General features: G+C 40.1%; 62 protein-coding genes and 2 pseudogenes. 29 read left to right on the forward strand and 35 right to left on the reverse strand.

Features of this window, described 5'->3' with window-relative positions; all coding sequences use genetic code 11:
* Positions 1-209 precede the first annotated feature (209 nt).
* Positions 210-374: pseudogene (locus tag ACR2F3_RS01425) on the reverse strand (IS3-like element ISElsp1 family transposase); the annotation flags it as partial.
* 148 nt (positions 375-522) lie between these two features.
* Positions 523-1,038 carry a hypothetical protein gene (locus ACR2F3_RS01430; protein ID WP_432708199.1) on the reverse strand — a complete coding sequence of 172 codons (516 nt, stop codon included), beginning with the start codon at positions 1,036-1,038 and terminating at the stop codon, positions 523-525.
* Positions 1,039-1,385: 347 nt separating this feature from the next.
* Here ACR2F3_RS01430 and ACR2F3_RS01435 point away from each other — a divergent pair, with 347 nt between their 5' ends.
* The 3 genes from ACR2F3_RS01435 to ACR2F3_RS01445 all read left to right on the forward strand — a co-directional run bounded on the left by ACR2F3_RS01435 (position 1,386) and on the right by ACR2F3_RS01445 (position 2,588).
* Entirely contained in the window at positions 1,386-1,937 is a 552-nt protein-coding gene (locus ACR2F3_RS01435; protein WP_432708200.1) for a GIN domain-containing protein, read from the forward strand.
* 75 nt (positions 1,938-2,012) lie between these two features.
* The gene (locus tag ACR2F3_RS01440; RefSeq protein WP_432708201.1) at positions 2,013-2,312 is read left to right on the forward strand and encodes a hypothetical protein; all 300 of its coding nucleotides are present in this window, start codon (positions 2,013-2,015) and stop codon (positions 2,310-2,312) included.
* Between the two features lie 135 nt (positions 2,313-2,447).
* Positions 2,448-2,588, forward strand: coding sequence for a hypothetical protein (locus ACR2F3_RS01445; RefSeq protein ID WP_432708202.1), 141 nt, complete (start codon positions 2,448-2,450; stop codon positions 2,586-2,588).
* A gap of 130 nt (positions 2,589-2,718) precedes the next feature.
* Here the strand turns inward: ACR2F3_RS01445 and ACR2F3_RS01450 are convergent, their stop codons facing one another.
* On the reverse strand, positions 2,719-4,182 hold the full coding sequence (locus tag ACR2F3_RS01450; RefSeq protein WP_432708203.1) for a redoxin family protein: 1,464 nt from the start codon (positions 4,180-4,182) through the stop codon (positions 2,719-2,721).
* A 296-nt stretch (positions 4,183-4,478) separates the two neighbouring features.
* Between ACR2F3_RS01450 and ACR2F3_RS01455 the strand changes: the two genes are divergently transcribed.
* Positions 4,479-5,243, forward strand: coding sequence for a peptidase MA family metallohydrolase (locus ACR2F3_RS01455; protein ID WP_432708204.1), 765 nt, complete (start codon positions 4,479-4,481; stop codon positions 5,241-5,243).
* 101 nt (positions 5,244-5,344) lie between these two features.
* On the opposite strand, the gene ACR2F3_RS01460 is transcribed toward ACR2F3_RS01455, so the two are convergent.
* From ACR2F3_RS01460 to ACR2F3_RS01505, 10 genes and pseudogenes are all read right to left on the reverse strand, one after another.
* Positions 5,345-6,001, reverse strand: a complete 657-nt coding sequence (locus ACR2F3_RS01460; protein ID WP_432708205.1) for a DUF6624 domain-containing protein — start codon at positions 5,999-6,001, stop codon at positions 5,345-5,347.
* Between the two features lie 362 nt (positions 6,002-6,363).
* A pseudogene (locus tag ACR2F3_RS01465) lies at positions 6,364-6,675 on the reverse strand (metallophosphoesterase family protein); the annotation flags it as partial.
* A 25-nt stretch (positions 6,676-6,700) separates the two neighbouring features.
* Positions 6,701-7,786 (reverse strand): ACR3 family arsenite efflux transporter, encoded by a 1,086-nt coding sequence (gene arsB / locus ACR2F3_RS01470; RefSeq protein WP_432708206.1) that lies wholly within the window; start codon positions 7,784-7,786, stop codon positions 6,701-6,703.
* A 4-nt stretch (positions 7,787-7,790) separates the two neighbouring features.
* Positions 7,791-8,210: an arsenate reductase ArsC gene (locus ACR2F3_RS01475; RefSeq protein WP_432708207.1), complete on the reverse strand. Its 420-nt coding sequence runs from the start codon at positions 8,208-8,210 to the stop codon at positions 7,791-7,793.
* Positions 8,211-8,216: 6 nt separating this feature from the next.
* Complete coding sequence (locus ACR2F3_RS01480) at positions 8,217-8,702, reverse strand: GNAT family N-acetyltransferase (RefSeq protein WP_432708208.1); 486 nt, start codon at positions 8,700-8,702, stop codon at positions 8,217-8,219.
* Between the two features lie 8 nt (positions 8,703-8,710).
* Positions 8,711-9,181 carry a DUF6428 family protein gene (locus ACR2F3_RS01485; RefSeq protein ID WP_432708209.1) on the reverse strand — a complete coding sequence of 157 codons (471 nt, stop codon included), beginning with the start codon at positions 9,179-9,181 and terminating at the stop codon, positions 8,711-8,713.
* Positions 9,182-9,232: 51 nt separating this feature from the next.
* Positions 9,233-9,562 carry an ArsR/SmtB family transcription factor gene (locus tag ACR2F3_RS01490; protein ID WP_432708210.1) on the reverse strand — a complete coding sequence of 110 codons (330 nt, stop codon included), beginning with the start codon at positions 9,560-9,562 and terminating at the stop codon, positions 9,233-9,235.
* A gap of 57 nt (positions 9,563-9,619) precedes the next feature.
* Positions 9,620-9,829, reverse strand: a complete 210-nt coding sequence (locus tag ACR2F3_RS01495; RefSeq protein WP_432708211.1) for a hypothetical protein — start codon at positions 9,827-9,829, stop codon at positions 9,620-9,622.
* Between the two features lie 310 nt (positions 9,830-10,139).
* Positions 10,140-11,270 carry a 4-hydroxyphenylpyruvate dioxygenase gene (gene hppD / locus ACR2F3_RS01500; RefSeq protein WP_432708212.1) on the reverse strand — a complete coding sequence of 377 codons (1,131 nt, stop codon included), beginning with the start codon at positions 11,268-11,270 and terminating at the stop codon, positions 10,140-10,142.
* 65 nt (positions 11,271-11,335) lie between these two features.
* Positions 11,336-12,502, reverse strand: a complete 1,167-nt coding sequence (locus ACR2F3_RS01505; protein WP_432708213.1) for a homogentisate 1,2-dioxygenase — start codon at positions 12,500-12,502, stop codon at positions 11,336-11,338.
* Positions 12,503-12,883: 381 nt separating this feature from the next.
* Between ACR2F3_RS01505 and ACR2F3_RS01510 the strand changes: the two genes are divergently transcribed.
* Together ACR2F3_RS01510 and ACR2F3_RS01515 are read left to right on the forward strand one after the other, a co-directional pair.
* Positions 12,884-13,879: a fumarylacetoacetate hydrolase family protein gene (locus ACR2F3_RS01510; RefSeq protein WP_432708214.1), complete on the forward strand. Its 996-nt coding sequence runs from the start codon at positions 12,884-12,886 to the stop codon at positions 13,877-13,879.
* On the forward strand, positions 13,880-14,773 hold the full coding sequence (locus tag ACR2F3_RS01515) for a flavin reductase family protein (RefSeq protein ID WP_432708215.1): 894 nt from the start codon (positions 13,880-13,882) through the stop codon (positions 14,771-14,773).
* 5 nt (positions 14,774-14,778) lie between these two features.
* On the opposite strand, the gene ACR2F3_RS01520 is transcribed toward ACR2F3_RS01515, so the two are convergent.
* The 3 genes from ACR2F3_RS01520 to ACR2F3_RS01530 are packed head-to-tail and all read right to left on the reverse strand — an operon-like array spanning position 14,779 to position 17,798.
* Positions 14,779-15,270 carry a C40 family peptidase gene (locus ACR2F3_RS01520; protein ID WP_432708216.1) on the reverse strand — a complete coding sequence of 164 codons (492 nt, stop codon included), beginning with the start codon at positions 15,268-15,270 and terminating at the stop codon, positions 14,779-14,781.
* Positions 15,271-15,308: 38 nt separating this feature from the next.
* Positions 15,309-16,010: an SDR family oxidoreductase gene (locus tag ACR2F3_RS01525; RefSeq protein ID WP_432708217.1), complete on the reverse strand. Its 702-nt coding sequence runs from the start codon at positions 16,008-16,010 to the stop codon at positions 15,309-15,311.
* Entirely contained in the window at positions 16,011-17,798 is a 1,788-nt protein-coding gene (locus tag ACR2F3_RS01530; RefSeq protein ID WP_432708218.1) for an aromatic amino acid hydroxylase, read from the reverse strand.
* A 236-nt stretch (positions 17,799-18,034) separates the two neighbouring features.
* Between ACR2F3_RS01530 and ACR2F3_RS01535 the strand changes: the two genes are divergently transcribed.
* Both ACR2F3_RS01535 and ACR2F3_RS01540 read left to right on the forward strand, forming a co-directional pair.
* Positions 18,035-18,355 (forward strand): helix-turn-helix domain-containing protein, encoded by a 321-nt coding sequence (locus ACR2F3_RS01535; RefSeq protein WP_432708219.1) that lies wholly within the window; start codon positions 18,035-18,037, stop codon positions 18,353-18,355.
* Positions 18,339-18,695 carry a helix-turn-helix domain-containing protein gene (locus ACR2F3_RS01540; RefSeq protein ID WP_432708220.1) on the forward strand — a complete coding sequence of 119 codons (357 nt, stop codon included), beginning with the start codon at positions 18,339-18,341 and terminating at the stop codon, positions 18,693-18,695. The genes ACR2F3_RS01535 and ACR2F3_RS01540 overlap by 17 nt, the downstream gene beginning before the upstream one ends.
* Here ACR2F3_RS01540 and ACR2F3_RS01545 read toward each other — a convergent pair.
* From ACR2F3_RS01545 to ACR2F3_RS01560, 4 genes are all read right to left on the reverse strand, one after another.
* On the reverse strand, positions 18,692-19,165 hold the full coding sequence (locus ACR2F3_RS01545; protein WP_432708221.1) for a GtrA family protein: 474 nt from the start codon (positions 19,163-19,165) through the stop codon (positions 18,692-18,694). The two genes, ACR2F3_RS01540 and ACR2F3_RS01545, sit on opposite strands and share 4 nt — an antisense overlap.
* Before the next feature lie 19 nt (positions 19,166-19,184).
* Positions 19,185-19,901 carry a CAP domain-containing protein gene (locus ACR2F3_RS01550; RefSeq protein ID WP_432708222.1) on the reverse strand — a complete coding sequence of 239 codons (717 nt, stop codon included), beginning with the start codon at positions 19,899-19,901 and terminating at the stop codon, positions 19,185-19,187.
* A 46-nt stretch (positions 19,902-19,947) separates the two neighbouring features.
* A complete protein-coding gene (locus tag ACR2F3_RS01555; RefSeq protein ID WP_432708223.1) occupies positions 19,948-20,586 on the reverse strand; it encodes a DUF4142 domain-containing protein in 639 nt (212 codons plus the stop codon).
* A gap of 108 nt (positions 20,587-20,694) precedes the next feature.
* Positions 20,695-22,176: a glycine--tRNA ligase gene (locus tag ACR2F3_RS01560; RefSeq protein ID WP_432708224.1), complete on the reverse strand. Its 1,482-nt coding sequence runs from the start codon at positions 22,174-22,176 to the stop codon at positions 20,695-20,697.
* A 50-nt stretch (positions 22,177-22,226) separates the two neighbouring features.
* Here ACR2F3_RS01560 and ACR2F3_RS01565 point away from each other — a divergent pair, with 50 nt between their 5' ends.
* The 4 genes from ACR2F3_RS01565 to ACR2F3_RS01580 all read left to right on the forward strand — a co-directional run bounded on the left by ACR2F3_RS01565 (position 22,227) and on the right by ACR2F3_RS01580 (position 25,844).
* Entirely contained in the window at positions 22,227-23,147 is a 921-nt protein-coding gene (locus ACR2F3_RS01565; RefSeq protein ID WP_432708225.1) for a glycerophosphodiester phosphodiesterase family protein, read from the forward strand.
* A 62-nt stretch (positions 23,148-23,209) separates the two neighbouring features.
* Positions 23,210-23,752, forward strand: a complete 543-nt coding sequence (locus ACR2F3_RS01570) for an outer membrane beta-barrel protein (protein WP_432708226.1) — start codon at positions 23,210-23,212, stop codon at positions 23,750-23,752.
* A gap of 231 nt (positions 23,753-23,983) precedes the next feature.
* On the forward strand, positions 23,984-25,108 hold the full coding sequence (gene dnaN, locus ACR2F3_RS01575) for a DNA polymerase III subunit beta (protein ID WP_432708227.1): 1,125 nt from the start codon (positions 23,984-23,986) through the stop codon (positions 25,106-25,108).
* A 76-nt stretch (positions 25,109-25,184) separates the two neighbouring features.
* Positions 25,185-25,844: a VTT domain-containing protein gene (locus ACR2F3_RS01580; RefSeq protein ID WP_432708228.1), complete on the forward strand. Its 660-nt coding sequence runs from the start codon at positions 25,185-25,187 to the stop codon at positions 25,842-25,844.
* 42 nt (positions 25,845-25,886) lie between these two features.
* On the opposite strand, the gene ACR2F3_RS01585 is transcribed toward ACR2F3_RS01580, so the two are convergent.
* The 5 genes from ACR2F3_RS01585 to ACR2F3_RS01605 are packed head-to-tail and all read right to left on the reverse strand — an operon-like array spanning position 25,887 to position 32,259.
* Positions 25,887-26,858 carry a YpdA family putative bacillithiol disulfide reductase gene (locus tag ACR2F3_RS01585; protein WP_432708229.1) on the reverse strand — a complete coding sequence of 324 codons (972 nt, stop codon included), beginning with the start codon at positions 26,856-26,858 and terminating at the stop codon, positions 25,887-25,889.
* A 51-nt stretch (positions 26,859-26,909) separates the two neighbouring features.
* Positions 26,910-27,866, reverse strand: a complete 957-nt coding sequence (locus ACR2F3_RS01590) for a zinc dependent phospholipase C family protein (protein WP_432708230.1) — start codon at positions 27,864-27,866, stop codon at positions 26,910-26,912.
* A gap of 38 nt (positions 27,867-27,904) precedes the next feature.
* Positions 27,905-29,761 (reverse strand): molecular chaperone DnaK, encoded by a 1,857-nt coding sequence (gene dnaK / locus ACR2F3_RS01595; protein WP_432708231.1) that lies wholly within the window; start codon positions 29,759-29,761, stop codon positions 27,905-27,907.
* A gap of 39 nt (positions 29,762-29,800) precedes the next feature.
* Positions 29,801-30,922, reverse strand: coding sequence for a DUF3810 domain-containing protein (locus tag ACR2F3_RS01600; RefSeq protein WP_432708232.1), 1,122 nt, complete (start codon positions 30,920-30,922; stop codon positions 29,801-29,803).
* A gap of 2 nt (positions 30,923-30,924) precedes the next feature.
* Complete coding sequence (locus ACR2F3_RS01605; RefSeq protein WP_432708233.1) at positions 30,925-32,259, reverse strand: dihydroorotase; 1,335 nt, start codon at positions 32,257-32,259, stop codon at positions 30,925-30,927.
* Between the two features lie 58 nt (positions 32,260-32,317).
* Here ACR2F3_RS01605 and ACR2F3_RS01610 point away from each other — a divergent pair, with 58 nt between their 5' ends.
* From ACR2F3_RS01610 to ACR2F3_RS01685, 16 genes are all read left to right on the forward strand, one after another.
* On the forward strand, positions 32,318-33,628 hold the full coding sequence (locus ACR2F3_RS01610) for a DEAD/DEAH box helicase (RefSeq protein WP_432708234.1): 1,311 nt from the start codon (positions 32,318-32,320) through the stop codon (positions 33,626-33,628).
* Positions 33,601-33,906: a hypothetical protein gene (locus tag ACR2F3_RS01615; protein WP_432708235.1), complete on the forward strand. Its 306-nt coding sequence runs from the start codon at positions 33,601-33,603 to the stop codon at positions 33,904-33,906. The genes ACR2F3_RS01610 and ACR2F3_RS01615 overlap by 28 nt, the downstream gene beginning before the upstream one ends.
* A 7-nt stretch (positions 33,907-33,913) precedes the next feature.
* Positions 33,914-34,246, forward strand: a complete 333-nt coding sequence (gldC, locus tag ACR2F3_RS01620) for a gliding motility protein GldC (RefSeq protein ID WP_432708236.1) — start codon at positions 33,914-33,916, stop codon at positions 34,244-34,246.
* A 3-nt stretch (positions 34,247-34,249) separates the two neighbouring features.
* A complete protein-coding gene (locus ACR2F3_RS01625) occupies positions 34,250-34,657 on the forward strand; it encodes a hypothetical protein (RefSeq protein ID WP_432708237.1) in 408 nt (135 codons plus the stop codon).
* 3 nt (positions 34,658-34,660) lie between these two features.
* Positions 34,661-35,320 carry a heme exporter protein CcmB gene (locus ACR2F3_RS01630; RefSeq protein WP_432708238.1) on the forward strand — a complete coding sequence of 220 codons (660 nt, stop codon included), beginning with the start codon at positions 34,661-34,663 and terminating at the stop codon, positions 35,318-35,320.
* A 39-nt stretch (positions 35,321-35,359) separates the two neighbouring features.
* Positions 35,360-36,025 (forward strand): cytochrome c biogenesis protein CcsA, encoded by a 666-nt coding sequence (ccsA, locus tag ACR2F3_RS01635; protein WP_432708239.1) that lies wholly within the window; start codon positions 35,360-35,362, stop codon positions 36,023-36,025.
* Between the two features lie 133 nt (positions 36,026-36,158).
* Positions 36,159-36,377: a CcmD family protein gene (locus ACR2F3_RS01640; protein WP_432708240.1), complete on the forward strand. Its 219-nt coding sequence runs from the start codon at positions 36,159-36,161 to the stop codon at positions 36,375-36,377.
* A 148-nt stretch (positions 36,378-36,525) separates the two neighbouring features.
* A complete protein-coding gene (locus ACR2F3_RS01645) occupies positions 36,526-37,947 on the forward strand; it encodes a Glu/Leu/Phe/Val family dehydrogenase (protein ID WP_432708241.1) in 1,422 nt (473 codons plus the stop codon).
* 183 nt (positions 37,948-38,130) lie between these two features.
* Positions 38,131-38,562, forward strand: a complete 432-nt coding sequence (locus tag ACR2F3_RS01650; protein ID WP_432708242.1) for a cytochrome c maturation protein CcmE — start codon at positions 38,131-38,133, stop codon at positions 38,560-38,562.
* 8 nt (positions 38,563-38,570) lie between these two features.
* Positions 38,571-41,042, forward strand: a complete 2,472-nt coding sequence (gene ccsA / locus ACR2F3_RS01655) for a cytochrome c biogenesis protein CcsA (protein WP_432708243.1) — start codon at positions 38,571-38,573, stop codon at positions 41,040-41,042.
* Between the two features lie 35 nt (positions 41,043-41,077).
* Positions 41,078-41,845 (forward strand): Rossmann-like and DUF2520 domain-containing protein, encoded by a 768-nt coding sequence (locus ACR2F3_RS01660; protein ID WP_432708244.1) that lies wholly within the window; start codon positions 41,078-41,080, stop codon positions 41,843-41,845.
* A 40-nt stretch (positions 41,846-41,885) separates the two neighbouring features.
* The gene (locus tag ACR2F3_RS01665; RefSeq protein ID WP_432708245.1) at positions 41,886-42,218 is read left to right on the forward strand and encodes a 2Fe-2S iron-sulfur cluster-binding protein; all 333 of its coding nucleotides are present in this window, start codon (positions 41,886-41,888) and stop codon (positions 42,216-42,218) included.
* 16 nt (positions 42,219-42,234) lie between these two features.
* Positions 42,235-42,477 (forward strand): Fe-S cluster assembly protein IscX, encoded by a 243-nt coding sequence (iscX, locus tag ACR2F3_RS01670; protein ID WP_432708246.1) that lies wholly within the window; start codon positions 42,235-42,237, stop codon positions 42,475-42,477.
* 5 nt (positions 42,478-42,482) lie between these two features.
* A complete protein-coding gene (locus ACR2F3_RS01675; protein ID WP_432708247.1) occupies positions 42,483-43,010 on the forward strand; it encodes a KdsC family phosphatase in 528 nt (175 codons plus the stop codon).
* A gap of 95 nt (positions 43,011-43,105) precedes the next feature.
* Positions 43,106-43,537: a hypothetical protein gene (locus ACR2F3_RS01680; RefSeq protein ID WP_432708248.1), complete on the forward strand. Its 432-nt coding sequence runs from the start codon at positions 43,106-43,108 to the stop codon at positions 43,535-43,537.
* Positions 43,538-43,613: 76 nt separating this feature from the next.
* Positions 43,614-44,183 carry a Maf family protein gene (locus tag ACR2F3_RS01685; RefSeq protein WP_432708249.1) on the forward strand — a complete coding sequence of 190 codons (570 nt, stop codon included), beginning with the start codon at positions 43,614-43,616 and terminating at the stop codon, positions 44,181-44,183.
* On the opposite strand, the gene ACR2F3_RS01690 is transcribed toward ACR2F3_RS01685, so the two are convergent.
* The 9 genes from ACR2F3_RS01690 to ACR2F3_RS01730 all read right to left on the reverse strand — a co-directional run bounded on the left by ACR2F3_RS01690 (position 44,169) and on the right by ACR2F3_RS01730 (position 52,152).
* Positions 44,169-45,095: an exopolyphosphatase gene (locus ACR2F3_RS01690; protein ID WP_432708250.1), complete on the reverse strand. Its 927-nt coding sequence runs from the start codon at positions 45,093-45,095 to the stop codon at positions 44,169-44,171. The genes ACR2F3_RS01685 and ACR2F3_RS01690 overlap by 15 nt on opposite strands.
* 6 nt (positions 45,096-45,101) lie before the next feature.
* Positions 45,102-46,436 carry an ABC transporter permease gene (locus ACR2F3_RS01695; protein WP_432708251.1) on the reverse strand — a complete coding sequence of 445 codons (1,335 nt, stop codon included), beginning with the start codon at positions 46,434-46,436 and terminating at the stop codon, positions 45,102-45,104.
* A gap of 3 nt (positions 46,437-46,439) precedes the next feature.
* On the reverse strand, positions 46,440-47,345 hold the full coding sequence (locus tag ACR2F3_RS01700) for an ABC transporter ATP-binding protein (protein ID WP_432708252.1): 906 nt from the start codon (positions 47,343-47,345) through the stop codon (positions 46,440-46,442).
* A gap of 133 nt (positions 47,346-47,478) precedes the next feature.
* Positions 47,479-48,201: a DUF72 domain-containing protein gene (locus tag ACR2F3_RS01705; RefSeq protein ID WP_432708253.1), complete on the reverse strand. Its 723-nt coding sequence runs from the start codon at positions 48,199-48,201 to the stop codon at positions 47,479-47,481.
* Between the two features lie 72 nt (positions 48,202-48,273).
* Positions 48,274-49,443: a molecular chaperone DnaJ gene (gene dnaJ / locus ACR2F3_RS01710; RefSeq protein WP_432708254.1), complete on the reverse strand. Its 1,170-nt coding sequence runs from the start codon at positions 49,441-49,443 to the stop codon at positions 48,274-48,276.
* A 4-nt stretch (positions 49,444-49,447) separates the two neighbouring features.
* Positions 49,448-50,041, reverse strand: coding sequence for a nucleotide exchange factor GrpE (locus tag ACR2F3_RS01715; RefSeq protein ID WP_432708255.1), 594 nt, complete (start codon positions 50,039-50,041; stop codon positions 49,448-49,450).
* Between the two features lie 124 nt (positions 50,042-50,165).
* Positions 50,166-50,849 (reverse strand): cell division ATP-binding protein FtsE, encoded by a 684-nt coding sequence (locus ACR2F3_RS01720; RefSeq protein ID WP_432708256.1) that lies wholly within the window; start codon positions 50,847-50,849, stop codon positions 50,166-50,168.
* Positions 50,850-50,851: 2 nt separating this feature from the next.
* A complete protein-coding gene (locus ACR2F3_RS01725; protein ID WP_196860684.1) occupies positions 50,852-51,055 on the reverse strand; it encodes a fructose-6-phosphate aldolase in 204 nt (67 codons plus the stop codon).
* Between the two features lie 71 nt (positions 51,056-51,126).
* Positions 51,127-52,152 carry an acyl-CoA reductase gene (locus tag ACR2F3_RS01730; RefSeq protein WP_432708257.1) on the reverse strand — a complete coding sequence of 342 codons (1,026 nt, stop codon included), beginning with the start codon at positions 52,150-52,152 and terminating at the stop codon, positions 51,127-51,129.
* Positions 52,153-52,227: 75 nt separating this feature from the next.
* Here ACR2F3_RS01730 and ACR2F3_RS01735 point away from each other — a divergent pair, with 75 nt between their 5' ends.
* On the forward strand, positions 52,228-52,578 hold the full coding sequence (locus ACR2F3_RS01735) for a 4Fe-4S dicluster domain-containing protein (RefSeq protein ID WP_432708258.1): 351 nt from the start codon (positions 52,228-52,230) through the stop codon (positions 52,576-52,578).
* Between the two features lie 66 nt (positions 52,579-52,644).
* On the opposite strand, the gene ACR2F3_RS01740 is transcribed toward ACR2F3_RS01735, so the two are convergent.
* Positions 52,645-52,938: a universal stress protein gene (locus tag ACR2F3_RS01740; RefSeq protein ID WP_432708259.1), complete on the reverse strand. Its 294-nt coding sequence runs from the start codon at positions 52,936-52,938 to the stop codon at positions 52,645-52,647.
* Positions 52,939-52,989 lie beyond the last annotated feature (51 nt).

Consider the following 52,989-nt stretch of genomic DNA (forward strand, 5'->3'; position numbering starts at 1 on the left):
GTGAAGACATCAAAAATCAGTGAAAGTCAGATCGTAACGGTCAATGTGTCTTGTTTTAACAAAGCTATTCACGGGTGAAGTTATTTAGGTAATGGTTATACAAGTAATTTTGGTAATTGCATATCAGCTATACAATCAAGATTTGCTTCTGTTTTATAGACTTTGTTTTTCGCTTGCTGGTTTCTATAAAGCCCTGACTTTGAATGGTGAAGATTGAACTCGTTTTTTATGATGCCATTAACCCGCTCAGCAAGCGCATTTTCGTAAGGATCGGCATTTTCAGTCATGCTGATGGCGATCCCGTGCTCAACCAACTGATAGGTGTAGGCACCTGAGCAATACTGAGAACCCCGGTCAGAATGATGAATAAGGTGCTTGTCGGCATAAATGCATGCCTTTACATACTTACTTTTACAATGTCTTTTAGTTAACGTCTTATCATTTTCCGTCTTCCAATACGTTTATTCATGACTAACTTCAGTTAATTTTAACACCTATATAGCTTAAACCTTACCGATAGTTTTAATCATTCTTCTTCAGAATCACATTAATAACACCAAACGGAGTCTTATCGGAGAACACTTCAGAACGTTTAGAAGACTGATATTCGATTCTTTCGATCTTGTTAAGGGACACATTTGATAGTAGCCGGTCTTTGTTTTCAAGAAGTACGAGTTTACCGTCGAGCGCAATAGGTAATTGATAATTTAATGGATATGTGAACTTTGAAATAAATTCAGGATCAGAATACAAAACACTATCGACTTGATCTTCAATTTTAAACCCTTCAATATTAACAAGCATTATCGGTTTATCAGTCTTAATACCTAATTTGGTTAAATCACTTTTATCACGGATGTACTGGACTGAGTTATACGCAGTAATTTTATAGTCATTGTTAACAACAATGCCATTTACTATCCTGAAAAATGATGTATCATTTACCGACCTAAACTTCAATTGAGACCTTCTCGGTGCTTCTTGAGCAAATGCAGTAAAGCCTATTAAAGTAGAAACCACAAGAAAGCTAAGTTTCATAAAATGAATTTTAATTGGACGCTTAATCATATACGCTATATTTAGTTATTCTAAAGATAAATTTTTTTAAGAGCATCTTGGCATTTAGTGTTAACATGACTCTCAATTTTTCTCTGGTTATTTGATAAGGCACAAGCCAGTGTCTCAGGATTTCACCCATTTTTGATAATGGAAGACTTTATAACTTAATACTTTATGATGGAGAACATCAAAACAAGGTTGAAGCTTAAGTCAATTTTGACTGGGTAATTTTTTTGTCGACTTATTTTATCTGTTTGCCGAAAAACTATCTTTCAAGAATATAGTTGGGTTATCTTGTTTCTAAAGTAAAACCTAAAAATGCATCTATGAAAAATTCATTTCTACTTCTGCTAACTGGCTTATCGTTAACTAGTTTAACTAGCATGGCGCAGCAAAAGAATATAACCTCATTTGAAACTTTGTGTGTCAGTGGTGGAGGTGACATCGAAGTGTTCTATTCCAAGGGGCCTACCTTAGAAATCAAAGGGGAAGAAAGTTGTATCAATAAGATTGGAATAGCTCAAAGCTCTGGAACACTTTCAATTACCGTACATGAAAATTGTAAAAAGCCGACGCAAATTTTTATTGGAACGCCTTCTTTAAAGCGAATTAACCAGAAGGGAGGAGGAAATATAGAGATTAAAAAAGGATTTGGGACTTTCATTGCCTTGTCTTGTACTGTGAGAGGTGGAGGAAATACCAAAGTCCTGGATAGTATTAACTTCCTTTCTGCTTCAGTTTATGGGGGAGGCACATTATCTGCCCACGTGAACAAGTTATTGGAGGGGAAAGTAAGTGATGGAGGTAGCATTTTCTATAAAGGAACAGCTGTTGTAAAATCGAATATTTTAGATGGCGGAGTAATCAAAAAGTTATAAAGCTAGGAGACAATACTTATAGTTCTAGCCTTTCTTATCCCTAAACGTCTATTAAATCACCAGCAAATCAACTCTATGAAAACAATGCTCATTTTAAGTATCGCGTTTTTCTCAAGTGGGACGTTATATAGCCAAATTAGAAATGGCATATACCTTGACAAAAAGGATAATAAAGAATATAAAACCATCAGCATTGGAAAACAAGTCTGTCTTGCTGAAAACTTCTCATATTTAGCGTATGTTGATACAATAAATATTTCTGTCTTTGGTTATAAGGGTAATTCTATAAAAAAAGCTAAATCTACATTGTCCTTCAAGAATTACGCTGCTTTATATAGTTGGGATGCTGCCAAAAAACTTGCCCCTGAAGGCTAGAGATTACCAACAGATGCAGATTGGCAGCAATTGGAAAAGGAGATTGGGATTTAAAACGAAACGCAATTATCACTATTCTCTCGTGGCTGTTGCAAAAGGGGTATGTTACATGTTTTGCCGTTTAAGAGCTTAACAGTGAACCACCGCAGAAAAGAAGTAGGATTGGAGCCCATTGAAGCTTATCTAAATCAAATGTCTGAACTGAATTTTATGATGAATAGAACAAGTTATGAGAAAAAAGGCATCAAGGAACCTAAAATAGTAAAAGTTCCCTAGTGTACTTAAAAGTGGATGTTGTTATGGCAAAGTAAACTGTTAGCAGTTTGTCTTACACAAGACGTATGTTCAATACTTTCATATTGCTTCATTTCGAATCTTCAAAGTATTATCAAGAAATCATGGTTTATCACATAGATATCAGGTCATCAATTAATTTACTGTTTTTCAACATCTCACTTGGTGAGTCGGCAGCGAAACTAATTATTGTGCCATTTTTATCAATTAACAGGAATCTGGGGATTGAAGATATGTTGTAGTTTTTAGCAAATGTGCTATTAAAACCATTCTCTGCCCAAAATTGGATGCCTTCAGGTTTGTGGATATCTAGGCCGTTTTTTATCCATGTTTGTTTATTGTTATCGAGTGAAAGGGAGATAAAAATGATATCTTTTCTTTCCTTATATTTATTAGATAGTCGCATTAGAGACGGTATTTCCTCAATGCATGGCCCGCACCAGCTCGCCCAAACGTCTATATATACCACTTTTCCTTTGAAAGATGAGAGAGAATATTGCTTATTTGATCTGTCATACATTTCAAAATCTTTTGCTGGTCTGCCGTTTGAAGCTATTTCTTGTTTAGCAAAGTCAATGCGCTTTTGGTATTCAAGGACTAAATGCTGAATTGGAATTTTTGTCAAGAGCTCTTTCGATAAGCGATTTAGAGTATCTATTTCTAAGCTCTTCGCTTTCATAAATTCGGAGGGAAGATTCTCTAAATAATATGAACTCAATACAGCTGATAGACTTTTATTTAGGTCTTTTGTCATGATTTCCGGCAGCCTATCAAAATATTTGAACTTATAATGTTTGATTGCACGTGTCGTGTCTAACGCCCATAATTCCATGTCGTATTTTAACGGGAGATAATAAACCCAAAAGTTTCTATAAGAGCTTGATGCCAAGAAAGTAGGTTTTTCTGTAACCTGAATGTATCCTAGGATATTTTTTTTAATGAATTCAGTCTTTTGGATATATGACTTTATTGCCACATCCGCATATGACCTCAATATGCTATATTTCAGATATGCTTGTTCAATGCTATCCACATTCCTATAGAATTCTATGTCAGAATTTGCAGAAGTCCCCTGATTTATTTTTTTAAAGTAGGAGTTTGTTAAGCTGTCTCTAACATTAAAAGATATTTGTACAGTTTTAACAAACTGGTCTTTCTTTAGACGGTAAGTGTCTGCACCTATACCATTGCTTTTATATTCGGGTTGACGATGAATGTAGGCAGAATGGTTATTATACAATGCTGCTGATCCTCTATAATGCTGAGTCCTGATAAAGCTGTCCCAATTTGTTCCATCAGCCAACAGTTCAATATTCCCTTCTGAAGGAAGATAAAGGTACGGCCATGAGAAATCTTCAAATTTAACAGTTACATATTGGGCCTTTTTTAAGTTTACTTTATATATAAACTTACCATCTTTACAGGCAACAGTATCTCTTTTGAAATAGACACCATCACTGGTACTAACAAAAACGAGGAAGTCAAAATCGTAATGGGTAATAGTGCCTTTTATCTCTGACGCCATGGAAAAATAACCCATTATCATAAACAGGAATAACAATCGTGCTTTTAGCATCTGAAATAGTTTAGGTTGAATTTAAATATTTGAATCTGCATTTCCAAACTATCCCCTAATTAATCGGTGCTTGCGTTAATTCGCTTAAGAATATCAAAAAGGGGTGGTGGCTGTTGCAGAAGGGGTATGTTTCCTGATAAAGTAAAAATAAAAAATCATCGTAATGCTAATAGCGCATTTCAGAAAGCGAAAGAAACATGTTAATTGAAGTTCTTGACCTCGACATATAGGAGTAATTGTGTATATTAACTTTTTATCATATACACTAAAAAACCCACGAAACACACCAACAGATAATGAGATACCTCCTTGTATTGTTGCTTTTATCAATTAACTCAACTCTTTACGGACAAAAGAGCCTGATTAAACTTTTAGAAAATAAACAATTTCATTGGACTAAAGATAGTTCCTCAAAGCAAGTGATAATATATTACCAACCGGACAGTTGGACATCTCGAAGAGTCGATAGCGTCCGGCAAAAGATATTACTTTCAATTGATGAGGTGAAAAAATTTGTAGGCATAGCCGAGTATAAGCCAAGAATTCATTATTTTATTGTGGAAAATAGAATTCAGATGAAGAGTTTAGTCGGCTATCAAACCAATGGAAGTGCCATTGCAAAATACAATATCATTACTGGGGTAATTTCCTCGAATACCAAAATCTTATTTTCTAATCATGAATTATTTCATGTAATAGCAATGAATTGCTGGGGTACTCCATCAGCTTGGATAAATGAAGGCATGGCTGTTTATAGCGACAATAAATGGCATGGCTATGATCTTTATCAATTAACAAAGTACTTATTAGACAACAACAGATATGTTTCATTAAATATCCTAATAAGAAAGTTCAGAAAGTGTGATGATTTGCTAGCTTACCCGCTAATGGGTAGTTTCATTAAATATTTGGACGACACTTATGGCCGATCTACGTTATTGGAAATTTGGAAAGGAAATAGCAAAAGTCTTCAACGCATTACCGGTAAAGACATCTCCGAATTAGAGCAGGCTTGGCTAGCAAAAGTTAAAACTGTGTCCTATATGGATATCAAATATTAAAACATCTAATAGTACACAAATGCATTATTCCCTGGAAATTTGAGAATACGAGCGGCATTATCATTTTTTCACGAGTTTTGATATTGTCGAGTCAAATAATATCATAGCATCTTCTCATACTTTACAATCTCCTTCTTGTAAGTGTCTAAATTCCATTCAAATCCATGAGCCTTTGCGTAATCGGCAATAGGCTCTAAACCTATTTTTTTTCTTCTTTTGTCTAATTTGTCTGGGGTAATTACGGGGGCAATAAATAATGACCCATCATCTTTTGTCCAAAGTTGTGTTCCGTATACTTGTTTCTTATGCTGTGAAAGAGCGATTCTATCTTCAAGCATCCCCAAGTTAATTGGTGAAGACTTTCCTTGCTTTACTGACGTTCGTAGCATGGGTAAATAAGTTTCTTGAGTTTTTAATGACCCATGTTGAATAATTACGAATAGGGCGGCATTGCCCTTCATACCAACCTTATCTGTTCCCAACCAACCATAAGTGTTTAGGATGTTGGTTACTTCGACCGTATTCACCGAATCTATTTCCATCATGGTTTCCTTAATGTAGGACTGAACTGTAGATGATTCATATCCATGTAGATTAATTAAGGAGTCTAAAATGACTCTTATTTTTTGATCATCATCAAATAGCTTTTCAAGTTTTAACTTTAGAACTGAGGTGTTGCCAGCTAACTGACTGTATCCATTTGTGTAAATAGACGTGCTTATGAAGATAAGAAAGAGGTATATATGCTGTTTTTTCATATGTTGAAGTTTTTTAGGTCATCCATCGTAATTAATTTTATGCTGTTCCTTTAATAAAAATAACACTTATAACCGTCTAAGGCCAGACTTTATTAAAACATTAAATTCGTTCCAAAATCCCCTCGTGGCCGTTGCAGAAGGGGTATGTTTTCCTAAACATCGAGTTAGTAGATTATTATTCTGCTAATAGGAGAGTTGGTACTGATTAAATGGTTTTGAGAAAAGTGCAAGTAAGTATCGCTTTAAGTCGTCTATTATAGCTTTAAAAAAGGTTTGGGAAGGCTTTCTTCCTCCTTTTTTCAGATTGAAAGCTATGGCCGCCATGAGCATGACTTTGTGCGCACCGGCTTTGCCCAGTACACCTATTTTTCTTCGGTATCAAAAAACGTATATTCATCTACGCTACGGCTACTGCCATGAGCCATTACGATGTTTAATTTTTCACTGCCTTGCTTAAATTCCAGTTTGATGTGTGCAGGCAGCGTCAACAAATAATCCCGATGATGTTGTTCAACTAAGTGGTAAGCATACTTTTTACCCCTCCTGCGAATTTCAGCAATGACTTCATTTGGCCACACATTGTAACCCACCAAATCGCCAAGACAGTATACAGCATCAGGTGTCTGTTCGTCGAGATCTTCCAACATTGCCTTAAAAGCCGGAAGATTAGCTTGTACATCTGAAAAAGTGCAATTTTCATTATTGAATGGTTTCTAAGGTTTTAGAGGGATAGTATTTTTTTCTGAAGTAAAAAGCAAGGTTAACCAAGGCGATTAGTGCAGGAACTTCTACTAAAGGTCCGATCACTCCGGCAAATGCCTGACCTGAATTGATCCCAAATACGCCAATGGCTACTGCAATAGCGAGTTCAAAATTGTTCCCGGTTGCCGTAAATGCGATGGAAGTGCTCTTGGAGTAGTCTGCCCCAAAATAACGTCCTGCAAAAAAGCTCATGACAAACATGATGGAAAAATAAATGACCAGTGGAATGGAAATTCTGACTACATCCATCGGGATGTGTACAATTAATTCTCCTTTTAAACTGAACATGATCACAATGGTGAAAAGTAAAGCAATAAGGGTAATGGGCGAAATCATAGGTACGAAGACATTATTGAACCATTCTTTTCCCTTAAGACTGATCAGCGCATATCTTGAAATGATTCCAAGCGCAAAAGGTAGCCCTAAATAAATCGCAACGCTTTTAGCTATTTCGCTAATCGTAATATTAACTTCCAGGCCTTTCAACCCAAAATAAGGAGGCAATACCGTAATAAAAATATAGGCAAATACACTGTATAGCAAGACTTGGAAAATGCTGTTCAAGGCAATCAGTCCTGCTGCATATTCCCTGTTACCTTCGGCAAGTTCATTCCATACCACTACCATGGCAATACACCTGGCAAGTCCAATCAGAATTAGTCCAACCATATATTCAGGATAATCCTTTAAAAAGATGATGGCTAGGAAAAACATCAATAATGGCCCAACTACCCAGTTTAGTATCAGCGAGACGCTTAATACTTTAGTGTCTTTGAATACTTCATCCATTTTTTCATAACTCACCTTTGCAAGCGGAGGGTACATCATCAGAATCAGTCCGATAGCTAAAGGAATGTTGGTGGTGCCGCTGGAAAAGGAATTGATAAAACCAGACGATGAAGGCACAAAATAACCAATGCTCACTCCAAGAGCCATGGCAATAAATATCCATAAAGTCAGATACCGGTCAAGGAAACCAAGCTTTTTTCTTTCGGCCACCGGGGCACAATGATTTGCACTCATGTAATTACCCCGTAATATGTTTGCTGATAAAATCAGCAGAATAAACTTTAATCAGGTCTCTAACCCTTCTGAATTCGTCCATGATTTCTTCTGTCGTTCCTGTTGCTTTTGCAGGATCCGGAAAGTTCTGGTGAAAGCGTTCTACCTTGCCGGGAAAATAGGGACAGGCCTCATTTGCATTGTCACATACGGTAATCACTGCATCAAAAGGAATAGGCAGGTATTCATCTACATGGTTGGAAGTATGAGATGATATATCCATGTGGTCTTCTGCCATTACCTGCACCGCTTTTGGATTTACGCCATGGGTTTCTATTCCTGCACTATAAATATTGGCTTTACCTTCTGCATAATGACGCAGGTAACCTTCAGCAAGTTGGCTTCTGCAGCTATTTCCTGTACACAGGACTAATATGTTTTTCAATTTTCTTTATATTAACGTTTGACTTCTTCTTTCTAATAGTACAGTATCCCGCCAGATACCATGGTGTTTTCCAATCTTTTCCCTAACCCCAAGTATCCTAAAACCTGCTTTTTCATGGATTCTTAAGCTTGCTGAATTTTCAGGAAAAATCCCGGCCTGCAATGTCCAAATGCCTTCCTGTTCACTTGCTTTCACTAAATGCTCAAGCAAACAAAATCCGATGCCTTTGCCGCTAAATACCGGATCAATGTATACGCTCACTTCTGCCACTCCAGCATACACGCATCTGGAAGAAACAGGGGTTAAAGCTGCCCATCCACAAACAGTACCATTCTGTTCAACAACAAAGCGACAGGTTTTTGAATGTGATTTGTCCCATTCCTCAAAGGATGGGGCAGCAGTTTGAAAGGTAGCATTGCCGGTTGCGATGCCTTTTTCATAAATTGATTTAACCTGCTCCCAGTCTGAAGGGTATAAACTTCTAATCTTCATATTCTTTATTAGCAGCAGCCACCACCTGGAGTACATGTTTTTACAGCGCCTGCCAGGTTTACCAATTCACGTTTTTCTTCTTTAGAAGGAATACCACATTTGTCCATAGCAAGGCAAGCAGTCTTTTTAGAGATTAAAACAAAGTTATCTCCGTCAAAGGCCAGGTCATATTTACCTATGGTTTCAGATTGGTATTCTACCTCTATATCGAGATCTTCCATACCGATAACCTGCTCTGATAAGGAAATAATGTTCAATAATTTTCCTGCTTTCAAACGGTGCTCAAAATCATTGGCATCCCAAAGCTGGAAATTTGCTACTTTTTCATGTCGTACAGTGCCTCCGCAGTCAATAAAATCTTTAGTGATTACGCCAACTTCGGTAACATGAAAGTGTTCAGGCACAATCTGCCCGTTCTCTAGTTTAAAATTAACACTTTCTCTTTTAGCCAGGATTTCTTTAATTTCTGATAGTTTCATAACGGTATATTTAATATTGCAATTTAACGATTGATTTAGCCTTTAAAAAAACTAACAACAGGCAGTTTCTTGTTTGTAAGCGCCTAAAAAAGCGCCCATTTGGGTCTCTATTAATTTCCAGGTTACCGGATTAATACAATAACAAACACTAACCCCTTCAATGGTACCCTGAATAATTCCGGCATTCTTGAGCTCTTTTAAATGTTGCGATATAGTTGCCTGGGCAAGACCAAGTTCTTCTACCAGGTCACCACAAATACAGGTATTAGAAGCAAGGATCCTTTGCAAAATTGCGATACGGGCAGGATGCGCCAATGCTTTCAATAACGTCGCCAATTGGTTTTGTTCAGTGCTGAATATTTCTGTTCTAGTAAGTCCCATAATTGTATATTGCAATATTACGATATGTAATTAACAACACCAAATTATTTTAAGCGTTTAATCGTTCGTGGAGCATATATTATGATACAAGCTCCTGTCAAAGCAACTGATGCACCTAATATCATATTTATCAGGTTTGAATCCGTCTACTTTCCATGCCCATATTAAACCTAAAACGATGCCCCCCCTATAAGTTGCATATACTCGTCCAAAATTAGCAGTTTGCCAAGTAGCAACAATACCATAAAGCACAAGAATTATCCCCACCTAATATTAAAGCTAATAGACGACTACGACTTAAAGCGGTACTTACTTGCACTTTTCTCAGAACCATTTAATCAGTACCACTCTCCTAATTACTGAAAAAAAAAATCTACTAACTCGATGTTTAGGAAAACATACCCCTTCTGCAACGGCCACGGTCGTTTCTTGGAATGTTAGGAACAGACTTTTCATGATTTCGATTTGGCCAAATTCATGAACCCGTTTTAACCTTTACACATCTTAAATGAATAAGAAAAAAAAAGCCGCAACCTTTTACAGGTTACGGCTTTGAAGGCATTAATGATAATATCTTCTACAAATTGCCCCTTAATTCCTGCTCTCTTTCCAGCGATTCAAATAAGGCTTTAAAGTTTCCTGCTCCAAAGGATTGTGCACCTTTACGTTGTATAATTTCGAAAAACAAGGTAGGGCGATCTTCTACAGGTTTAGTAAAAATCTGTAATAGGTAACCTTCTTCATCGCAATCTACCAAAATACCCAGTTCTTTAAGCTGTTCTATTTCCTCATCTATATGCCCTACACGGGTGGGCATCATGTTGTAATACGCTTCTGGCGGCGGGCTCAAAAACTCCACTCCACGCGACTTTAATTCTTTCACCGTATTTAGAATGTCGTGGGTGGCTACGGCAATATGTTGCACACCTTCACCTTCGTAATACTCCAGGTACTCTTCAATCTGCGATTTTTTCTTGCCTTCAGCGGGCTCGTTAATCGGGAACTTGGAAAAACCGTTCCCGTTGCTCATTACCTTACTCATTAATGCCGAGTATTCGGTATTAATTTGTTTATCATCGAAAGAAAGGATGTTCACAAAACCCATCACATCTTCATACCACTGTACAGTCTCATTCATGCGGTTCCAGCCCACATTGCCTACACAATGGTCAATATATAACAAACCGGTCTCTGTGGGGTTGTATTCGCTTGTCCAGGCACGATAGCCAGGTAAAAACAGGCCGTTATAATTTTTACGCTCTACAAACAGGTGCACGGTTTCACCATAGGTGTAAATTCCCGATAGGCGCACCTCACCAAATTCATCGGTATGGGTTACTGGTTCCATATAGGGTTTGGCACCACGCTTTGTAGTTTCTTCAAAAGCACTAAAAGCATCATCAACCCATAATGCCAGAACTTTAACGCCATCGCCATGTTTTTTAACATGCTCGGCAATCTCATGGTCTGATTTTAAAGCGGTAGTTAGCACCAAACGGATTTTGCCTTGCTTTAATACATACGAGGCACGGTCGCGCACGCCTGTTTCTGGTCCGGCATAAGCCAAAGACTGAAACCCGAAAGCCGTTTTATAATAATGAGCTGCCTGTTTCGCATTGCCTACATAAAATTCTATATAATCAGTGCCATTTATGGGCAGAAAGTCCTGCGCCTTGGAGATCTTTTCTGCAAAAGTTTGTGTTGACATGGTTTCTTGAGTTGAATAATATTTAGTTTTTTTGTTTACTCAGTTTTTTAAAGGTGTGGCCGATGTTATTCGATATTCACTTGCCAGCTTTTATGGTAATTTTCGTCCTCGATCTGGATGGCATCTTCAGTAAGCATTAACGGGCGGAAGGGATCGATCATAACAGCCAATTCTTCTGTGCGCTCTTTACCAATAGATTTTTCTACCGTACCAGGGTGTGGTCCGTGAGGGATGCCACCCGGATGTAAAGTGATTTGGCCTTTAACCACACTTTTTCTACTCATAAAGTCGCCATCCACATAGTACAGTACTTCATCGCTGTCTACATTACTATGGTTATAGGGAGCAGGAATAGATAAGGGGTGGTAATCATATTTACGTGGAACAAAAGAGCAGATCACAAAATTATGCCCTTCGAAAGTCTGGTGTACCGGTGGGGGCTGGTGTAAACGTCCGGTAATGGGCTCAAAATCGTGGATGGAGAAGGCCCAGGGATAATGGAAGCCATCCCAGCCTACAAAATCAAAAGGATGGGTACCATAGGTATAAGGATATATAATGTCTTGTTTTTTAATGAGCACTTTAAAGTCACCAAATTCATCGATGGTCTCCAGGTTGGCAGGGCGCCTGATGTCGCGTTCACAATAGGGCGCATGTTCCATCAGTTGTCCGTATTCATTGCGGTAACGTTTGGGGCTTCTGATGGGGCTAAAGCTTTCGGTAATAAACAAGCGGTTGTTTTCGTCGTTAAATTCAAGCTGGTAGATAGTTCCACGGGGAATGACCAGGTAGTCGCCGTAGGCAAACTTAATTTTACCAAAGCCAGTTTTGAGCGTTCCGCTGCCTACATGGATAAAAATCACCTCATCGGCCTGGCTATTCTTGTAAAAGTAATCGGTCATGGATTTCCTTGGCGCGGCCAGGGAGATATGAAGGTCGCTGTTTACCAATACCGGTTTGCGGCTTTGCAGGTAATCGTCTTCGGGTTTAATGTTAAAACCTATTAAGCTGGTATGGCGAAGGTGTTTCTCGCGAGCAATTTTAGGGGCAACAGAATAAGGGGTGCCCAGCGATTTCACCATCGTTGGCGGGTGACAATGATAAACCAGGGAATAGAGACTGGAAAAACCTTCAGTCGATACCAGTTCCTCGGCATAAAGATTTCCGTCTGGTTTTCTGAAAACTGTGTGGCGTTTTGCTGGGATGGATCCTAAAGTATGGTAAATTGGCATATCCTTAATTATTTGGTTAGAACAAGGGTAATCATAAGGTAACCTAAAACAGCAGAAATCGTTTTCAGGTTGGGGCGTAGAATTCGCGGGAGACTAAAAGGAATATTGGGCAAAGATGATCTTTGAGAGCATGGCATAGCGAAAAGCTTCCAGTATTTCTCTGGACATGATTTTCTGATAGCTATCGTTTTTTCTCTTCATGTTTTGCGATACTAAGTAACGGATTTATCTTCATGGAAGCAAGATTTATAATGCCTAATAAAAGTGATGCGATTTTTAATTTGGTTTGGGTTAAATTTTTCTAGCTTTGACTAGCTACGTAAAATATGTGAATTTGCAGGTCTCAATTAGTGATGCTGCGTGTACTTAAAACAAAGAATTATGAAATTAGTATCTTATCAAACAGAAGACAGCGCGCATCTGGGTGTTTTTGTAAACGGGAATATTTATAATCTAAATTCTTGCGACAAGCTGTTGCCCGATAACATGAATGAATTTTTGCAGGGCGGTGAAGTACTGATGGAACGTGCGTTGAAAATTGATGCACAGATTAAATCGGGCGAAATTACTCCTAAAATGGAGGTTTTCTTCGAATTATTAGCCCCGGTGCCACATCCCACCTCTTGTCGTGATGCTTATGCCTTTCGCCAGCACGTGGCCGCTGCCCGCAGAAACCGTGGTTTAGAGATGATTGCCGCTTTTGATGAGTTCCCTATATTTTATTTTACCAACCATAATGCCATCCAGGGTCCTGGAGAAATTGAATGTATGCCAGATCATTTCCACAAATTGGACTTCGAACTGGAAATTGCGGTGGTGATTGGTAAGCAAGGACGCAATTTTACTGCTGCTGAAGCCGACGATTATATTGCTGGCTTCATGATTATGAACGACATGAGTGCACGCCAGTTACAAATGGAGGAGATGCAGCTAAATCTGGGGCCTGCAAAAGGAAAAGATTTTTCTACGGTCATTGGACCATGGCTGGTTACCCCTGATGAACTGGAAGCGTATAAAACTGCTCCAAAAGCTGGGCATACGGGCTATGCTTACGACCTGAATATGACGTGTACGGTTAACGGTGTACAGGTTTCGACTGGTAATGTTGCCGATATGGACTGGACCTTTGCGGAGATTATAGAGCGTTGCGCCTATGGTGCCGATGTGTTACCTGGTGATGTAATTGGCTCTGGTACGGTAGGTACAGGTTGCTTTTTGGAACTGAATGGTACCGGATTGTTGAACGATCCCAATTATCAGCCGCAATGGCTCCAGGATGGCGATGAGATAGAGATGGAAATTACTGGTTTAGGCCGCCTGATCAACGTTATCAAAAAAGTAGATTCTGATTTTTCTATTTTGGCACTTAAAAAATAAATGGTGACCATTAACACGGAAGAATTAAGTGCGGCACAATTGCAAAACTATATGCAGTATGCCATTGCACCCCGCCCTATTTGTTTTGCAACAACTATAGATGCGGCAGGGAATATTAACCTGAGTCCCTTCAGCTTTTTTAATATGTTTAGCACTAACCCACCAATGGTGATTTTTTCGCCGGCGCGGCGGGTACGGGATAATACAACAAAACATACGCTGGAAAATATACTGGAGGTTAAGGAATGTGTAGTTAATATCGTGAATTATGCGATGGTACAGCAAACCAGCCTGGCGAGCACAGAATATGCAAAGGGCATTAATGAGTTTGAGAAAGCCGGATTTACCATGCAGCCGTCAATTTTGGTTACTCCCCCTAGGGTGGCCGAAGCGCCAGTCCAAATGGAGTGTGTGGTAAAAGAAGTGATTCACCTTGGCGATGGCCCCGGTGCTGGAAATCTGGTGCTGGCTGAAGTAAAGCTGATTCACATCAAAGAAGAGATTTTAGATGAAGAAGGGAAAATAGACCAGGCAAAGATAGACCTGGTTGCGCGTTTAGGTGGCGATTGGTATTGCAGGGTGACCCCCGAAAGTTTGTTTAAAGTAGCTAAACCTTTAACCACCTTAGGAATAGGGGTAGATGCGTTGCCTAGGGCGGTGCGTGAATCGTATGTGCTTAGCGGCAATGACCTGGGCAAGCTCGGTAATATCGAGGTGCTGCCTGATGCCGAGGCGGTAGAGCAGCTGCGCTTTGATCCGGCGGTGAAAGATATTATGGACGCCACCATCGGTGATGCCAATAACCGGCAACGCGAACTGCATGAACTTGCAAAAATGCTGCTCGCGGAAAATAGGGTGGAAGAAGCCCTTAAAGTGGTATTGCTGGAAAGTTAAAGCGCTTAAATAATGCTTACGGCTTTGATAAACCTGCTTTTATAGTATTTATCCATTTCGGTGATGACTACACCTTTGGCTTTGCCAGAACTGGAATGGATAAATTTAATCTCTTCGCCTTCAATCGAATAAACGATACCTACATGACCTATAGCCCGTACTTTAGGGTTCGATCCCGTAAAAAGTAATACATCGCCAACTTTTGCATTTTGAAGCGTAACCGCTTTTCCGGCACTAGGGAACTCCCTGGAGGAACGCGGAACCTTGACACCAAGATTTTGAAATACATAGTTTACAAAACCAGAACAGTCGAAGCCACGCTGCGGACTGCTGGATGCATAACGGTAAGGAACGCCAATTAAAGTCTTTGCAAAATTGATCAGCTTAACTGCCGGTTCTTGAACCGCCTCCTTAAAATAAGCAGGCGATTTGGTCTGTGATTTTCCTGTAAAAGTGAATAAGAACACTAAACAAAATAGCGCAAGGGTTTTCTTCATGTAGCGGCAAAATAATAAAAATAAAACGAAAAAATGCGTTATGGCGTTGCAACGGCCACAGGGAGGATTTTTCCGTTAAAATATTTCTGCCCGCTGCTGGCAAAGTCGGCAATGTACTTGCCCATTTCAAAAGCCATTACCGGTGATTGGTAACCCGGGAAAGCCTGTTCGAGCATCTCCGTTTGTGCTGAACCTAAAGCCAGACAATTTACCTTAATACCGCGATCTGCAAGTTCAAAAGCCAGGCATTCGGTTAAGGTGTGCAAAGCTGCTTTACTCGATGAATAAGCGGCCAAACCTGGGAACTTTACGCTACCCTGGAAACCACCCATGCTGCCGATGTTAACAATATGTGAACCTGCACCCATAAATGGTACGATGTGCTGAATCATATTGAAATGACCGATAACATTGGTCTGCAAAAGTTCTCCAAATTCCTGGGGACTTGTTTCCAGAAAAGGTTTATTGATCAGAATGCCAGCGTTATTAATCAGGATGTCAACATGCCCTAATTGTTGTTTAACAAAAGGGACCAGGGCGGCATAATCGTCGTTAACAATGTCAAACTCTACCGGCAACAACGTGCAATCCGGGTTCAGGTTTTTGGCAATTTCTAAAAGCTTTCTTAATTTGTCTGCAGAGCGTGCGATACAAACGATTTTGTTATCGTTTTTCAGGGCAAATTCTAATGCGGCTTCAAAGCCTACGCCACTGCTGGCACCGGTAAGTATAATATTCATTTATTGTTCTTCTTCTGTAATCAATTGTGTAACCGGGTTCTCAATAACATGTAACCCATCTTTAATTAGTTTTTGGTGTGCAGGATCCTGTTCCATCTTGTTGCTTAAATAAGCACGTATTTCTACTTCTAACGCTGGAAACACCTGTTTATGGTGCGTAATTTCCAGTATTTCGAGGGCTGCAAGCCAATCGCCAGGATAATTTTTCTTCAGAAAGGAAAAAATCACAGGCAGTTCGTCTGCTTCCAATTCACCTTCCCTGATCATGCGTACCTTTGCGTAATGCTCATGGAGCTTTTGTGTCGGCTCATCATACATCACTTTAGCTGTCGGTTTAGTGCTCATGGGAGTAATTTCCTCAAAGGCATCTTTATCTGCTGCACCGTTAAATACGGATACGATCTTTTCGCCAATGGCCATGTCGAAGGTGCCCCATTCTGGTTGAAACAATAGTTTCCCATCACTGTCTTTGACGGTACATTTATCAAAGGTGATCAGGATGTTTTTTTCATCGTGGCGCAGTATTTCCTTTACTTCGCCATTAACCGTAATCCCACTTTTAAAAGTCAAGCTGGCCTGTTGTGTCTGTGAAATTCCCAGATCGGCCAATTCCTGCAAACTTAATGATTCCAGCGGTTTTTCAACGTCTTTTAATTTCCCCACCGGTGAGGAAAAGCCATCGGCGTGGTAAGATTTGCCATGGCTTTCCAGTTGTTTCCCGGCTACGGCCAATGCAGAAGCCCCTGAAGTTTTCAGGTAGCTAAGTTCGCCTTCGGTATCTGCCTGTTTTTCTGTGAAAACACCACTCACCTGTAAACCAGAGCTATAGACTGCCGTTGCCGGGTTTTTGCACGAAATAGCTTTGTCGATGCTTTCGACGCCGCCACGCCTGAAAGCCATGGTATCAGCAAACTGTTCCAATACGTCAATCAGGTTCTGAAAGGTGGGCGTGACAAATAGTTGTGGTTGTTGTTTGGTGATGTCGTAAGCATAATTAACGGTGTCAATGGTATACCATAATTTTGCTACGCTTTTATCTTTAAAGCTGGCACTTTCCCCGATGGATGAAAGTAGTCCGGCACCATAGATTTTTGGATCTTCCAGGGTTCCGATTAGTCCGTACTCGACGGTCCACCAGTGCAGGCGACTTAACAGTGCCATCTCAGACGGCTCACCCAGCTGATCGGAAATCTCTTGTAGTTTTTTTTCTGCAAGGTCAATTTCTTTTTCGTCGACGTTAACAGCCTCTTTTAAAATAGAGAGGTGGCGGATGGCCTCGTAGAGTTCAAAATCTGCTGCTGAAAACATGGCTTTTGCACCAATAGAACCGATATAACTGAGGTAATTATTATAATCTCTATCGGCGATAATAGGTGCATGTCCGGCAGACTCGTGGATGATGTCCGGGGCAGGGGTATATTCGATGTGGTTAAGCTGCCTGATGTCTGCTGCGATGACCAATACCCTATAGGCCTGGTATTCCATGAAGGCTGCTGGAGGGATGAACCCATCGACAGTGACAGCACCCCATCCCAGCTTGCTAAGGTTATCGTTCATGGTCTGCAAATCAGGAATTCTTTCAATGCTGAGGCCGGCGCGCTGCAACCCCTTAATATAGGGGTAATAGGCTACCTGGCGAAGATAACTATAGTTTTGACGCATAACGTAACGCCATACTGCCTGGTCAACAGGTGTGTATTTTTCGTAGTGCTGGTCTACAATAAATTGCCTCAAATGTCTGGGCAAATTTGCTACCTGCGGATTGTTGAAGTCGTTAAAATTATTCATGGTATTACCATTTATATCCCGGCAATATACTTGGTCTTCAAAAGGTAACCAAATATTTACGAACCTAAATATTCAAAATCTTCGTTACCCGTGGGTTATAAAGGATTTGTGTTATTTTTAACATTATTTTTGTGGTATATTAATTATTTTCTTTTTTAAAATAAATTGTATACTTTGGTTCTGGTTGTTATTGACAATAATATAAAAAGCTAACAATATAAAAACATTGTGTAATCATGAGAAAGATCCTTTCAAAAATTTCTGGCTTAAGAATAAAAAGAGGACTCAGCCGAGGCAAAATGGCAGGTGCTATTGGCGTAAATACATCAACTTATACCAAAATGGAGAAGGGCATCTACTTAATTAGTCTATCCAGACTTAATCAGATTGCCGAGGTATTGGAGGTTAAGAGTGATGCTTTACTGGATAACGTTGATCCAGAGATGGATTATCTCGATGAGCAGTATCATTTAACCCAAAATAGGTTGGAGCACGTTAACCAACAGATTATTGCAGAGCAAAGTAAACTAATAAATTTATATGAAAAGCTTAAGTAACACTTCAAAAGTTGCGTCAAGCCTTAGACGCTTAAGAGAGGATCGTGGTTATGACGTAGAAAAGGTGGCCGCTATATTAGGGCTCAAAGAAAAGGAATACAATAAGCTGGAGCGTGGTACACGCGAGCTTAATCTGCAGCAGTTGATGTTGTTAGCTGAATTGTACCTGGTGCGTAATAGTCAGGTGATCGATTATGGAAATCCAAAAAACGTAGATTCTAATGAAAAGATTGAATTTACGCTAAAAGAGTTGGAGATTGCGACCCAGTGGCTAAACCTCATCCAGGAAAGGGTGGCCGAGTTAGAGTTGAAGTTGGAGAAAAGACGAAGGACCGCTTAAACTTTGACTTTAAAGGAGAAATGTTTCTGTGAGAAGTAGCTAAAAATAGCCAATATGGCTGTGGTCACTACTTTTGCCAAGGTTGGATAGAAACCAAAAGCTTCGATAAGAACCTTTAAAAAGGCATAATTGAGTAGTACGTTACTTAATACCACGGAACCGTAGCGAAACAACTGAATTCTTCCCTTAAGGTTGGAACTGGTGAAAACCAGGTATTTATTAAGCATAAAACCAATGATGAAGGTGATTAATGATTCAATGGCCAATGCCGCAATAGGTGCAGTAACGAGTAAGGATCCCACCTTCACATTTTCTTTTTGCAGAATAAAATTGTAAGCGATGAAGTATACTACGATGCCGGTTACCGCGGTAGCACCTCCAGAAGCGATATACCTGAACGTATGTAAAGAAAGCATGCGGGAAAACGGTGGATAAAAGAAGTCGATAATTTTTAAAATGGCCTTACGCATAGTTTTGCTTTCCGCGAAGTTAATTTTTATGTTTTGGAATACCAACAAAATCTATGGTCGCAGAATAGGTATAGGTAGGGTGTGACTGGATGCTCACGCCCACGGTATTTAAACCGTTACTGGTATTAAGCATGTTTTTGCGATGACCCAAATCCGGAACGCCCTTGTCTAATAGTAACATACAGACATTATCTAAGCCTTTTGCAAAACCAAAGGCAAGATTTTCTGCCATGGCGTGTCTGGGGAAATATTTGGATAAACGGTCATACATGGTTCGGCCGTCGGAAGAAATATGGGCAGCCAGGTTATGGCGTTTCATATCTTTACCATGACTTAGGGCTAGAAATGTTAAGGTTTCGTCGGGGTAATAAAGCTCATAGTTTTTTACTTTTTTGAGGTCTTCCTTTAAGCCGCGGTAATAACTATCATAGGTGTTTATTTTGAGATCTTTATAATTGCTGTACTTTTGCATCCGTTTATTATGATCCCTCATAAAGTCTTGAAAATACGTATTGAAGAACTTAGTTCCATCTATTCGAATCAGGTTCATGTAAAAGATGATGTTTTTTTCTTCTTTGCTTAGATAGTCTACGTGTTTAGCTGTGTTAGCCAAATCAAGTTCATCGTTACTCCAGCTTTCCCGGGAAGGTAAGATATTGGTGCTTTTTGTTGCATTGGTACCGGTGGTAAGGAAAATCAAAGAAAGGAAGAGGAAAAGAGTATAATTTAATTTCATGTAATGATAAACGTACAGTTTTCCTCTTCCGGTATATAGATAAGGCTTAATTATTGGATTTAGCGTCTCTTTCTACGTTGGCGTTGTCATCGCCATTGTTTACTTTTTGTTTTTGAATCTCTTCATTTAAAATAGTAGCTTCCTTATGGTGTTTTTCCAGAACAGGGATGGTTTTGGTCGCAAAGTTCTTAATGTCAATGTCTCCATATTGTGCAGCCTTCCTAAATAGTGCCAGGGTAGCCACATGGTCACTTTCCATCATTTCCATGTATTGCCTGTCGAAACCGCGGTCTGAAAACTCTTTCATCATATCTAAATGTTTCTGTTGTTCGGCCGGGAAAGTAGTGGGAAGTTTTAATCCTTTGTTCTCTGCTACTTTTTCAAGTTCCAGGTTAGCATTGGAATGATCCGTCACCATCATTTGTGCAAAGGCTTTTACTTTTGGGTTTTTCGATTTCTGTAGTGCCTGGTTGGCAAGTTCTACTTCTAGCATACCCCCTGCAGCGGCCTGTTGAATAAATTTATTTTCATCTTCACTTAAATTGGTCTGGCTACCTTTAGAAACGGTGTCTAAAGTAGAATCACCCGCCATAGTCGTATCTGACTTGGTTTGCTCAGAGGAGTTACATGCCGTAATGGCAATTGAAGTTGCAAGTAATAGGGTAAAAAGGCTGGTTGTTTTCATAAATATCAGTTAAACGGGTATATAATATTTGTAGAGTTTAAACACCAGAAGCAGGAAATGGTTTTTTGAAACAAAAAGGGCCGGTTATTCAACCGGCCCTTATGCTTGTTATTTGAGTAAGTTTTTCCAGCTCACTTTGCTGGCTATTAAGGAGTCAAGTTCCTTGATTTCTATACGTTGCTGTTCCATGGTGTCGCGGTGGCGAATGGTAACGGTATCATCTTCGAGCGTCTGGTGATCAACGGTGATGCAGAAAGGTGTGCCAATTGCATCATGTCTGCGGTAACGCTTTCCGATCGAATCCTTTTCTTCATAGGCCAGGTTGAAGTCGTATTTAAGACTTTCCATAATTTCCTTAGCCTTATCTGGTAAACCGTCTTTTTTTGTTAGTGGTAAAATTGCTGCTTTATATGGCGCAAGCGCAGGATGCAGGCGTAATAAGGTTCTGCTATCTTTCTTTTCGCCATCACTTAAATCTTGTTCTTCGAAAGCATTGATTAAGGTTAGCAAGAACATGCGGTCTAAACCAATAGAGGTTTCAATAACGTAAGGGATGTAGTTTCCGTAAGGTTTACCCTCTTCATTTAAGTCGTTATCAAAATACTGCATCTTTTTACCAGAAAATTCCTGGTGCTGACTTAAATCAAAATCCGTACGGCTGTGGATACCTTCTACTTCCTTGAAACCAAATGGGAATTCAAATTCGATGTCGGTGGCTGCATTTGCATAATGGGCTAGTTTCACATGGTCGTGGAAACGGTATTTATCTTCAGACGTTCCAAGTGCCTTGTGCCATTTAAGGCGTGCTTCTTTCCAGTAGTTAAACCATTTCTGGTCTTCGCCAGGGCGAACAAAGAATTGCATTTCCATTTGTTCGAATTCACGCATGCGCATAATGAACTGTCGGGCTATTACTTCATTTCTGAATGCTTTACCAATCTGTGCTATACCGAAAGGGATTTTCATTCTACCTGATTTCTGTACATTAAGGAAGTTAACGAAAATTCCCTGAGCGGTTTCCGGACGAAGGTAAACTTCGTCAGAACCTTCGGCCATAGCGCCAAACTGTGTGCTGAACATCAGGTTAAACTGACGGACATCAGTCCAGTTTTTAGTGCCACTCACCGGGCATACAATATCATTTTCCTCAATGATAATTTTTAAACGGGGAAGATCTTCAGCTTTCAAAGCTTCGTCCATTTCGTGCTGCAGGGCAGCTGCTTTATCTGTTTTACCGTCTTTTTCGTAACGGGCTATTTTATCTTCAATTAGCTGATCAGCACGGTACCGTTTTTTGGAATCCTTGTTGTCGATCATTGGGTCATTAAACCCATCAACGTGACCTGATGCTTTCCATACCTTCGGATGCATAAAGATTGCAGAATCGATTCCAACAATGTTTTCATGCATTTGTACCATGGCCTTCCACCAGTATGTTTTAAGGTTGTTTTTAAGCTCAGCACCTAGCTGTCCATAGTCATATACGGCACTTAGTCCATCATAAATTTCGCTGCTTTGAAACACAAATCCATACTCTTTAGCATGGGATATTACATTCTTAAATTGTTCGTCGTTGTTATTTTTGGCCATAGTATCGCAAATATAACAAGTTGAGCATAATTTTATTGTTATTTTTGGCCATGAATAGATTCAACCTGATTTTAGTATTGCTGTGTATATTCACTTTATCCTGCACAGCACAGCAAAAACATCATTTGTCTTTCAAGGATTCCACTGAATTACAGGAATTTTTAGACACCAGAAAAACGAACTTCCCCATATTAAGTGCACACCGTGGTGGGCCTATGAAAGGCTTTCCTGAAAATGCAATTGAAACCTTCGAAAATGCGACGCGTTACCAGCCAGTAATCATCGAATTTGATGTAGCGCTGAGTAAAGATTCGGCATTGGTGATTATGCATGATGATAAACTTGATCGCACCACTACTGGTACAGGCATGGTTAGCGATTATACTTACAAAGAACTTCAGGCTTTAAACTTAAAAGACGACGATGGCCAGGTAACCGATTTTAAAATTCCAACCTTAAAGGAAGTGTTGCAGTGGGGAAAAGGCAAAGTTCTTTTTACGGTTGACATTAAAAGAGGGGTTCCTTATGAAAAAGTAATTGAAGCCATCAGGCTCACAAAAGCTGAAAACTGTGTAATTGTTATTACATACAATGCCGGACAGGCGGCAGCATTTCATCGTTTAGCCCCAGACTTGATGATCTCTGCAACGGTAAAAGGAAAAGAAGACCTGGAACGTTTAAACCAGATGGGTGTACCAACTAACCGGATTGTAGCTTTTGTGGGTGTCTCAGCTCCCGATAAAGCAGTTTATGAGTTATTAGCCGCCAATGGCATCACTGCAATATTAGGCACCATGGGCAACCTTGATAAGAGTGCTGCCGCTAACCCTTCGAAAAGAGTTTTCTATCACCTGGTGAAAGACGGCGCTTCTGTACTTTCCACTGATGATATTGTTGGTGCAGGCAAAGAATTAACTGAGTATCGTCAAGAAAATGGCCTGCAGACAAGATTTTTGACCATTTCTAAGTAATTGGCTAAATTTTTGTTTGAGCGAGCATAGTGGCGACTTTGCCCGTTTAAATTAATTTGGTTATGAAAAAATTATTTTTACTTACAGCAATTGCAGGCATTTTTGCCTTTACAAACGTATCAGCACAAAAAGATCCGGCCATGAATGGTCCGAAGTTAGGTGTTGGTGTTGAATTTGGTTTACCAGTAGGTGACTTTGGAGATGTGTATAACTTAGGTGTTGGTGGGTCGTTGGTTTACCAACAGCCAATTGCAAACAACCTGAATTTTACTGCAAGTGCTGGTTACACCAGCTTTGAACCGAAGGATGAGTTGTCACTTCTTCCTAATTATTCTGCTATCCCGGTAAAAGCAGGGGTTAGATATTTCTTTATGGAGAATTTCTACGGTGGTGCTGAGTTAGGCGCTGCATTTTACACTGGCGATTATAGCGGTACAGCATTCGTGTATTCTCCAGGTATTGGTGTTGAATTTCCAGTTGCAAATAAAGCATCTATTGACTTAGGTGTACGTTATGAAGGCTGGTCAAAAGAAAATACCTTCACTGGCAATAATTTCACTGCTGGATTTATTGGCATCAGAGCTGCATTTAATTTTGGTTTGTAAACCTGATTTAAATACATAAACAAAGAGTGCCCGGCTTTTGTCGGGCACTCTTTTTTTTAACTTAATTTATTCTGCCAATTAAGGTTAAGAAATCGTCTTTTCTTATGTGGATGTTCCGAAGTAAAATGCTTTCTTCTTATTTTTGCACATATTTTTACGAATCGTGCTTATGCAAGGTTATTTTTATATTTTTGAGAATCTACAAATATTAAAATTCGAGATCATCATATTATGAGATTTATAGTTTCCACTTCTACACTGCTAAAACATTTACAAACGGTTAATGGCGCTTCCAGCAGCAGTACTGTTTTGCCAATATTGGAAAACTTCCTGTTCGAGATCAAAGAAGGCAACCTCACGATCTCTGCAACAGATTTGCAGACCAGTATGACCACATCATTACCTGTGGAGTCTAAAGAATCGGGAAAAGTAGCCGTGCCTGCAAGAATTTTGTTAGATACCTTAAAAACACTTCCTGATCAACCGATTTCATTTAACATTGATGACAACACTTTTTCTATTGAAATTAGTGCTGGTGATGGAAAGTATAAGTTAAGTGGTGAAAATGGTGATGATTTCCCAAAAATACCTGTTGTTGAAAATGCATCATCAGTAAACCTGCCGGCTTCTGTATTGAGCGAAGCAATTACTAAAACTATTTTTGCAGTAAGTAATGATGAGTTACGCCCGGCAATGACTGGTGTGTATTGCCAGTTATCTGATCAACATATTACCTTTGTTGCCACAGACGCACATAAATTGGTAAGATACAGGCGTATGGACAGCAAAGCTGATAAAACAACGTCGTTTATTTTACCTAAGAAGGCTTTGACTTTATTAAAAGCCGCGTTGCCATCAGGTGACAGCAGTGTTTCTGTTGATTATAATGCAACCAGCGCCTTTTTCAAATTTGAAAATATTAACCTGGTTTGCCGTTTAATCGATGAGCGTTACCCAGATTACGAGGCGGTTATTCCGGCGAATAATCCGAATAAATTAATTATCGACCGTGCTTTATTCTTAAATACCCTAAGAAGGGTGGTTATCTTCGCAAATAAGACCACACACCAGGTGCGTTTAAAAATTAATGGCAGTGAATTGAATATATCCTCAGAGGATTTAGATTTCGCAAATGAGGCACATGAACGCTTAAGCTGTCAGTATGAAGGAGAAGACCTGGAAATTGGTTTTAACGCAAGATTCCTGATCGAGATGTTAAGTAACCTGAGCGGGGACGAGGTAACATTAGAATTATCTACACCGAACCGTGCTGGTTTATTGATACCGCATACTAACAACGAAAATGAAAATGTGTTAATGCTGGTAATGCCTGTAATGTTAAACAATTATAATTAATATGACATTTCCCCGTTTTAAAGAGTCGTGGTTATTGCCATGATATCTTTAATTTTGGGACTTAAATAAAAATGTATTGGAATTTTTTGCAACACTAGTAGACTTCATCCTCCATATAGATAAACATCTGGAGGCTATCATCAGGGATTATCAAACCTGGACTTACCTAATTCTTTTTCTTATAATCTTTGCCGAAACGGGTTTTGTGGTTACGCCATTTTTACCAGGCGATTCCCTGTTATTTGCTATGGGTACCTTAATTGCAGGTGGCAACACCGGATTGAGCATCTGGATTATGATGTTTCTGTTAATTGCTGCGGCTATATTGGGAAACAGCCTTAATTATAAACTGGGAAGTGTTTTAGGAATAAAAGTATTTAAGCCTGAAAATAAGGTGCTCAAACTCGAGTATTATCACCAGTCACATGAGTTTTTCGAAAAACATGGTGGTAAAGCGATTATTTTCAGCAGATTCCTTCCTATTTTCAGAACCATTGCGCCTTTCGTCGCTGGAGTAGCGAAAATGCCTTTCGGTAGGTTCACTTATTTTAATGTGGTTGGTGGTGTTGCCTGGATTGCTAGTTTATTACTTGCAGGGTTTTTCATCGGACAGATTCCTATTGTAAAAGACAACTTTGACATTGTTATCATCACGATAGCCGTGGTTACTTTTGTGCCAGCCATATGGGCAGCGGTTAAATCTAAAATGACTAAGAAAAAGGAAGAAGTCGTTTAAACTTCTCCTCACTAAGATAAGAAACAGCCATTTGATTATGTATTAATCAAGTGGCTGTTTTGTTTTAATGTGTTTGATAATCTTAACCGCATGTTCTCTGGAATTTTCAATAAACCAAAGATGGGTATCCATTCCCCCGCAAACCACGCCCGCAAGGTAAATTCCTTTTTCATTGGTTTCCATCGTTTCCGGGTGGTGCTCGGGTAAACGCTTCGCATCGATAGAAAGTGCTACTCCAAAATCCTGAAGCAATTTAAAGTTAGGCTTGTAGCCGGTAAGCGCTAAAACAAAGTCGTTTGCTATGGTAATTTGTCCTTCTGGGGTTTGTATGTCAACTTCATCAGGCCGGATAGCCAATAAGGACGAATTAAAATAAGCTTTGATGCTACCTTCTTTTATTCTGTTAATAATATCAGGCCGTACCCAATACTTAACACGATGACTGACCTCTGCCTCTCTAATTACCATTGTTACTTTTGCACCTTTTCTATAGGTTTCCAGCGCGGCATCGACCGCTGAATTACTGGCGCCAACTACGAGTACTTGTTGCATGGCATAAAAGTGTGGTTCCTGGTAGTAATGTGATACTTTTGGTAAAGTTTCGCCCGGAATGTCCATGGTGTTAGGGAGGTCGTAAAAGCCAGTAGAGATAATAATATTTCTGGCCAGATAATGTTTTTTGGAAGTCTGGATCTCAAAAAACTCACCTTTTTTAACGGATTGTACCGTTTCAAACAGGTTGATATGTAGTTCGAATTTCAGTGCAACCCTGCGGTAATATTCCAAAGCTTCGGCCCTGCCAGGCTTTGGATTGATGGATACGAAAGGTACTCCACCAATCTCCAGTTTCTCTGAAGTGGAGAAAAAGGTCATGGTTTGCGGATAATGGTAAAGTGAATTGACAAGGCAGCCTTTTTCCACAATCACATAAGACAGTTCTGCTTTTTTGGCTTCTATGCCACAAGCGAGGCCTATAGGTCCTGCGCCGGTAATCAATACATCTACAACACCCATTAAAGGCTAATTTATGAAATTCTGCATGGTTATGCATGTGCTTGTATCACTTCAGGGCTCCCGGCCAATAATTTTACCTTGTTTAAACTTTAGTTCTCCTGCTTTTCGTTGCTGCCATTCACTCTTTGTTTCCCCGGTGTTTTTAAAATGTTGTAATTCCGGCTGACCGGCATCGATCCATGCCGAATACCAGAACGCGCCTATAGCGCGTATGCTGGCGCGCATTTGTCTTTCCACCATCTTATTCATGGCCAGGTGGTAGGCCTTGGCGTACGCTTCTGCATATTGTTTAACCAGTACCTGGTTTCTTTTGGAATAGCTGTATTTGCGGGATGTTGGGAATGAGCTGTGTAGGTTGGCTTCCAGCCGTAATACGGAGTCTACCAAGCCATGAGAATGGGTAACGATCTTCCAGGCTTCATTTAATGGGTTTTCAACATACCGGGCAGAACCCACCATTAGATTATATTCTTCTGCATAAAGTTCGGGCAAACGGCTCTCCCAAAAAGCGTGCAAGCCATGCTGATTTGTCAATTGTCCATTATGGTTGCTAGTGGTATGCAGGGGCACATGTGCATCGGCGATGTAATGTCCAAGTGAGGTAGCCAGTGTTAATATCCGGGAAGAATCCTTTAATTTGAAAGCCTGTACCAGCATGGCATAATTCCGCTGTATTTGCCAGGGGAGGATACCATTTTCCTGCAACTTTTTATAGCCGTATTTCTTTAAGGCCAGGTCATATTTTCTGGGAATGCTATCGGGATGAATTTCGTAGAGGTCTACATCCAGGTAATGCCTGGGCGCTTCGGAAGTATCTGCATAACGTCGCTTGTCGGGATCCACAGCATGTGCACTCAAGTAATTAATATTGGCTTTAAAAAAGCGGAGTGGACCCTGGGGAAGAGTGAAAACGGCCAGTCGGTTTATGTGTATATGTGCGAAAAAGCCCCAGGAAGAAAGGCTAAGCACGATAAAAAAAAGGCTTAAGTAAATAAAGACGCGCTTCATTTACTTAAGCTATGCAAATACCAATAGAGGTTGGTAATTTATTCTATGCTTTTTCCTCGCATGGCTTTTGATACTGCCATATCCATTAAGCGTTCAGCAAAAGGACGTGTAAATTCATTCAGTTCATCGGCTTTTTTGAGGATTAAATCTTTATCGCCACTTTCTAATGCTGCTTTTAGCGCATCAATATGGTTAATCGTGTCTGACGTTTCCTCGTCGGTTAATACCTGTCCATTTTTAGTAATGAAACGTTCTGCCGTGTACACCAGTTGTTCACCTTCACTTCTGGCTTCAATAAGCATGCGTTGCTCCACATCGCTTTTTGCATAAGTGATACTGTCAACTAACATTTTTTCTACTGCATCGTCCGTTAAACCATAAGAAGGTGTGATTTCAATTTCCTGTTTCACACCCGAACGTAATTCTACGGCTTGAACGGTTAAGATGCCATCAGCATTTAATAAAAAGTTGATGTCTACTTTAGGTAAACCTGCAGGCATGGCCGGGATACCTTTCAAGTCAAATTCAGCAAGTTTTCTGTTTTCTTTCACAAGATCACGTTCCCCCTGGAAGACTGAAATCTTCATGTTTACCTGTCCGTCAATAGAGGTTGTGTATTGGCGTCCTGCTTTGGTAGGTACTTTAGCATTCCTCGGGATAATCACATCCATCAAACCACCCATGGTTTCAATACCAAGAGATAGGGGAGTGACATCTAATAAAAGAATATCAGAACGGTTACCCGCTAAGATGTCAGCCTGTATGGCGGCGCCTAAAGCTACCACTTCATCAGGGTTAATCTGGTCATGGGCTTCACGTCCAAAAAATGCGGTAACTTGTTGTTTTACGTAGGGCGTGCGGGTAGAGCCGCCTACCATTACCACCTCATCAATGTCAGCTGTAGTTAGTTTCGCATCTTTCAATGCTTTTTCACAAGAATCAAGGGTTTCCTGAACTTTAGCACGAATCAGTTCTTCGAAAGTAATGCGGGTAATGCTGCACCAGATATCGCCCAGCTTTTCGTTATAAATATTTTGTGTAGACAATGCTTTTTTCGCTTCTTCTGCTTTTAAGCGCAATTGCTGCATAAAACCAGGATCAGCTTGCAATGCCGCCTCATCTAATTTATTTTGCTCGATCCAATAATGAACAATGGCACGGTCAAAATCATCGCCACCTAAAAAGGTGTTGCCATTGGTAGATAAAACTTCAAAAATTCCGTTCTGAATGGCTAGGATGGAAACATCAAAGGTACCACCACCTAAATCGTAAACGGCAATGGTTTTATGTTCAGTAGGGTCTAAACCTATTCCGTAGGCTAAACTTGCTGCGGTAGGCTCGTTAACAATTCGTAATACATCAAGTCCTGCCAGTTTCCCTGCATCACGTGTAGCCTGACGTTGGCTGTCGTTAAAGTAAGCAGGAACGGTAATGACCGCTCGGTTAACCGGTGTTTTTAACGCATGTTCAGCTCTCGCTTTCAATTCTTTTAATATCTCTGCCGATAATTCAATAGGTGTATAAAAGCGGTTCCCTGCTTTTATTTTAACCAATGCATCATTATCGTCATCTATAATTTTGTAGGAAAAAGTGTCCTGGTGATCTGCAACGTCTTTGTACGAGCGTCCAAGCAATCTTTTAACAGAAAAAATAGTGTTTTCAGGGTCTGTTGTTAAAAACTCCTTCGCTTCATTTCCTACTAAGGCATCACCATGTTCATTAAAATGAACTACAGAAGGGACCAGCAGACCTTTGCCCATGTCGTTAATCACTTGTGGGTTTTTCTCAGGATTGATAAAAGCAACCAAACTGTTGGTGGTTCCTAAATCAATACCAACGATGATCTCTTCTTGTTGTAAAGAACCTGTAGCCAGGTTGATGGATATTTTTGCCATAGTCTGGCAAATTTAGGAATGTTTTAAGTGATTTTTGTGTTAAGGCTGTAATGTTTTGTCTTTAAATTGTTTTAATTCCTCCTGGTGTATGTTGTATACCCATAACACAATGTCCTGGTAGCTGTCAATACCTTTGTGCTGGTTGTTTATTTTAAGAAAACTATCCAGTGTTGCACTCATGTATCCAAACATCTGGTTGTTGTGTTTTTGCCAGAAAGCAATGCCTGCTTTATAATCTGCGATAGTTCTTGGGTTAATTGACTTATAGAGCGCTTCGTATTGATCTGGGGCGATTAACCTGATTTCAAATAATATGTTTCGTAAAATCGCGTAATATCCTGAATATTGAAAATTAAGGTCGTTGCTGTTGGTAGCCACCAGATAACCTATCAAATTGGCCTCGTCTTCACGTGCCACACCAAGCTGGTGTGCAATTTCATGTGCAGTAACAAAAGGAAGGTCAACGGCCGGTAATAGCATGTTTACATTGGCTTCACCCGACAACGGGTTGTAATAACCTTCCAGTCCGATTTTGGTGATCATCCAGCTGTTTATGACGGGCTTAACTGCTGTAGGGCCTCTATAGTCGAAAAATGGTTGTCGCTGTTTTAACTTATCGTACGAAGCTTTTGCACGCGCTGCTAACGTATCTATGCTGTATTTTTTCCGTTGGCTTGTGGGTAATGTATAACGCAGCTTTTCTAGATGGTTAACCTTTTGAATGATCAGCTGTGTCAACTTCACCAGTTGTTTTTCACTGTACCTATCGTTGCTGATGCCAAGTTGGTGTGAAATAGACGGGCGGGAATAGTTAAGTCCCCATAGCAGTTTAAAAGCTATATATAGGATAAGGGTAAATCTGATCGCTTGCATGGCAGCCAGCCAGGCTTCGGCTTTATGAACTTGCTTTTTGTAAAGCTTCCTGCCAAAGATAAATAAGCTGTACACCACATAACTGATTAATAAAAGGTAAAGGACATCGCCCAGCGGAAAAGGCACAAGTGAACTGATTGTCCTAAGACTAACAGAAATCACTGGATAAATCAATTTGGCATACAGGTTTTCAACAAGGCCAGGGCTTAAACCCCACAGAAAAACCAGGCCTGCAAGCAGGCTTAACACTAGCAATTGCCGCCAGGTTTTTCTGTATGCCAGGTTCATTGTTAACGGCTGAAGTTTAATCTTTTTCCAGTTTCGTTGGTTGTAAATTTACCTTTAGTATAAGCGAGGTTTCCAGAAACAATAGTGTGCGTAATTTCACTCTGGAAAGTTTGGCCTTCAAATGGCGACCAGCCACATTTATAAAACAGGTTGTTTTTAGTAACTGTAACAGGATCATTCAGGTTTACCAAGACCAAGTCTGCCCAATAGCCCTCGCGGATATATCCCCGTTTGTCGATGTTAAAACAATCGGCTACATTATGCGCGGTTTTTTCAACAATTTGAGTTAAGGATAACTTTTGCTGGTGGTACATTTCCAGTAATGCCGACAGCGCATGCTGCACCAAAGGTCCTCCTGAAGGAGCCTGTGCATAAGGCTGTTGTTTTTCTTCCAAGGTATGTGGCGCGTGATCGGTAGCTATCACATCAATATGTCCGTCGAGAACACCTTGCAAAATGGCAGCTTTATCAGCCGCCGTTTTCACTGCGGGGTTCCATTTAATCAAGTTTCCTTTTTTAGCGTAATCCTGATCGTCAAACCACAGATGATGTACGCAGGCTTCAGCAGTGATTCTTTTTTCTTTCAGTGGTATGGTATTGCTGAACAAACTTATTTCTTTTGCTGTGGAAATGTGCAGAATATGTAAACGCGTATTGTGCTTTTTTGCCAGCTCCACAGCCATGGAAGAGGATAGGTAACAAGCTTCGGCACTACGGATCAGCGGATGCATTTCTATAGTGAGGTTTTCCCCGTATTTTTCTTTATAAACTTTAAGGTTATGCTGAATGGTTGCTTCATCTTCACAATGGGTAGCAATTAACATCGGCGCTTCTTTGAAAATATTCTCCAGTACGATTTCATTATCCACCAACATATTGCCCGTTGAGGAGCCCATGAAGACTTTGATTCCGCACACCGTTTTGGGGTCTGTTTTTAATACTTCGTCGAGGTTGTTGTTGGAGGCCCCCATAAAAAATGAATAGTTGGCCAGTGACATTTCTGAGGCTATGGCATACTTATCAGCAAGCAGTTCCTGTGTTAAGGTGTTTGGAACGGTATTGGGCATTTCCATGTATGAAGTGATTCCTCCTGCAACAGCCGCCATACTTTCTGAGAAAATGTCGGCTTTATGTGTAAGGCCCGGTTCGCGAAAATGTACCTGGTCGTCAATCATTCCCGGCAAAAGATGTAAGCCTTCGGCATTGATCTCTGTAGCACCAGGGTAGTCGATGCTTCCAGCAATTTTTTCGATTAATCCGTCTTTAATCAATACATCAGCAACAAAGATTTGACCTTCGTTAACTAATGTAGCCGCTTTTATCAATAAGGTATCCATGCCCCCAAATCTATAAAAATGTAATTAGGCATCCTATAAATAAACGTATATTTGCAAAATGCCCAAAAAATTCGAAGAGTTTAATCTTAACCGACAAATTTTAAATGCCGTTGAGGATGCGGGGTTTACGTTCGCAACACCTATTCAGGAAAAAGCTATAGCCCCAGTATTATCCGGTCAGGATATATGTGGTATAGCTGAGACAGGTACCGGCAAAACTGCCGCCTATGTTTTACCGATGCTAATGCAGTTGAAATACGCACAGGGCGAAGCTGCGAGGGCTTTAATCCTTGCGCCAACCCGTGAACTTGCCATGCAGATTGCCGAACATGTTCAAATGTTCTCAAAATATACTGACCTGAGATCTGCCGTTATTTATGGTGGCCTAGGCCCTAAATCCCAGATTGCTAAACTTAAAGAGGGTGTGGATTTAATTATTGCCACCCCAGGCAGGTTTCTTGATCTTTACCTTGCCGGACACATTAACACCCAATACATTAAGTTTTTAGTGCTCGATGAGGCAGATAAAATGATGGATATGGGGTTTATTGGTTCCATTCACCGGATTCTGGAAGTAGTGCCCCGCAGGCGCCAAAATCTGTTATTTTCTGCTACCATGAGTGATTTGGTACAAAAGATAGCAGGTGATTTCCTGAAACACCCTACTATTATTGAAGCTTCGCAACAGGCTACCCCTGCAGCCACCGTTACACAATCTTTATATGAGGTGCCTAATTTTAAAACTAAGATTAACCTGTTGCAAAACCTGTTGAAAAATGATGAAGAAGTAAAAAGACTGATTATTTTCTGCAAGACAAAAACAGTAGCGGATAACATAGCCAGCTTTATCGAACGCAGGTTCGGTGCAGAAGCCGTAAGGGTAATCCATGCAAATAAAGGACAAAACACCCGGATTAACTCCATTAATAGTTTCAAAGAAGGTAATGTGCGGGTATTGGTGGCAACTGATGTTGCATCTCGCGGTATCGATGTTTCTGAAGTGAGTCATGTAATCAACTTTGATGTTCCAATTATCATTGAAGACTATGTACACCGTATTGGCCGTACAGGCCGGGCATACAGCTCCGGTATTGCCATCACTTTTTGCACGGAAGCTGAGAAATATTACATCAAGAAGATAGAAAAGTTAATCAGACAGACGATTCCTGTTGTAGCTTTGCCAGCAGATGTATTTGTAGAAGAAACACCTTATGAGGAACGCCAACAGATAGCAAAGGAAATAGATCTGCAGAAAAGAAAAGACGATCCCACGTTTATGGGTGCTTTTCATGAGAAGAAGAAAGTCTATGCACCGGCACCTAAGAAAACTGATAAGACACCTTGGAAAAAGAAGAAGTTCAAAAAATAGAAAGGTTTAAATTTAGGGTAACACCGTTAAACCTTATTACAGCCATCTGTTTGGTGGCCTGTGGATTTTTTGTGCTTGAGGGATTTGAAGGCCAGGTAAATCGCAATTTTAACGATTTATTTTTTATGCTGTGTATATTGGCAGCTGTGGTTTCCTTTGTGTCAGATCTTATTTTCAGGAGGTCAATTCCTATATTAAAAAATTTATGGATCGTGGAAACTGCTCTTATTGTATTTACAGTAGTCATGATTCTTATTATAAAAACCCTAGTATTTTAAAACAAAAATGAAGAAAGCGGAGATAAAAATCACAGTAGAACTTGATGATAATAATGTTCCTGAAACCATGGTGTGGGAATCTACAGATTCGGTAACCAAGGAGCAGGTAGCTGTAAAATCCATGATGTTGGCCTTATGGGATCATAACTACAAAAACTCTTTACGTATTGATCTTTGGACGAAAGATATGCCAGTAGATGAGATGAAGAGGTTTTTTTATGAAACTTTACAAACCATGGGTGATAGCTTTTTAAAAGCTACAGGCGAAACCCTTATCGTAGAAGATCTTCGCGATTATTGTGCGCATTTTGCTGATAAAATGGACATTAAACAACAATAACAAGTGTTGATAAGTGTAAGAAATCAAGGAATTGCCGGGGCGGCGGTTATGGCTATCGGTGGATTTTGTCCATTGTTGCGTGTACCGGTGATGGGTAATTGGAACTATTTCGATGTCGATCTCAGGCTGGCTTCTGCTTTTTATATTTTGGTATTAATTGGATTTATTGGAGCGTTCCTTCAAAAGCCGGCATTGCTAAAGTTTACAGGTTGGGCAGCATTGTTCCTGGTTGCCTTAAGTTTAGCGGGGATTTATTTTAAGGTACACGATACATTTCATTTTATCCGATTTAAGAAGTTGATTTCGCTGGCTGCCGGTACCGTTAAATACAAATGGGGTTGGTATGTTATTGTTGCGGGGGCACTTTTGCTTATCGCTGTGCCTAAACCCAAGGTAATTAAAGAAGTTTAATACATGCATCTGATCTACCAGGTTAAATACCTTATAAAAAAGGAGCTGCTGTTGGAATGGCGTTCAAAATATGCCTTAAATGGGGTTCTGCTGTATGTAGTATCTACCATTTTTGTATGTTTTCTTTCCCTGATCAGCGTTAATCCGATTACATGGAATGCCTTGTTCTGGATTATTATGTTATTTGCTTCCATCAATGCAGTATCGAAAAGTTTCTTACAGGAAAGTAAGGGCAGGCAGCTTTATATCTATACCATTGCCAGTCCGCTAGCGCTTATCATTTCAAAGACAATTTACAACGTGTTGTTGATGATGTTGTTAACGGTTATTGCTTTGTGCTTTTACATGTTAGTATTTGATTATGTTCCTGAAGACCTCGGGTTGTATATCGTAGCCACCCTCTTGGGAAGCATAAGCTTTTCTACCATTTTTACCATGGTGTCGGCCATTTCCTCCAAAGCTGGGAACGGTGGTATGCTCATGGCTATATTGAGCTTTCCTGTTATTATTCCCGTATTAATTATCTTGATTAAATTAACCAAGAATGCTATTGATGGGTTAGATCGCAGTGTAAGTTTAGACGAAATCGGCTTGTTGCTGGTTGTAAATGTGCTGGTGATGGCGGTTTCTTTGTTGTTATTTCCCTACTTATGGCGGGATTAGTAAATATGTTTACCTTTGAAAGATTAAAACTATATATAAATGTATAAGTCCTGGTGGAAGATTTTAGGTGCAGTATTGGTTGTTTTCACAACGATATTTGGCTTTTTAGGCGATGTGCCCATGTTGCCAATATTGTATGAAAGTATTAGAAATCTGTATTTTCATGTACCCATGTGGTTTAGCATGATTGTTTTATTTAGTGTATCTGTATTCCACAGTATTAAATATTTGAGTTCCGGTCATGCAGACAATGATATTAAGGCTGTTGAAAGTGTGAATACGGGAATTATATTCGGTATTCTGGGGATTGTAACCGGAGCAATCTGGGCAAAATTTACCTGGGGACAAGCATGGAGTTTTGATGTGAAGCAAAACTTTGCTGCCATCGCTTTGCTGCTTTATTTTGCATACCTGGTATTGCGTAACGCCATTGACGAAGAACAAAAAAGAGCAAAAATTTCTGCTATTTATAACATTTTTGCCTTTCCAATGATGGTAGTGCTGTTATTTGTGTTACCCAGATTATCTGATTCATTACATCCAGGAAACGGCGGTAATCCTGGCTTCAATTCTTATGACCTCGATTCACGTATGCGGATGATCTTTTATCCTGCATGTATAGGTTGGATTCTGGTGGGCTACTGGATTTATACACTCCTTTATCGTACGCGTATATTGGAACAAAAACGCAACAACAGTCTTTAAAGCTTGAAATTAACTGTATTTGTAACATGCAGTTCTAAATAGATATAATTTGGTGAAATCATCAGAAGCGAATGTTTTAATAATCCAGAACATCGCTTGTATTTGATTCATTACCTATAAAAACACATAAAGAATGAAAACAATGACGACAACGGTAATCTTGTTAATGATTACTTTGCAAGTATTCGCACAAAATGAAGTTTCTACAGTAACCGAAACCTTTTATTCTTCCGGAAAAATATATGTTGTGGTGGCTTGTGTACTGGTAATCTTACTTGGTTTGCTTTTGTTCCTATTTACTGTAGACAGGAGATTAAAAAAGTTAGAAAAAAATTCTACTGCTAAAAACTAATTTAAAACACGGTTTACCGTGTTTTTCTGGTTAATTTACATTGGTGTTTTGGATACACTAAGGGATTCCAGAGTTGCAATAATCGTTTTTTTTAATGCAATTTTGCAGCATAAAAAAACGAATTAACTTAATTCATAAAAAACTCATAATGTTGAATACCGCAATCGAGACTAATTTTTTTACAGATGTTTGTAAAAATTTTGACAGTGCCGCGCAATTTACCTCTCACCCTGAAGGGTTGCTTACACAAATAAAAGCTTGTAACAGTGTGTATCGTTTTCAATTCCCGATCCGTAGAGGAAATGGTTTTGAAGTGATTCATGCATGGCGTGTAGAGCATTCTCACCACATGAGTCCTACCAAAGGTGGTATCCGCTACAGTGAGATGGTTAATGAAGATGAAGTAATGGCTTTAGCCGCTTTAATGACCTACAAATGTGCAATCGTTAATGTACCGTTTGGAGGCGCTAAAGGAGGGATACAGATTAATCCTAAGAATTATACCACTGGAGAGCTGGAAACCATTACCCGTCGTTACACTACTGAACTCATTAAAAAGAATTTTATTGGTCCTGGTATTGATGTTCCGGCGCCTGATTATGGTTCTGGTGAGCGTGAAATGAGTTGGATTGCCGATACGTATATGACTATGAATCCGGGTCAGCTGGATGCTCTTGGTTGTGTAACTGGAAAACCAATTGCTTTACATGGTATCCGTGGTCGTAAAGAAGCCACTGGTCGTGGTGTAGCTTATGCTATAAGAGAATGCGTGAATGTAGCAGAAGATATGCATAAATTAGGCTTAACTGCTGGTTTAGGCGACAAAAGAATTATCGTTCAGGGCTTGGGTAATGTAGGTTACCACTCTGCAAAATATTTAACAGAATTTGGTGCAACGATTGTTGGTCTTTGTGAATATGAAGGTGCCATCTATAATGCTGACGGATTAAATATCGACGAAGTGTTTACTCACCGTAAACTAACAGGATCTATTTTAGGTTTTCCAGGTGCTGTAGAATTTAAAAATTCCATGGAAGGGTTAGCGCAACCATGTGATATATTGGTGCCTGCTGCTTTGGAAAATCAGATTACTGAAGATAACGTTAGAAGCATACAAGCTAAAATTATTGCTGAAGGTGCCAATGGACCGACAACTCCGGAAGCAGAAGAAATCTTTACACAGATGGGTGGCATAATCATTCCAGATATGTACTGTAATGCTGGCGGGGTAACGGTGTCGTACTTTGAATGGTTGAAAAACCTTTCTCACGTGGCATTTGGCCGTATGGAAAATCGTTATGCGGAGAATTCCAACGCTAATCTTATTAACACGCTTGAATCTTTAACTGGAAAAAGTATTCCAGCGGAGCACCGCTCGATGTTAGTTAAAGGGGCTTCAGAGTTAGAATTGGTTAATTCCGGACTTGAAGATACCATGATCCATTCTTACCATGAAATCAGAGAGGTGTTAATGACAAAACCAGCTACACAAACGCTAAGAACTGCTGCTTTTGTAGGTTCCATCGATAAAATTGCCGTTTCTTATATGAACCTTGGTATTTGGCCATAAGCCTGATCTCCTTAAATATAAACCTCAGCATTGGCTGGGGTTTTTTTATGTAATATTATTTCTGAGTTATCTATTTGTCAGAGAACTATCAATAAATTGTCAACATGTGTATTAACATCCACCGAAAAGTGTTTAGGTAGGTATATTTTTTATCTTTGTTGTCATTCTTCTAATAGGTAACAAATGAGAAAAAGTGCAATTATAGGATTAATTACTATCGCTATTAGCGTGGGCGTACTGTTTAGTCTAAACGCTGACACCAGTAGCTATTCATCGTTTAAAGAGGCTGCCAAAGAATCTCGTGAATTTCACGTCATGGGGTATTGGGAAAAGGAAAAAGGCATGTATTACGATGCACAAAAAGATGCCAACCATTTCGCTTTTCATATGAGAGATGAAAAAGGCGATGTAAACAAAGTAGTTTACATTGGTGCTAAACCGCAGGATTTCGAAAGATCTGAAAAACTGGTTCTTATTGGAGAAATGAAAAATGATACTTTCTACGCTACTAAAATATTGATGAAATGCCCTTCAAAATATAACGACAACCTGGTGGAAGTAAACCAGGATGGCACCGTTGACGAACAAGAAGGACAGGCAAAACAATACAACTAACTTATTTAATGGATATACAATTTGTTGGAGAGAACCTCCTCCCCGGTAAGATCGGACAGTTTCTTATTGTCCTGGCTTTTGCTTCCGCTCTTTTATCTACTATCTCTTATTTTTTTGCAACAGGTAAACAACCTGAAGTGGAAAAATCCTGGCAACGAATTGGCAGGATCTCCTTTTTTGTCAATATAGGTAGTGTTATAGGTATTGGTATTACTTTGTTTTACCTGATTTTAGGCCACTATAACGAATACTCTTATGTTTATTGGCACTCATCTAAGGCTTTACCAGTTTACTATATCGTTTCGGCATTCTGGGAAGGACAAGAAGGTAGTTTCTGGCTATGGGCATTCTGGCAAGGTTTACTTGGCGGATTATTAATCTGGAAAGCTAAATCTTGGGAAAGTGGTGTAATGACCGTTGTAGCATTTTCGCAGTTATTTTTGAGCTCTATGCTTTTAGGTGTGGAGATTTTCGGCATGCGTATAGGCAGTACGCCATTCATCCTGTTAAGAGAAGCGTCTGACCTTAGGGCGATGGCCCCAGCAGTTTTTGCCGATCCTGAAAACTTTAAAAACTACCTGAAATTTATAACTGACGGACGCGGGTTGAATCCATTACTTCAAAATTACTGGATGGTTATTCACCCGCCAACATTATTCCTGGGTTTCGCCAGTATGGTTGTGCCTTTTGCTTATGCCGTAACAGGTTTATGGTTAAGGAAATATAAAGAATGGGTTAAACCGGCTATGCCTTGGGCATTGTTTGCTGTGATGATTCTGGGTGCCGGTATTATTATGGGCTCTTTCTGGGCATATGAAGCACTGAATTTTGGTGGCTTCTGGGCGTGGGATCCGGTTGAAAATGCATCTATCATTCCTTGGTTGATGTTAATTGGTGGTATTCATGTCATGATCGCTTTTAAAAATACAGGTCATGCATTCTTTACTGCATATGTTTTAGTGGTATTAAGTTTCGTATTGGTGTTGTATGCGTCTTTCTTAACCAGAAGCGGTATTCTTGGAGATACTTCAGTTCACTCGTTTACCGATTTGGGTATGTTTGGACACCTTATTTTATATAATGTTGTATTTCTGACCATACCAACTGTGTTACTAATCTGGAGGTGGAAAGAACTTCCAATTACCACTAAGGATGAAGAAACGTATTCAAGAGAGTTCTGGATGTTTATTGGTGCACTTGTAGTTACGGTTGCCTGTATACAGGTTATTTTCTCTACTTCGGTACCAGTATTTAATGCTGCATTTGGGACAAACTTTGCCCCACCAATTGATGCCATCAAATATTATAACCAGTGGCAGGCTCCTTTTGCCATTCTGGTAACCATGATTTCTGGTTTTTCACAATTCCTGAAATATAAGAGAACAGATTCACGTAAATTTTATAGCAGCCTGATTGCGTCCTTATTGGTATCAGTTGTTGTAACAGGTTTGTTTGTATGGGTTACAGACGTGTACACTAATTTGATGTACATCCTGCTTTCTTTTAGTTGTATTTTCGCTGTTTTATCCAATGCACGTGTAGTTACACAAGGATTGGGTGGTCGCAGTAAATTAGTAGGTGCTGCAGTAGCACACATTGGTTTTGCCATGTTATTATTAGGTGCACTTGTTGCAGCGGCAACAAGCAATCCTGTGTCTATTAATGAAACTAACTTTATTCCTGTAAAGGACTTTGAAAAGGTTGAAAAACCAGGTCAGAATATCGTGCTTTACCGCAATGAACCAAAAACAATGGGGCGTTACACCGTTACCTATGTTAGTGATACCACCATTGCACCGAACACCTATTATAAGCTAAATTTCAAAGTAATAGATGAAAAAACGGGTAAAGTAAAGGAAGACTTTGATTTAAATCCACACGTTCAGGTGAACGAAAAAATGGGTTTAATTGCTTCTCCTGATACTAAACATTACTTTACAAGGGATATTTATACCCACATTACCAGTGCTCCAGATAAAGCCGAAGAACATGGCGATCATGAAGGACATACCGAAGAAGAGAATTATAAAGCGCCAAGAATCCTAAACGTAAGCGTGGGTGATACTATTCATACCGCAAGTGGGATAATAACGGTGAAATCACTTAACTCTAAGCCTGTAGTGAAAGATCTAAAGCTTGATCCAAAAGATATTGCTGTAGGTATGCCATTAGAAGTGGATTTAAACGGTAGAATCTATAAAGCAGAACCTTTATTTCTAGTTAAGGGAAATAATACGTTCGACTTTGCAAGGAATATTGATGATTTAGGTTTACGCTTAAGGTTTACCAAAATTATTCCTGAAGAGAATAAAATGGAACTACAGGTATACGAAAAACCACAACAAGCAAAAGACTGGGTAGTATTTAAATCAATTGAATTCCCTTTCATTAACTTATATTGGTTAGGTACCATTGTGATGGTAATCGGGTTCTGTATTGCTATTGTAAGAAGAAAGAAAGAGTTGAGCCCGCGTAAGTAATACCAGTTGGTTTCTGTTAGGCTAACGATTAATATATGAAAGTAGTTTGTCTCGGTTCCGGAAATGTAGCAACACACCTGGCTTGCGCTATTAAAGCCACTGGGGCCAACATTATACAAGTTTACAGTAAAACACTGGCCAATGCACGCGCATTGGCCAGTGTTTTAAATAGCCAGGCTATTGATCACCTGGAGCAGCTTAACCGCGAAGCAGATCTTTACATCGTTAGCATTAATGACGACGCCATTGAATCTGTTGTACGACAGTTAAAGGGATTAAAGGGGATGGTAGTCCATACTGCCGGTGCAACTTCCTTATCGGTATTTGAAGAGCTTGGTATTAATCGCTACGGTGTGCTTTATCCATTGCAGACTTTTTCTAAAAGCCGTCCGGTGGATTTTTCGACAATTCCACTTTGCCTGGAAGCAGGTTCAAAAGACGATCTCCAAACGCTGCAACAGGTTGCGGTTAAATTAAGTACCCTTGTGTATGAGGTAAACAGTGAAGACCGCAAGTTACTTCACCTTGCCGCTGTGTTTGCCTGCAATTTTACAAACCATTTATACCACCTGAGCGCAAGTTTACTAGAACGTAAAGGATTGAATTTCGATATTTTAAAGCCGTTGATTCTGGAAACAGCGGCTAAAGTGCAAAACGCAATGCCTTACGAAGTTCAAACTGGTCCGGCAAGGAGGGGAGATGAAGCCACCATGGAAAGACATCTCGCAATGATACAGGAGAACCCCATGTTAACCGATATTTACGAAACATTAAGCAAAAGCATTAAAAAAACATATCTATAACACAATTGCCATTTTTGCTGCTTATTTTTGACAACAAATTATGAGTATTTATAAATTAAGAATAAACTTCGAAGAAAAAGGTAAAGAACCCGTGGAACTTCCAATCGCAGGCGGGGAATCTGTACTTGACGCTTGCCTTGATCATGGCATTGAATTGCAGCATAACTGCGGAGGTGTTTGCGGTTGCAGTACCTGTCATGTCTACGTAACTAAAGGGATGGAAAACATCCAGGAAATTTCAGACAAAGAAGAGGATTTTATTGACCGTGCCGTTCGTCCGAGAATTACTTCTCGTTTAGGGTGTCAATGTGTGATTATTGATGGCGACATCGAAGTTACTATCCCAGATCAATCAGAATTTTTAGGCCACTAATTAAGAATAAAAAAATATGCAAGACAAGTTTGCCCTGCCAATTTATTGGAATGACCATGAGGATATCGCTCAGGAGCTTTATGAAAAGTTTGGTGATGAATTTAATGAGGCCAAAATCTACCGGATCAGGTTTACAGAATTATTAGAGTGGGTATTAGAATTACCAAATTTCAAAGGTACCCGCGAGGAAAGTAGTGAAGGTCACCTGGAGCAAATCCAGTCTGCCTGGGTTTACGAGTGGCGCGATAACCAGGATTAATTAGTATGTTTCTGCAAAAACTCAAAGCAATAACCACCTTCATATTTGATGTGGATGGTGTTTTAACAAACGGTAATATTCTCGCGTCCGAAAGCGGTGAGTTTTTGCGTTCCTTTAATATTAAAGATGGTTATGCACTGCAGCTGGCCGTAAAAAAGGGCTACCAGGTCTGTATCATTTCAGGCGGTAGTGGCGAGGGTATGCGCCGTCGCTTTGCGGGTTTAGGCATTGAAAATGCTTACCTGGGCGTCTCTGATAAAGTAAAAGTATTTGAAGAATACCTCCTGCAAAACGGGATTAACCGTGAACAGGTGTTATACATGGGTGATGATATTCCCGACTATAAAGTGATGAAATTGGTTGGCTTACCGACCTGTCCGGCGGATGCCGTGGAGGAGATCAAAGCCATTTCTACCTATATATCACCGCTTCCCGGTGGTAAATGCGCTGCGCGCGATGTGATTGAAAAAGTGCTTAAAATTCAAGGCCGCTGGTTCGATGAGAACCCTGACGCCAGCGACGCTGCGAAGTAGCATTTAAATCATGTAACGCTTACGTTACAAAATACGCTTAAACCTTTCCTGCTGTTGCCCCCTCTAATCCATAACACACACATAGAACATAACATATGAAAAAGTTAGTAATGGTTTGCGGATTGGCACTTGGTGTATTCACCATGGCTAACGCACAGACAGAAAATCGCAAAATGATATCCCCTGAAGATAGGGCGAAAAAACAAACAGAAAAATTAGCAGCAGACCTTAAGCTTTCTGAAGCACAAAAAGCGAAAGTATTAGACATCTATACCGCGCAGGCTAAAGAACAGCAAGAACAAAGAATCGCTGCTAGAAAAGCCCAAAAAGCTGAACGTGATAAACGTATAGCCCAGAGCGTAGAAAATGAGAAAAAATTGCAGTCTGTATTCACTCCTGACCAGCAAAAAGCATATGATACCATGAAAGCAGAACGTAAAGCTAAAATGGAAAAAAGACGTGCTGATTTCAAAGGTAAAGGTCATAGAGGTTTACATGACAGGCACCATGAAATGAAGAAAATGTAATTGTTAATTTTTGTTTTTTTTAGGAAATAGAAGCGGCTTAACGGCCGCTTTTATTATTTTAGCACAAATTTAATTTATGTATACGCAGAGTCTACCCATCATCCTTGCTTCCAAATCTCCACGCCGCCAGGAATTATTAGCCTTAATGGATCTTGATTTCAGGGTAGTGTTAAAGGAGGTAGACGAAAGTTATCCTGAAGGACTAAGCCCTGCAGAAATAGCCGTATACATTGCAGAGAAAAAGGCGAATGCCTTTCTGGAAGACCGCGAAGACAGCATCGTCATTACAGCGGATACCATTGTGGCATACGACAATGAGATTCTAGGAAAACCAGAAAATGCGGTACATGCCCTGGAAATGCTCAGCAAACTGTCTGGCAGCCGCCACGAAGTTTATACCGGCGTTTCCCTGCTTTATGCAGAACAGTTGTTGTCTTTTTACGATGTCACCGAGGTATATTTTAAAACCCTAACACAAGAACAAATTCAATACTATATCGATCACTACAACCCGTTTGATAAAGCGGGTGCCTATGGCGTACAAGATTGGATCGGTATGGTTGCGGTAGAGCGGATACAAGGTTCCTATACCAATGTGATGGGACTACCAACAGAAAAATTATACTCGGCCTTATCGGCGATTTAATTGGTGTTCCTGCAATAAACTATATAATACACCCATCTTCAGGTCGTAAGTAGACAGCCGAAGTTCCGGTATTGCAAAAGTTTTTAACACATAATCGGTAAGCAGCGCTGCTATCACAATTAAATCCACCCTTAAAGGGATCAGGTTTTTTATTTTTGCCCTTTGCGCATGGGTAGAAGCCACTAGCTGTGTAGAGAGTCGATTATAACCTTCCATGGATAGGGGAGCCCAGGCCAGGGATTTCAGGTCTAGGTCTTTTTGCAGCAGCACGGCGAATGTCTCAAAAGCACCCGCAGAACCTACTAATACTTTCGGCTGGTGTATCTGGCAGGCTTCTTTTAGTTCATTTACCTGCTGGTCTACATGATGTATGATCGCTGATTGATCGGCCTCATTGATAGGGTCCGATTTAAAAAAAGCCTGTAATAAGCGCGCAGCACCAAGGTCATAACTCTTTTTCCACAACAGATCTTTCGTATTACATAGAATAAACTCCGTGCTTCCTCCGCCAATATCCATAATTAGGGTGGTGTCTGTAATGACACCAGTGGCCTGTACGCCTTTAAAAATAAAGTCTGCTTCTGCATCGCCACTAATCACTTCAATATCAATTCCAGTTTGTTCTTTAACGGCCTGCACAAATGCGGGTCCGTTGCTGGCATTACGTACCGCCGAGGTAGCTGTGGCTTTCACAACCTGCACCTGTTGTTCTTTTAAGGTTTCACTAAACCCAATTAAAGCCTGAAGCCCTCTTTCGAAGGCTTCAGGAATAATGATGTTTTCGTTTAACCGGCCTTCGCCAAGCTTCACCGGTACATTTGTTTTATAGGTGATGTCGACTTCCCCATTGGAGAAATCTGCTATAATTAAATGGAACGTGTTTGTTCCGATGTCGATAACACCTGCTTTCATTTGCGCTTAATTTTTATAAGTAAACCATTTCATCATTTCTCTGAAATTGGTTTTCTTGCCATACATTAATATACCAACGCGGTATATGCGCGATGCTACCCAAACCGTGCCAATAAATCCAATGATCAGTAGTGCCATCGACAAAGCCAGCTGCCAATCCGGAACGCCATAAGGTAAACGCACCATCATGGCAATAGGAGAGGTAAAGGGGATCATAGAAAGCCAAAAAGCCATAGAACCATAGGGATCGTTAGTCACCACACTTAAGGACAAGACGTATCCTAAAAGCAGCGGCATCATCACCGGGAACATAAACTGCTGGGTCTCGGTTTCGCTGTCTACCGCAGAGCCAATGGCCGCATACAAGGCACTATAGAATAAATAGCCACCCAAAAAGAAAAAGATAAATACCGTTACGATTTTAGCCACATTGAGGTTGGCTACGCTCTTTTGGATATTGGCAAAAGTATCATCACTTGCGGTATTTATTTGCTGTGTGTTCACCATTCCATTAGGCACGCTGCTGGATGCTGCGGTTGCTTCTTTCAGGGTGTCTTTGTCTACAAATACCTTCATCACCAGCGTAGATATGCTGGCGGTTAATACAATCCATAGTAAAAACTGCGTAAGGCCCACCAGGGCGATACCAATGATTTTACCCATCATCAGCTGGAAGGGTTTCACCGAGGAGATCATCACCTCAACAATACGGCTTGTTTTTTCTTCAATTACCCCACGCATCACCTGTATTCCATAAAGCATGATAAACATGAACATCAAAATACCGGCTACATAAGCAATAATGGTACTTGCACCCGCACTGGAGTCTTCTTCGGAACCCAGTTCATTGATCTTCTTCGTGTCAATGTCTACAGCCGTTTTTAACTTATCCAGGTCCTGCTGTGAAATTCCGGAAGCCTTTAACTTCTGGTTGCTGATCAGGTCTTCGATGTCATTAGCGATGTTGCTTGATAAGGTCAGTCCAGCCTGTTTGCTCCCCAGTACCTGAATGCCCTGTGGCTGGTTAAGTTCAAAAGGCGGAATATATAACAAGTAGTCGAAGCCAGATTTGTCTAACTCAGCTTTCATGTCTTTCAGCGGCTTATTCACATAGGTGTAAGTCCGGTTTTTGTTGTTGACCAGCTGTTCAGTGAGGTTAGCATTTTCGTTGATCACCGCAATGTTATTGTGTGAGCCGCTTACCCCTTTGTAGGAGAAGTAGAACATCATGCCATAAAAAATGGCGATAATCAATGGGGTGAGTAAAGTCATTACAATGAAGGACTTCTTTTTAACGCGCGACAGGTATTCTCTTTGTATAATAAGTAGTACTTTATTCATGGCTTAGTTTTTTTGTTTTACCTTTTCTATAAAAATGTCGTTCATGGTCGGTATCACCTCTTCGAGTCTGCTTACCGAAACGTAAGGCAATAAAGCACTTAACAGTTGGTTGGCACTTTGCTCAGGCTGCAACTGCACTTTAATCCTGGAGTTCCCTTTATAAATATCAGTTTCCAATACTTGAAAATCCGGTGCTACCTGTTGCAGGTCGTGCACGCCATGGTACTCCACCCAGAAGGTATTGTTGCGGTATTGCTCTTTAATATCGTCTACAGCGCCATCAAGGATCTTTTTAGAACGGTTAATCAATGCGATATTATCACATAACTCTTCAACAGACTCCATGTGGTGTGTAGAAAAAATAAAGGTGGCGCCTTTCTTATTCAGTTCCAGAATTTCATCTTTGATAATGGCGGCATTTACCGGGTCGAAGCCAGAAAAGGGTTCATCTAATATAATCAGCTCTGGCTCATGTAATACGGTAGCTACAAACTGTACCTTCTGTTGCATCCCTTTACTCAGGTCCTCCACTTTTTTGTTCCACCAGCTTCCCATCTCCAATTTCTCAAACCAGTGTTTTATGCGTTTGGTGGCTTCATGGGTCGTTAAACCTTTCAGTTTAGCGAGGTATAACACCTGTTCGCCAATTTCCATCTTTTTGTAGAGACCTCTTTCTTCTGGCAGGTAACCAATCTGGGCAATATGATCGGAGTTTAACCGCTTTCCGTTAAAAAGCACTTCGCCCTGGTCGGGGGCGGTAATCTGGGTAATGATCCTGATCAGTGAGGTTTTACCAGCACCATTTGGTCCCAGCAGACCAAAGATCTTTCCTTTTTCAATCGTGAGGCTCACATCATCCAATGCACGGTGGGAAGCATACTGTTTTACAATATTGTTTACTTGAAGCATCGTTGTTAATTAGTTTAGAAATTTGTAGTTACTTTTTATCCCGTTAAACGGTTTGGTTAACTATTAGTAACCAAAAGTGTTAAAACATTACAGAATTTCTAAATTTAATTGATGTATGTGAATAAAAATAATTTTAAAGCACTTTTGTCATGTCCTGCAGTTGCCTCGCGTTAATCAAAGCACTCTGCCCCCAGGTATTGTTAAAATACACATAAATTTGTTTTTTATTGGGATCCACCTGTTTAACAAAGTTCTCTAAATCTTCAATGGTATACAAGGATTTATACAGTACCGGTTTGCCATGAAAGCGGTAATATAGCATCTCCCCATTGTCGATCACGTCATCGGGCAGGGCCGATGGATAGCTGATGCCACTAAAGCTGACCTGGTGCATACGCAGCGCTTCAAATACGTCTGCCGTCCACCAGGAAAGGTGTCTGAATTCCACGACATTCTGAAACGAGGAATCCAGTTGATCTAATACCAGGGCCAGCCGTTCTTCGGTATACACAAAACTAGGAGGCATTTGAAATAATACAGCACCTAGTTTCTGCTGTAAACCTTCACGTATGGTACCGTAAAAATCGCTCACAAGACTGTCTACTTCGTTAAACTTTTTATAGTGGGTTATAAGCCTCGGGGCTTTAATAGTAAAGAGAAAGTCGTCGGGACTTTTATCATTCCAGGTGGTAAAGGTCTTTGGACCGGGCATTTTATAAAATGTGGAGTTTATTTCAATGGTGTTAAAATGCTGGCAGTAATATTCAAACCAGTTTTTTTGTGCTAAGCCAGCGGGGTAAAATATTTCTTTCCATTCCTTGTAGTAAAAACCTGAGCAACCTATTCTCCAATCCATGTAATTATATTTAGTTGCTTTATAACAAAAAAAGCCACCCGATTGGGTGGCTTTAATGGAAATTATTAATTATTATTCGAAATATTCTTTCATCTTCTCAAAGAAGCTCTTATCATTTTTACCTGGTTGAGGTTTAAAATTCGGAGAGTCCCTTAATTTTTCAAGTAACATTCTTTCCTCTACACTTAGCGCCTTAGGCGTCCAAATGTTCACATGGATAATCTCATCACCACGGTGGTAAGAATTGATTTCAGGTATACCTTTGCCTTTTAAACGTAACAGTTTACCACTTTGTGTACCTGCTTCAATTTTAATCTTAGCTTTACCATCAATGGTAGGTACTTCAGCACTGTAACCTAAAGCAGCATCAACAATACTTACATGTAAATCATACACAATGTTGTTACCCTCTCTTTTCAAGGTTTCATGAGGAATTTCCTCAATCAGAATGATCAAGTCTCCTGGTATACCACCGTTAGGTCCGGCATTACCTTTACCACTCATGCTTAACTGCATGCCATCGCTCACACCTGCAGGAATGTTTATTGTAATGGTTTCCTCACCGCGTACGGTACCTTCACCATGGCACGACGAACATTTGGCTGTAATCTGAGAACCAGTACCATTACAAGTAGGGCAGGTAGCAGTAGTTTGCATCTGTCCTAAAATAGTATTAGTTACCCTACGCACAGAACCCTGTCCGCCACAGGTGCTACAGGTGCTGATCGATGAACGATCTTTAGCGCCAGAACCGTCACAGGTTTTACAAACTACCTGTTTATTAACTTTTATTTTTTTCTCTGCACCGTTGGCAATCTCTTCCAGGGTTAGTTTAACCTTGATTCTAAGGTTAGAACCTTTAGCAACCCTGCGGCCGCCACGTTGCTGGCCGCCACCGCCACCAAAGAAACTATCAAAAGGGCTTCCGCCGCCACCACCAAAGATATCACCAAACTGGCTAAAGATATCTTCCATGTTCATGCCGCCACCGCCGTAACCGCCGCCGCCTGCTGCACCTCCAACACCGGCATGACCATAATGATCATAACGTTGTTTCTTTTCCGGATTACTTAAAACCTCGTATGCTTCAGCAGCTTCCTTAAATTTTTCTTCTGCGGTTTTGTCGTCAGGGTTTTTATCGGGGTGATATTTAATAGCAAGCTTACGGTAGGCCTTCTTTATGTCTTCAGCAGTTGAGGATTTACTAACCCCAAGTACATCATAATAATCTCTTTTGCTCATAATATTAACTACCCACTACCACTTTGGCAAAGCGAATTACTTTGTCATTTAACGTATAACCTTTCTCCAAAACATCAATCACTTTTCCTTTCAAATCTTCAGTTGGTGCTGGAATTTTAGTGATGGCTTCATGAAGGTCGGTATTAAATTCAGTGTTAATGCTATCCATTTCCTTTAATCCTTTTTGCGTCAGGATGCCTTTTAACTTAGAATATACCAGTTGTACACCCTCTTGTACTGCCGCAACATCCGTTGCCGTTTCATTTGCCTTGTTTGCACGATCGAAATCATCAAGCACCGTTAATAAAGAAACCAGTACATCTTTACCTGCAGTTTGTAATAACTCTACACGTTCTTTTTGTGTACGTCTTTTATAGTTGTCAAACTCCGCAAATAAGCGTAAGTATTTATCATTTAAAGCTGTATTTTCAAGACGCAATTTTTCTTCCTCTGAAAGCTCTTTTGGCACTTCAGGTAAGGCCGCTTCATCAGTATTTGAAATTGTCTCTTCGTTAGGCTGATCACCAATTCCCTGCTCTACAGCGGGGTTTCCTTCTAGCGGATTTTCGTTCTCGTTTTTCTTCTTCTTGCTAAACATGGTACAGTATAAGTTTTGTTGGTCAACTCAAAAGTGTTGCCAAGGGGTGATATCAGCCATGCTGTCAGTTTAAAATGAATCATACTGTACAGAATGGCTGAAATAGTTATTTTTGTCAGAAATTTTAGACGAAAGTAGCGTGTTCCAACACCTGTCCACCTTCACATTTGATAATCCTGGAAGGGAGGGTGCGGATAATATGATAATCATGAGTGGCCATTAAAACAGCGGTTCCACCCTGGCTGATTTGTTTTAGCAACATTACAATCTCTTCAGATGTATCAGGATCCAGGTTTCCAGTAGGCTCATCAGCAAGAATAATCTCAGGATTATTTAATAAAGCGCGGGCAATCACAATACGTTGCTGCTCGCCCCCGGAAAGTTCATGTGGCATCTTTTTGATCTTCGAGCGAAGACCCACTTTATCCAGTACATCTTTAATACGTTCCTGAATAAGGTTTTTGTCGGTCCAACCTGTCGACTTTAACACAAACTCCAGGTTTTTTTCAACCGTTCGGTCCGTTAACAACTGAAAGTCCTGGAAAACGATGCCCAGTTTCCTTCTTAAATATGGAACATCACGCTCAGATAGTTTTTTCAGGTCAAATCCAGCCACTATACCTTCACCGTTTCCGATTTTCAGGTCGCCGTAAATGATCTTTAATAAACTACTCTTTCCCGAACCGGTCTGTCCAATCAAGAATACAAACTCGCCTTTGTCGATGCTTAAGTTAACATCTGATAGAACCAGGTGTTTCTGCTGAAAAACATCAACATTATTTAACTTTATCACTGCGTTTCCTGTCATGCTTAAATATCTAGTTTTTTGATCTGTCCGAAAGGCAGATCTTTAATAATATCCATTATATAAGGTAATTTGTCGCCTAAACCTAATTTGTCTAAAGACTTATCCGGCCGGTCTACCCTGAAGTATGCGAGTAAGGTAAACTTCTCATCCCGTAACTGCACATAGTCTGGAATTTTGGCAATGCCTTTTACTTTAATAACATACATAACACCAAAAATAGTATTTCAAATTGATAATATAAGTATGAGGCTTCAGATCGAAGGATAAAAGCGTTTTGTTAGTCAATCAGATTGTTCAAAAATTCAATGGTATTGATGTTATCGGCATAGTCCCAAAGTTTCGGACTTTGGCTTTCGCCGAATCCGGCACAAGCTACATTAACATGTAAAGACGTTTGCGTAACCACGCATTGTATGTTATCTGCCCGTTCGTTAATGGCTTGTTCTACGCTTGCCAGGTCTGTATAGGTTTCATAATAGAGAACGGCCAGCGGAGAGGCGATCTGCTGGTCTTCCTTTAACAACAAAAAGCCATTGTCTAAATGTTTGTCACCGTTTACCAGATAAATAGACTTGTTATAGTCGTAGTTATTATTGTACTTAAAATGATTAAAAATTGGCTGAAAAGATTCAAGAGGCTCAAAAAAGTACTTGATATCAAAACCTTCAGGGATATAGATTTTTGAAACATTACGACAACCTAACCCGAAATAATCAAAAATGTCGTGGCCAAGCTTTTTAATCTCTTCAGGGGTTTCATTGCCAGTTAACACGGCTACACTATTGCGGTTTTTGCGGATAATGTTAGGCACATTGCCGAAATAATATTCAAAATACCTGGAGGTGTTGTTGCTTCCGGTGGCAATAATGGCATCAAAATCCTTTAAACGTTCTGTGTATACAATCCGGTCAGCAAATAGCGGCTCAATTTTAATCAATTCAGTTAACAATGCAGGTAACAGTTTATCGTCGGAAGAGGAGAATTTTATCAGTGCAATGTTGCCCGTAGCCAATACCGAGAGTATATCATGAAATCCCACCATTGGTATATTTCCTGCTAATATTAAACCTATTTTCTTCGGCTTGTCACTTACTTTGATGCCTTCAAACCATTTTTCGATGTCATTATCGTTCAACATGGCATGAAAAGCCGCCAACGAACGTTCTACTTCTTCGCGCGTAAACCAGGCATTATGGTTTGGAGCCGACAAAATTAAGTTGTTAAAATGCTCGTCTGGATGACCGAGAAATGCACTTAGTTTTTTGAAAGCAATTATTATTTTTTCTGCGTTTAGAATGGACATATTCAAACTAAAATTAAAGTATAAGTGTTATATTTGCATGCAAAGGTAAACTTAGCAATAGATATAGACGAAGACATGGCAATTAAAATAACAGACGAATGTATTAACTGCGGAGCATGTGAGCCGGAATGCCCTAATAACGCAATATATGATGCAGGCACTGCCTGGAGATTCTCTGATGGTACCAACTTAAATGGCATCATAGACTTCGGTGGCGCTCAGGTTGATGCAGAGGCAGCTCAGGATGCGATATCAGACGAGGTATATTATATCGTATCCGATAAATGTACCGAATGTAAAGGTTTTCATGATGAACCTCAATGTGCTGCGGTTTGCCCGGTAGATTGTTGTGTAGATGATGAAGACGTTCGGGAAACTGAAGAAGAATTATTAGCGAAAAAAGCCTGGTTACACCAGGAAGGTTAAAAGAATACCTTATATTTTGAAAGAGAAAGGCCGGTTCATTTCCTAATGTAACCGGCTTTCGTATTTTTAGATGTCAGCTTTATTGGGCACAATTAACACCGGACAGGCGGATTTACGTGCCACATGTTCAGCTACACTGCCCATCAGGAAGTGATACAAACCCGTACGTCCATAAGTTCCGATAACAATCAGGTTAGATCCCCATGCATCGCTTTGCTCAATAATTCCGTGCGCGGCACTGTCTACAACACTTAAATAGGTAGTTGGTATACCCAAGCCATATTTCTTTTCTATTTCTTGCAGCAATATATGGCTGTTTTCTTCACTATTGTCGTACGTTTCCAGAAAAACAGGCGCCAGCGTAAGGTCCGGATTAACGTTAAGTCGGAGGCCAAGCGGTTAGGAGGACAA

This window comes from Pedobacter sp. (genome assembly GCF_045627485.1).
GTDB lineage: Bacteria > Bacteroidota > Bacteroidia > Sphingobacteriales > Sphingobacteriaceae > Pedobacter.

What these genes read in the sequence shown, in the direction of transcription:
- ACR2F3_RS01510 (WP_432708214.1), top strand. Translation starts at nt 12,884, where the DNA reads ATGAAATTAGTATCTTATCAAACAGAAGACAGCGCGCATCTGGGTGTT.
- ACR2F3_RS01505 (WP_432708213.1), bottom strand. Translation starts at nt 12,502, where the DNA reads ATGCCAATTTACCATACTTTAGGATCCATCCCAGCAAAACGCCACACA.
- ACR2F3_RS01540 (WP_432708220.1), top strand. Translation starts at nt 18,339, where the DNA reads ATGAAAAGCTTAAGTAACACTTCAAAAGTTGCGTCAAGCCTTAGACGC.
- ACR2F3_RS01650 (WP_432708242.1), top strand. Translation starts at nt 38,131, where the DNA reads ATGAGAAAAAGTGCAATTATAGGATTAATTACTATCGCTATTAGCGTG.
- ACR2F3_RS01675 (WP_432708247.1), top strand. Translation starts at nt 42,483, where the DNA reads ATGTTTCTGCAAAAACTCAAAGCAATAACCACCTTCATATTTGATGTG.
- ACR2F3_RS01555 (WP_432708223.1), bottom strand. Translation starts at nt 20,586, where the DNA reads ATGAAAACAACCAGCCTTTTTACCCTATTACTTGCAACTTCAATTGCC.
- ACR2F3_RS01490 (WP_432708210.1), bottom strand. Translation starts at nt 9,562, where the DNA reads ATGGGACTTACTAGAACAGAAATATTCAGCACTGAACAAAACCAATTG.
- ACR2F3_RS01530 (WP_432708218.1), bottom strand. Translation starts at nt 17,798, where the DNA reads ATGAATAATTTTAACGACTTCAACAATCCGCAGGTAGCAAATTTGCCC.
- ACR2F3_RS01520 (WP_432708216.1), bottom strand. Translation starts at nt 15,270, where the DNA reads ATGAAGAAAACCCTTGCGCTATTTTGTTTAGTGTTCTTATTCACTTTT.
- ACR2F3_RS01735 (WP_432708258.1), top strand. Translation starts at nt 52,228, where the DNA reads ATGGCAATTAAAATAACAGACGAATGTATTAACTGCGGAGCATGTGAG.
- ACR2F3_RS01680 (WP_432708248.1), top strand. Translation starts at nt 43,106, where the DNA reads ATGAAAAAGTTAGTAATGGTTTGCGGATTGGCACTTGGTGTATTCACC.
- ACR2F3_RS01660 (WP_432708244.1), top strand. Translation starts at nt 41,078, where the DNA reads ATGAAAGTAGTTTGTCTCGGTTCCGGAAATGTAGCAACACACCTGGCT.
- ACR2F3_RS01455 (WP_432708204.1), top strand. Translation starts at nt 4,479, where the DNA reads ATGAGATACCTCCTTGTATTGTTGCTTTTATCAATTAACTCAACTCTT.
- dnaJ (WP_432708254.1), bottom strand. Translation starts at nt 49,443, where the DNA reads ATGAGCAAAAGAGATTATTATGATGTACTTGGGGTTAGTAAATCCTCA.
- ACR2F3_RS01700 (WP_432708252.1), bottom strand. Translation starts at nt 47,345, where the DNA reads ATGCTTCAAGTAAACAATATTGTAAAACAGTATGCTTCCCACCGTGCA.
- ACR2F3_RS01535 (WP_432708219.1), top strand. Translation starts at nt 18,035, where the DNA reads ATGAGAAAGATCCTTTCAAAAATTTCTGGCTTAAGAATAAAAAGAGGA.
- ACR2F3_RS01630 (WP_432708238.1), top strand. Translation starts at nt 34,661, where the DNA reads ATGCATCTGATCTACCAGGTTAAATACCTTATAAAAAAGGAGCTGCTG.
- ACR2F3_RS01645 (WP_432708241.1), top strand. Translation starts at nt 36,526, where the DNA reads ATGTTGAATACCGCAATCGAGACTAATTTTTTTACAGATGTTTGTAAA.
- ACR2F3_RS01480 (WP_432708208.1), bottom strand. Translation starts at nt 8,702, where the DNA reads ATGAAGATTAGAAGTTTATACCCTTCAGACTGGGAGCAGGTTAAATCA.
- ACR2F3_RS01705 (WP_432708253.1), bottom strand. Translation starts at nt 48,201, where the DNA reads ATGGATTGGAGAATAGGTTGCTCAGGTTTTTACTACAAGGAATGGAAA.
- ACR2F3_RS01590 (WP_432708230.1), bottom strand. Translation starts at nt 27,866, where the DNA reads ATGAAGCGCGTCTTTATTTACTTAAGCCTTTTTTTTATCGTGCTTAGC.
- ACR2F3_RS01435 (WP_432708200.1), top strand. Translation starts at nt 1,386, where the DNA reads ATGAAAAATTCATTTCTACTTCTGCTAACTGGCTTATCGTTAACTAGT.
- ACR2F3_RS01685 (WP_432708249.1), top strand. Translation starts at nt 43,614, where the DNA reads ATGTATACGCAGAGTCTACCCATCATCCTTGCTTCCAAATCTCCACGC.
- ACR2F3_RS01450 (WP_432708203.1), bottom strand. Translation starts at nt 4,182, where the DNA reads ATGCTAAAAGCACGATTGTTATTCCTGTTTATGATAATGGGTTATTTT.
- ccsA (WP_432708239.1), top strand. Translation starts at nt 35,360, where the DNA reads ATGTATAAGTCCTGGTGGAAGATTTTAGGTGCAGTATTGGTTGTTTTC.
- ACR2F3_RS01640 (WP_432708240.1), top strand. Translation starts at nt 36,159, where the DNA reads ATGAAAACAATGACGACAACGGTAATCTTGTTAATGATTACTTTGCAA.
- ACR2F3_RS01695 (WP_432708251.1), bottom strand. Translation starts at nt 46,436, where the DNA reads ATGAATAAAGTACTACTTATTATACAAAGAGAATACCTGTCGCGCGTT.
- ACR2F3_RS01440 (WP_432708201.1), top strand. Translation starts at nt 2,013, where the DNA reads ATGAAAACAATGCTCATTTTAAGTATCGCGTTTTTCTCAAGTGGGACG.
- dnaK (WP_432708231.1), bottom strand. Translation starts at nt 29,761, where the DNA reads ATGGCAAAAATATCCATCAACCTGGCTACAGGTTCTTTACAACAAGAA.
- gldC (WP_432708236.1), top strand. Translation starts at nt 33,914, where the DNA reads ATGAAGAAAGCGGAGATAAAAATCACAGTAGAACTTGATGATAATAAT.
- ACR2F3_RS01550 (WP_432708222.1), bottom strand. Translation starts at nt 19,901, where the DNA reads ATGAAATTAAATTATACTCTTTTCCTCTTCCTTTCTTTGATTTTCCTT.
- ACR2F3_RS01560 (WP_432708224.1), bottom strand. Translation starts at nt 22,176, where the DNA reads ATGGCCAAAAATAACAACGACGAACAATTTAAGAATGTAATATCCCAT.
- ACR2F3_RS01665 (WP_432708245.1), top strand. Translation starts at nt 41,886, where the DNA reads ATGAGTATTTATAAATTAAGAATAAACTTCGAAGAAAAAGGTAAAGAA.
- ACR2F3_RS01570 (WP_432708226.1), top strand. Translation starts at nt 23,210, where the DNA reads ATGAAAAAATTATTTTTACTTACAGCAATTGCAGGCATTTTTGCCTTT.
- ccsA (WP_432708243.1), top strand. Translation starts at nt 38,571, where the DNA reads ATGGATATACAATTTGTTGGAGAGAACCTCCTCCCCGGTAAGATCGGA.
- dnaN (WP_432708227.1), top strand. Translation starts at nt 23,984, where the DNA reads ATGAGATTTATAGTTTCCACTTCTACACTGCTAAAACATTTACAAACG.
- ACR2F3_RS01725 (WP_196860684.1), bottom strand. Translation starts at nt 51,055, where the DNA reads ATGTATGTTATTAAAGTAAAAGGCATTGCCAAAATTCCAGACTATGTG.
- ACR2F3_RS01565 (WP_432708225.1), top strand. Translation starts at nt 22,227, where the DNA reads ATGAATAGATTCAACCTGATTTTAGTATTGCTGTGTATATTCACTTTA.
- ACR2F3_RS01720 (WP_432708256.1), bottom strand. Translation starts at nt 50,849, where the DNA reads ATGACAGGAAACGCAGTGATAAAGTTAAATAATGTTGATGTTTTTCAG.
- ACR2F3_RS01545 (WP_432708221.1), bottom strand. Translation starts at nt 19,165, where the DNA reads ATGCGTAAGGCCATTTTAAAAATTATCGACTTCTTTTATCCACCGTTT.
- ACR2F3_RS01485 (WP_432708209.1), bottom strand. Translation starts at nt 9,181, where the DNA reads ATGAAACTATCAGAAATTAAAGAAATCCTGGCTAAAAGAGAAAGTGTT.
- iscX (WP_432708246.1), top strand. Translation starts at nt 42,235, where the DNA reads ATGCAAGACAAGTTTGCCCTGCCAATTTATTGGAATGACCATGAGGAT.
- ACR2F3_RS01525 (WP_432708217.1), bottom strand. Translation starts at nt 16,010, where the DNA reads ATGAATATTATACTTACCGGTGCCAGCAGTGGCGTAGGCTTTGAAGCC.
- ACR2F3_RS01585 (WP_432708229.1), bottom strand. Translation starts at nt 26,858, where the DNA reads ATGGGTGTTGTAGATGTATTGATTACCGGCGCAGGACCTATAGGCCTC.
- ACR2F3_RS01600 (WP_432708232.1), bottom strand. Translation starts at nt 30,922, where the DNA reads ATGAACCTGGCATACAGAAAAACCTGGCGGCAATTGCTAGTGTTAAGC.
- ACR2F3_RS01430 (WP_432708199.1), bottom strand. Translation starts at nt 1,038, where the DNA reads ATGAAACTTAGCTTTCTTGTGGTTTCTACTTTAATAGGCTTTACTGCA.
- ACR2F3_RS01605 (WP_432708233.1), bottom strand. Translation starts at nt 32,259, where the DNA reads ATGGATACCTTATTGATAAAAGCGGCTACATTAGTTAACGAAGGTCAA.
- hppD (WP_432708212.1), bottom strand. Translation starts at nt 11,270, where the DNA reads ATGTCAACACAAACTTTTGCAGAAAAGATCTCCAAGGCGCAGGACTTT.
- ACR2F3_RS01460 (WP_432708205.1), bottom strand. Translation starts at nt 6,001, where the DNA reads ATGAAAAAACAGCATATATACCTCTTTCTTATCTTCATAAGCACGTCT.
- ACR2F3_RS01730 (WP_432708257.1), bottom strand. Translation starts at nt 52,152, where the DNA reads ATGTCCATTCTAAACGCAGAAAAAATAATAATTGCTTTCAAAAAACTA.
- arsB (WP_432708206.1), bottom strand. Translation starts at nt 7,786, where the DNA reads ATGAGTGCAAATCATTGTGCCCCGGTGGCCGAAAGAAAAAAGCTTGGT.
- ACR2F3_RS01690 (WP_432708250.1), bottom strand. Translation starts at nt 45,095, where the DNA reads ATGAAAGCAGGTGTTATCGACATCGGAACAAACACGTTCCATTTAATT.
- ACR2F3_RS01715 (WP_432708255.1), bottom strand. Translation starts at nt 50,041, where the DNA reads ATGTTTAGCAAGAAGAAGAAAAACGAGAACGAAAATCCGCTAGAAGGA.
- ACR2F3_RS01610 (WP_432708234.1), top strand. Translation starts at nt 32,318, where the DNA reads ATGCCCAAAAAATTCGAAGAGTTTAATCTTAACCGACAAATTTTAAAT.
- ACR2F3_RS01515 (WP_432708215.1), top strand. Translation starts at nt 13,880, where the DNA reads ATGGTGACCATTAACACGGAAGAATTAAGTGCGGCACAATTGCAAAAC.